At 63.8% G+C, this 57,671-nt stretch carries 44 protein-coding genes, 1 pseudogene and 1 riboswitch (1 of these 46 running past the window's edge); of the genes and pseudogenes, 21 read left to right on the plus strand and 24 right to left on the minus strand.

Annotation, left to right across the window (positions count from 1 at the left end):
* From NKJ08_RS07745 to NKJ08_RS07780, 8 genes and pseudogenes are all read right to left on the minus strand, one after another.
* Positions 1 to 601, minus strand: a pseudogene (locus tag NKJ08_RS07745) (hypothetical protein); the annotation flags it as partial.
* On the minus strand, positions 598 to 1,998 hold the full coding sequence (locus NKJ08_RS07750) for an SWIM zinc finger family protein (protein ID WP_352781588.1): 1,401 nt from the start codon (positions 1,996 to 1,998) through the stop codon (positions 598 to 600). The gene NKJ08_RS07750 and the pseudogene NKJ08_RS07745, both read right to left, overlap by 4 nt.
* Before the next feature lie 171 nt (positions 1,999 to 2,169).
* On the minus strand, positions 2,170 to 3,450 hold the full coding sequence (locus NKJ08_RS07755) for an amylo-alpha-1,6-glucosidase (protein ID WP_352781589.1): 1,281 nt from the start codon (positions 3,448 to 3,450) through the stop codon (positions 2,170 to 2,172).
* Between the two features lie 38 nt (positions 3,451 to 3,488).
* On the minus strand, positions 3,489 to 4,529 hold the full coding sequence (locus NKJ08_RS07760) for an ABC transporter ATP-binding protein (RefSeq protein ID WP_352781590.1): 1,041 nt from the start codon (positions 4,527 to 4,529) through the stop codon (positions 3,489 to 3,491).
* Positions 4,530 to 4,550: 21 nt separating this feature from the next.
* Positions 4,551 to 5,393: a carbohydrate ABC transporter permease gene (locus tag NKJ08_RS07765; protein WP_352781591.1), complete on the minus strand. Its 843-nt coding sequence runs from the start codon at positions 5,391 to 5,393 to the stop codon at positions 4,551 to 4,553.
* Positions 5,390 to 6,235 (minus strand): carbohydrate ABC transporter permease, encoded by an 846-nt coding sequence (locus tag NKJ08_RS07770; RefSeq protein WP_352781592.1) that lies wholly within the window; start codon positions 6,233 to 6,235, stop codon positions 5,390 to 5,392. Before NKJ08_RS07770 ends, NKJ08_RS07765 begins: the two co-directional genes overlap by 4 nt.
* Positions 6,236 to 6,310: 75 nt before the next feature.
* Positions 6,311 to 7,579: an ABC transporter substrate-binding protein gene (locus NKJ08_RS07775; protein ID WP_352529434.1), complete on the minus strand. Its 1,269-nt coding sequence runs from the start codon at positions 7,577 to 7,579 to the stop codon at positions 6,311 to 6,313.
* A 36-nt stretch (positions 7,580 to 7,615) separates the two neighbouring features.
* Complete coding sequence (locus NKJ08_RS07780) at positions 7,616 to 8,659, minus strand: LacI family DNA-binding transcriptional regulator (protein WP_352781593.1); 1,044 nt, start codon at positions 8,657 to 8,659, stop codon at positions 7,616 to 7,618.
* A 226-nt stretch (positions 8,660 to 8,885) separates the two neighbouring features.
* Here NKJ08_RS07780 and NKJ08_RS07785 point away from each other — a divergent pair, with 226 nt between their 5' ends.
* From NKJ08_RS07785 to NKJ08_RS07830, 10 genes are all read left to right on the plus strand, one after another.
* Positions 8,886 to 9,860: a sugar-binding transcriptional regulator gene (locus NKJ08_RS07785; protein WP_352529437.1), complete on the plus strand. Its 975-nt coding sequence runs from the start codon at positions 8,886 to 8,888 to the stop codon at positions 9,858 to 9,860.
* A 44-nt stretch (positions 9,861 to 9,904) separates the two neighbouring features.
* Positions 9,905 to 11,350, plus strand: coding sequence for an ABC transporter substrate-binding protein (locus NKJ08_RS07790; protein ID WP_352781594.1), 1,446 nt, complete (start codon positions 9,905 to 9,907; stop codon positions 11,348 to 11,350).
* Positions 11,351 to 11,503: 153 nt separating this feature from the next.
* Positions 11,504 to 12,427 carry a carbohydrate ABC transporter permease gene (locus NKJ08_RS07795; protein WP_352529441.1) on the plus strand — a complete coding sequence of 308 codons (924 nt, stop codon included), beginning with the start codon at positions 11,504 to 11,506 and terminating at the stop codon, positions 12,425 to 12,427.
* A 9-nt stretch (positions 12,428 to 12,436) separates the two neighbouring features.
* On the plus strand, positions 12,437 to 13,294 hold the full coding sequence (locus NKJ08_RS07800) for a carbohydrate ABC transporter permease (protein WP_023676025.1): 858 nt from the start codon (positions 12,437 to 12,439) through the stop codon (positions 13,292 to 13,294).
* 4 nt (positions 13,295 to 13,298) lie between these two features.
* Positions 13,299 to 14,417 (plus strand): ABC transporter ATP-binding protein, encoded by a 1,119-nt coding sequence (locus tag NKJ08_RS07805; RefSeq protein WP_352781595.1) that lies wholly within the window; start codon positions 13,299 to 13,301, stop codon positions 14,415 to 14,417.
* Positions 14,414 to 15,538, plus strand: coding sequence for an ABC transporter ATP-binding protein (locus NKJ08_RS07810; RefSeq protein ID WP_352776479.1), 1,125 nt, complete (start codon positions 14,414 to 14,416; stop codon positions 15,536 to 15,538). Before NKJ08_RS07805 ends, NKJ08_RS07810 begins: the two co-directional genes overlap by 4 nt.
* Positions 15,538 to 17,100: an FGGY-family carbohydrate kinase gene (locus NKJ08_RS07815; protein WP_352529447.1), complete on the plus strand. Its 1,563-nt coding sequence runs from the start codon at positions 15,538 to 15,540 to the stop codon at positions 17,098 to 17,100. Before NKJ08_RS07810 ends, NKJ08_RS07815 begins: the two co-directional genes overlap by 1 nt.
* Before the next feature lie 7 nt (positions 17,101 to 17,107).
* Entirely contained in the window at positions 17,108 to 18,148 is a 1,041-nt protein-coding gene (locus NKJ08_RS07820) for a 2-hydroxyacid dehydrogenase (RefSeq protein ID WP_352781596.1), read from the plus strand.
* A gap of 19 nt (positions 18,149 to 18,167) precedes the next feature.
* Positions 18,168 to 19,685, plus strand: coding sequence for a glycerol-3-phosphate dehydrogenase (locus tag NKJ08_RS07825; protein WP_352781597.1), 1,518 nt, complete (start codon positions 18,168 to 18,170; stop codon positions 19,683 to 19,685).
* Positions 19,685 to 20,623 (plus strand): sugar phosphate isomerase/epimerase family protein, encoded by a 939-nt coding sequence (locus NKJ08_RS07830; protein ID WP_352781598.1) that lies wholly within the window; start codon positions 19,685 to 19,687, stop codon positions 20,621 to 20,623. The genes NKJ08_RS07825 and NKJ08_RS07830 overlap by 1 nt, the downstream gene beginning before the upstream one ends.
* Positions 20,624 to 20,669: 46 nt before the next feature.
* Here NKJ08_RS07830 and fba read toward each other — a convergent pair whose 3' ends face one another.
* On the minus strand, positions 20,670 to 21,734 hold the full coding sequence (gene fba / locus NKJ08_RS07835) for a class II fructose-bisphosphate aldolase (RefSeq protein ID WP_352776484.1): 1,065 nt from the start codon (positions 21,732 to 21,734) through the stop codon (positions 20,670 to 20,672).
* A gap of 262 nt (positions 21,735 to 21,996) precedes the next feature.
* Between fba and NKJ08_RS07840 the strand changes: the two genes are divergently transcribed.
* Genes NKJ08_RS07840 through derI form a run of 3 tightly spaced genes read left to right on the plus strand, consistent with a single transcriptional unit; the run spans position 21,997 to position 23,999 of the window.
* Positions 21,997 to 22,761 (plus strand): DeoR/GlpR family DNA-binding transcription regulator, encoded by a 765-nt coding sequence (locus NKJ08_RS07840; RefSeq protein ID WP_352781599.1) that lies wholly within the window; start codon positions 21,997 to 21,999, stop codon positions 22,759 to 22,761.
* Positions 22,762 to 22,771: 10 nt separating this feature from the next.
* A complete protein-coding gene (locus NKJ08_RS07845; RefSeq protein ID WP_352781600.1) occupies positions 22,772 to 23,530 on the plus strand; it encodes a triose-phosphate isomerase in 759 nt (252 codons plus the stop codon).
* Between the two features lie 25 nt (positions 23,531 to 23,555).
* On the plus strand, positions 23,556 to 23,999 hold the full coding sequence (gene derI, locus NKJ08_RS07850; protein WP_352529461.1) for a D-erythrulose-4-phosphate isomerase: 444 nt from the start codon (positions 23,556 to 23,558) through the stop codon (positions 23,997 to 23,999).
* Here the strand turns inward: derI and dhaL are convergent.
* From dhaL to mtnK, 9 genes are all read right to left on the minus strand, one after another.
* A complete protein-coding gene (dhaL, locus tag NKJ08_RS07855; RefSeq protein WP_352781601.1) occupies positions 23,996 to 24,634 on the minus strand; it encodes a dihydroxyacetone kinase subunit DhaL in 639 nt (212 codons plus the stop codon). The two genes, derI and dhaL, sit on opposite strands and share 4 nt — an antisense overlap.
* 9 nt (positions 24,635 to 24,643) lie before the next feature.
* Positions 24,644 to 25,651, minus strand: coding sequence for a dihydroxyacetone kinase subunit DhaK (locus NKJ08_RS07860; protein ID WP_352781602.1), 1,008 nt, complete (start codon positions 25,649 to 25,651; stop codon positions 24,644 to 24,646).
* A gap of 69 nt (positions 25,652 to 25,720) precedes the next feature.
* Positions 25,721 to 26,194 (minus strand): 6,7-dimethyl-8-ribityllumazine synthase, encoded by a 474-nt coding sequence (locus NKJ08_RS07865; RefSeq protein WP_352781603.1) that lies wholly within the window; start codon positions 26,192 to 26,194, stop codon positions 25,721 to 25,723.
* Positions 26,195 to 26,270: 76 nt separating this feature from the next.
* Positions 26,271 to 26,419, minus strand: a riboswitch (FMN riboswitch).
* A 127-nt stretch (positions 26,420 to 26,546) separates the two neighbouring features.
* Positions 26,547 to 28,835, minus strand: a complete 2,289-nt coding sequence (locus tag NKJ08_RS07870; RefSeq protein WP_352781604.1) for a molybdopterin cofactor-binding domain-containing protein — start codon at positions 28,833 to 28,835, stop codon at positions 26,547 to 26,549.
* A gap of 9 nt (positions 28,836 to 28,844) precedes the next feature.
* Complete coding sequence (locus NKJ08_RS07875; RefSeq protein ID WP_352529467.1) at positions 28,845 to 29,831, minus strand: FAD binding domain-containing protein; 987 nt, start codon at positions 29,829 to 29,831, stop codon at positions 28,845 to 28,847.
* Positions 29,832 to 29,834: 3 nt separating this feature from the next.
* The gene (locus NKJ08_RS07880; protein ID WP_352529469.1) at positions 29,835 to 30,494 is read right to left on the minus strand and encodes a 2Fe-2S iron-sulfur cluster-binding protein; all 660 of its coding nucleotides are present in this window, start codon (positions 30,492 to 30,494) and stop codon (positions 29,835 to 29,837) included.
* 178 nt (positions 30,495 to 30,672) lie between these two features.
* The gene (locus NKJ08_RS07885; protein WP_352781605.1) at positions 30,673 to 31,593 is read right to left on the minus strand and encodes a helix-turn-helix domain-containing protein; all 921 of its coding nucleotides are present in this window, start codon (positions 31,591 to 31,593) and stop codon (positions 30,673 to 30,675) included.
* A gap of 106 nt (positions 31,594 to 31,699) precedes the next feature.
* On the minus strand, positions 31,700 to 32,794 hold the full coding sequence (mtnA, locus tag NKJ08_RS07890) for an S-methyl-5-thioribose-1-phosphate isomerase (RefSeq protein WP_352781606.1): 1,095 nt from the start codon (positions 32,792 to 32,794) through the stop codon (positions 31,700 to 31,702).
* The gene (mtnK, locus tag NKJ08_RS07895) at positions 32,791 to 34,062 is read right to left on the minus strand and encodes an S-methyl-5-thioribose kinase (protein WP_352781607.1); all 1,272 of its coding nucleotides are present in this window, start codon (positions 34,060 to 34,062) and stop codon (positions 32,791 to 32,793) included. Before mtnK ends, mtnA begins: the two co-directional genes overlap by 4 nt.
* A gap of 135 nt (positions 34,063 to 34,197) precedes the next feature.
* Here mtnK and NKJ08_RS07900 point away from each other — a divergent pair, with 135 nt between their 5' ends.
* The 3 genes from NKJ08_RS07900 to NKJ08_RS07910 all read left to right on the plus strand — a co-directional run bounded on the left by NKJ08_RS07900 (position 34,198) and on the right by NKJ08_RS07910 (position 37,904).
* Complete coding sequence (locus tag NKJ08_RS07900; RefSeq protein WP_352529475.1) at positions 34,198 to 35,724, plus strand: sugar ABC transporter ATP-binding protein; 1,527 nt, start codon at positions 34,198 to 34,200, stop codon at positions 35,722 to 35,724.
* An 82-nt stretch (positions 35,725 to 35,806) separates the two neighbouring features.
* Positions 35,807 to 36,802, plus strand: a complete 996-nt coding sequence (locus NKJ08_RS07905; protein ID WP_352529477.1) for an ABC transporter permease — start codon at positions 35,807 to 35,809, stop codon at positions 36,800 to 36,802.
* 46 nt (positions 36,803 to 36,848) lie between these two features.
* Entirely contained in the window at positions 36,849 to 37,904 is a 1,056-nt protein-coding gene (locus NKJ08_RS07910; protein WP_352529479.1) for a substrate-binding domain-containing protein, read from the plus strand.
* Between the two features lie 65 nt (positions 37,905 to 37,969).
* Here NKJ08_RS07910 and NKJ08_RS07915 read toward each other — a convergent pair whose 3' ends face one another.
* Both NKJ08_RS07915 and NKJ08_RS07920 read right to left on the minus strand, forming a co-directional pair.
* Positions 37,970 to 40,024 carry a bifunctional aldolase/short-chain dehydrogenase gene (locus NKJ08_RS07915; protein WP_352529481.1) on the minus strand — a complete coding sequence of 685 codons (2,055 nt, stop codon included), beginning with the start codon at positions 40,022 to 40,024 and terminating at the stop codon, positions 37,970 to 37,972.
* 85 nt (positions 40,025 to 40,109) lie between these two features.
* On the minus strand, positions 40,110 to 41,075 hold the full coding sequence (locus tag NKJ08_RS07920) for a sugar-binding transcriptional regulator (protein ID WP_352529483.1): 966 nt from the start codon (positions 41,073 to 41,075) through the stop codon (positions 40,110 to 40,112).
* Positions 41,076 to 41,261: 186 nt separating this feature from the next.
* Between NKJ08_RS07920 and NKJ08_RS07925 the strand changes: the two genes are divergently transcribed.
* The 5 genes from NKJ08_RS07925 to NKJ08_RS07945 all read left to right on the plus strand — a co-directional run bounded on the left by NKJ08_RS07925 (position 41,262) and on the right by NKJ08_RS07945 (position 50,220).
* Positions 41,262 to 42,902: an acyl-CoA synthetase gene (locus NKJ08_RS07925; RefSeq protein ID WP_352781608.1), complete on the plus strand. Its 1,641-nt coding sequence runs from the start codon at positions 41,262 to 41,264 to the stop codon at positions 42,900 to 42,902.
* Positions 42,903 to 43,192: 290 nt separating this feature from the next.
* Positions 43,193 to 43,801: a TetR/AcrR family transcriptional regulator gene (locus tag NKJ08_RS07930; protein WP_352781609.1), complete on the plus strand. Its 609-nt coding sequence runs from the start codon at positions 43,193 to 43,195 to the stop codon at positions 43,799 to 43,801.
* A gap of 63 nt (positions 43,802 to 43,864) precedes the next feature.
* Positions 43,865 to 45,016, plus strand: coding sequence for an efflux RND transporter periplasmic adaptor subunit (locus tag NKJ08_RS07935; protein ID WP_352781610.1), 1,152 nt, complete (start codon positions 43,865 to 43,867; stop codon positions 45,014 to 45,016).
* Between the two features lie 208 nt (positions 45,017 to 45,224).
* A complete protein-coding gene (locus tag NKJ08_RS07940; protein ID WP_352781611.1) occupies positions 45,225 to 48,365 on the plus strand; it encodes an efflux RND transporter permease subunit in 3,141 nt (1,046 codons plus the stop codon).
* Positions 48,366 to 48,726: 361 nt separating this feature from the next.
* Positions 48,727 to 50,220 carry an aldehyde dehydrogenase family protein gene (locus NKJ08_RS07945; protein ID WP_352781612.1) on the plus strand — a complete coding sequence of 498 codons (1,494 nt, stop codon included), beginning with the start codon at positions 48,727 to 48,729 and terminating at the stop codon, positions 50,218 to 50,220.
* A gap of 165 nt (positions 50,221 to 50,385) precedes the next feature.
* On the opposite strand, the gene NKJ08_RS07950 is transcribed toward NKJ08_RS07945, so the two are convergent.
* The 4 genes from NKJ08_RS07950 to NKJ08_RS07965 all read right to left on the minus strand — a co-directional run.
* Entirely contained in the window at positions 50,386 to 52,095 is a 1,710-nt protein-coding gene (locus NKJ08_RS07950; protein WP_352527792.1) for a trimethylamine N-oxide permease, read from the minus strand.
* A 259-nt stretch (positions 52,096 to 52,354) separates the two neighbouring features.
* Positions 52,355 to 54,724: a trimethylamine N-oxide demethylase gene (locus tag NKJ08_RS07955; RefSeq protein ID WP_352781613.1), complete on the minus strand. Its 2,370-nt coding sequence runs from the start codon at positions 54,722 to 54,724 to the stop codon at positions 52,355 to 52,357.
* A gap of 125 nt (positions 54,725 to 54,849) precedes the next feature.
* Positions 54,850 to 55,479, minus strand: coding sequence for a sarcosine oxidase subunit gamma (locus NKJ08_RS07960; protein WP_352527788.1), 630 nt, complete (start codon positions 55,477 to 55,479; stop codon positions 54,850 to 54,852).
* On the minus strand, positions 55,472 to 57,671 hold the 3' portion of the coding sequence (locus tag NKJ08_RS07965) for a sarcosine oxidase subunit alpha (protein ID WP_352527786.1). Its footprint extends 785 nt past the window's final position; 2,200 of the gene's 2,985 nt are visible here — the last part of the coding sequence; the start codon falls outside the window, past its right edge; its stop codon occupies positions 55,472 to 55,474. Before NKJ08_RS07965 ends, NKJ08_RS07960 begins: the two co-directional genes overlap by 8 nt.

Genomic DNA, 57,671 nt, shown 5'->3' on the forward strand with positions numbered 1-57,671 from the left:
CCCCCCCCCCGCCCGCGGGGGCTCCGCGGGCCGCGTGGCCCGTTCGGCCCCTGCGCCCGGCGGGGGCCGCGCCGCCCGCCATGCCGCCCCGGGGTCGGCCCCCCGCGGCGGGATAGAACTCATCCCAGTTTTCCGCCGTCAGTTTCTCTTGTGGGGCATGTCTTTCCCCATCCACACTTGCTTGCCAGTCGATCCATGGTGCGTAGACGTCCGGGCTGTTTTGATCCGACGCGCCAGGCATCCAGTCCATGGGATGGAGCACAAAGCCGCGGCTGGCGACAAGCGTCGCCACGCGCGTCTTGCGCCTCGTGTCGGCGGCGTGCTTCAGAGCGGCTCTCAACAACGGCCGAAACCGTCCCGGCAGCATGGGCAGGGCAAGTCTGGGCAGCGGCGGACGACGCTTCAGTGTCATCGGCGCCGCAGGCCGTAGCGCGACGTCGAGCGCTTGTGCGGCGATTGCCAGGAGCCGGCGCTCCTGTTCGTCGGGACTTGTACCGCCGGCGATTGCCTTCCAGTCGGCCGGAGCCAGATCGAAAGTGGCGCCGCCGGTGATCCAGCAATCGCGCATTGCCGCCAGGCCTGTTTGCTCGCCTTCGTTCACGCCAGATCAAGCCTCCCGAACTCGCTTTGCGCCGCCAGCAGGTCAAGCCGGGCGCCATTCCAGAGCGCTGCCGTGGCCGCAAGGTCGAGGCCGAGCAAGGTTTGATCTACCGCGCCGGCGATCGGCAAGGCGATCCCCTGCGGGTCATCCTCTGCCTGCCACCATGCCGTGCCCCGATCGTCTAGCAGGATCGCGCCGGGCGGCAACATGAGGGGACAATCGCCAATCCAAGGCGCGGCGTCCTGATGGGAAGCATGCGTCGCGAGCGGATCTTTCGCGGCGCCAAAAGCGAAATCGGGCCACGCGCCGGGCGCAACTTCCCCCATGCGCTCCGCCACCAGGGCGCGGAGCGGCATGCGTGATGGATAAAACACCAGCCGGGCATTGAAACGGTCGCCTGGTGCAAAAGCATTGGACCGGCGCCCGGCCGAAGCCGGGAAAAAATCGAGCAGCACGGCAAATTGCGGCGCAGCGCTCTTCAAATCGAGTAGCCAGGTCGAATGGCTGACCAGGCCATCGCGGCGGCTCTCGATCTTCTCGCCGAGAACCTCCCATAGGCTTTCAACCTGTTTTGCGTCCGGATTGGCGAGTACCTGCTCGCGGGTGTCAGAGGTCGATACAAGACGCTTCAACTCGGGATCGTCAGGCGCTGATCGCCAGGCTTTGGCCAGCAGCACAAGCTTGCCAAGCTCGCGGATTGCTGCATCGGGCCTTTCTTCGCTGCGCAGCGCCATCAACCGCGACGGGATCTCGTCGATACGGCCGGCGAGCGCGGTTGCCTTCATGTCGACCAGCCGCGCGGCAATCCGGCGGCAGCGGTCGCTGCTGGCGTCGACAAATCCGGAAAGACCGAGCCGCAACTGGTCGGCAATCCATTGGTCGAGCTCATCGAGCGCCGCCGACACTGCGTGGCGTGTGTCTTCCGCCCGCTTGCGCTGCGCTGCCTCGCGCCGCTCTACCGCCGCAACGTCTTCAACGGCTGCGCTCTCGTCCGGCCTTGAGGCTTCGCCAATGCTCTTGGCTTCCGCGCCCAGTGCCAGTTGCGTCGGCTGTGGCGTTGTCTTCCGGCGCCGGCCGAGCCAATCATTCACCCATTCCGGCGTCGTATCGGCAGCGGCAAAACTGGCTGGCGCCGTGGCGGCAATCCACATCAGGGCCAGCGTGTGCTTGCACGGGAATTTTCGCGAGGGGCAGGTGCATTTGTAGCCGTGATCGCCCGTGTCGACCACAACGCGATAAGGATTGGAGCCGGAGCCCTGGCATTCGCCCCAGATGAGCGCCTGCTGCTCATGTTTTTCGAGCCGCGGCCAGTTCGATCGTTTGGTGAGCTTGGAGGCGGCGCTCAGCGACGCCTGATCGGGAGCGAGCGCCTCAATGGTTTTCAGATCGAATTCCAAGCCGCGCATCTCCCGCCTTCGAAGCAGTATAGATAGCGTTTTGTGAAGAACTATTATAGCTCCGGCATGATGAAGATCGGCACGGCAGCTCAGCTGTGCAATCACTCTTTCGCTGCAAGCAGGCTTTGAAAGCCGGAGTGGCCGGCCGGGGCAGCCAATCGCGGCCGGCGCTCAGCCTCTGCCCTTCAAAAACTCGATCACCATTGCCGCGGTCCAGGTGAAGCGGCTGCCGCCGAGCGGCTCACCGCTGAGCGGGTCGTAATATTCGGCAAAGCCGCTCTCGGCGATCAGGTCGAGACTGGACTGCGTGATCCGTTGTGCCATTTGGCTGTGGCCGGCGGCGGCAAGGCCGTCGGCGATCATGTAGTTGACCACCAGCCAGACCGGGCCGCGCCAGTAACGCTTGGCATCGAAGCGCGCATCGCCAGGATCGTGCGAGGGGACGATATAGTGCGCCTTGCCGGCGATGCGCTCGATCGTGGCAGCGATGGCTGCGGCCCGGCTTTCCGGAATGGCCGCGAACACCGGCAGAAAGCCGCCGACCGAAGCGCTGTCAACAAGCTTTCCAGCCACTCGGTCAAAACAAATGTATTGGCCATGCGCGTCGCTCCACAGCCGCTCCATAGCCGCTACGCCCTTCTCGGCGCGGGCTCGGTTGGCGTTGGCGATGTCCTTCTCGCCGAGCGTCTCGGCGAGATCGGCGAGATCGGCGGCGGAACGGATCAGGATGGCATTGAAGCCAGGATCGACGACCTGGAACGGCGAGGCGTCGTGCAGCCGGGCGTTGTCCCAGCCAAGCCCGCGGAAATGCTGCAGCAGCCAGATGTAGCGGTCATACTGCGCCTTGGTTGGACGATGCGCCGGATCGGCGTGCAGGATGTCGCGGCGGGTGTAAGGTTCGACGCCTTCGGTCGGCACGCGCTCGAACGCGTCGTCCCAGTCGATCGAGTTGTCGCGGCCGGACTCCCATGGGTGGATTATGGCGACCAGTCCTTCGCCGTTCGGGTCGCGATTTTCGTAGAACCAGCGGTGCCAGGCGTCGATTTTCGGCAACAGCGCGCGGGCGCGCTCGACCGCCAGCGTTTTGTCCTTGGCCCGGTCGAACAGGCGGCGCACGGCAAAGCCGGCGACCGCCGGCTGGGTGATGCCGGAGGTGGCGGTCGGGCGGTTCGTTCGCCAGACCTCCGGTCCAGGGAAATAGCCGTCGCTCCAGACATGGAAGACGATGTGCGGCACCATGCCGTCCGGCCACTGGTGGGCGAACAGCGTGTCGATCTCGGTCCAGGCTCGGGCCTCGTCATAGTGGGCAAGACCGAGCGCGGTCAGGCAAGAATCCCAGTTCCACTGGAACGGGTAGAGGCCCTTGGTCGGTATGGTGTAGGTGCCTTGGTCGTTTTCCCTGAGCACCTCGACGGCGCGGGCGATGGTTTCGTCAATGGCAAGAGATATCATCGAGGCGTTCGTACTTTCAGGATCGAAGGGCGTGGGGATCAAAGTGCGTTGGTGGTTTCAGGATCGAACCAGCGGATGCGGTCGGGTTTGGGCGAAAGCCGCAAGTGATCGCCGACGGCAATCGTGGCATTCGATTCGAGAATGGCGCGGAACAGGCCGCCCTCGACATCGCAGGTGACCAGCGTGTGCGGTCCGAGCGGCTCGACGACGCGCACGGTGGCGCGCAGCCCCTCGTTGCCGGCGTCGACATCCTCGGGGCGAATGGCGAATTCTATCGTCTGCTTGTCCGACTTCGGGCCCGGCAGCGTCAGCTCGGCGACAGTCCAGCCGCCGTTCGCAGCCTTCGTCGCCGGGATGAAATTCATCGGCGGGTTGCCGATGAAGGAACCGACGAAGCGGGCCGCCGGATTGCGGTAGACCTCTACCGGCGAGGCGGCCTGGACGATATGGCCCTGATGCATGACGGCGATGCGGTCGGCCAGGCTCATCGCCTCGACCTGGTCGTGGGTGACGTAGATGGTGGTGGTTCTGGATGCGGCAAGCACGCCCTTGAGCTCGGCGCGCATTTCGAGCCGCAGCAGCGCGTCGAGGTTGGACAGCGGCTCGTCCATCAGGATGACGTCGGGCTCCATGGCGAGCGCCCGAGCGACAGCCACACGCTGGCGCTGGCCGCCGGAAAGCTGGCCGGAATAGCGCTTCAAAAGCTGCTCGATGTGCATGAGCTCTGCGGTGCGGTTGACGCGCCCCTCGACCTCCTGCTGCGGCAGCTTCTTCATGCGCAGGCCGAAGGCGATGTTCTCGAACACCGTCAGGTGCGGAAAGACGGCGTAATTCTGGAACACCATGGCGATGCCGCGTTCGCGCGGCGGCAGATGGTCGACGCGGCGGCCGCCGATCCAGACTTCGCCCTGGCTTGGCGTCTCCAGGCCGGCGACGATCCTTAGCAGCGTGGTCTTGCCGCAGCCCGAGGCGCCAAGCAGCACCATGAACTCCTGATCGGCGATAGTCAGATCGATCGAATGCAAAGCGGTGAAGCCGCCGAAGCGCTTTGCGACTTGTTTGATGGCGATCTCAGCCATCGGCGTTCTCGTTTGTGCGCGTCATCGGTTGGCGATCCCCCACATGGCGAACAAATATTTGCGGACGGCGAAGATGAAGATCAGCGCCGGGATGACCAAGGCCGCGCCGCCGGCGAATTTGAGGTAGAGCGGCGATTCGCCGAGGCTCTGCAGCAGGAAGGCGGTCAGCGTCCGGTTCTCGATCGTGAGCACGGCTGCGGCAAACACCTCGTTCCACGAGATGGTGAAGGCAAATACCGCCGATGCCGCGATGCCCGGCAGCGCCAGCGGCAGAATGACCTTGCGAAATGCCTGCAATCTTGTGCAGCCAAGCGTCCAGGCCGCTTCCTCCAGCTCGACCGGAATGCTGGAGAAGAGCGAGAAGGTAATCAGCACGGCAAACGGCAGCGCCAGCGTGGTATGGACCAGCGCCAGCCCGATCGCGGTATCGTCGAGGCCGGTACGGATGAACATTACCGCCAGCGGCAGCGCCAGCAGCGGCAGCGGGAAGGCGCGGGTCATCAGCACGAGGAAACGGAACGTTTCCTTGCCTGGGAAATCGAAGCGCGACAGCGCGTAGCCAGCCGGTGCGCCGAAGCCGATCGAGAGGATCATCGTCAGGGCAGCGACGAGGACCGAATTCCACAGCGCCTTGGCGACGCCGGCGAAATTGATGAAGAAGGAAAGGCTGCCGAAATCGAATGACGGGAAGAAGCGCTTGGGGAATGCGGTCACCTCTTCCGGCGACGACAGCGCGTTGACGATCAGCAGATAGATCGGCAACAGCACCCAGACGCAAAGCAGGATGACGGTGGCGACCAGCAGCCAGTTGCCGGCTTTGCGGGCCGCAGGCGCGGCGATCGACAGCTCCGCGACGGTGCTCATATCCGCGCCTCCTTCGGCACACGCAGCACCCGTAGGAAGAACAGCGTGAAGCCGATCGAGATGGCGAGGATGAACAGCGCCATGGCTGCGGCGACATTTCGGTCCTGCAGCGTGAACTGCCAGTTGTAGGTTTCGCCCATCAGCACCGGCAGATTGGTGCCGCCGAGTGCTGCAACCACTGCAAAGACCTCGAAGGCAAGGATGACGCGCAGAATGATCGCCGTCTGCAGGCTGGGGCGCAGCAGAGGCAGTGTGATCTTGACGAAGCGCTTCCACGGGCTCGCGCCGAAGACCTCGGCTGCCTCGTAATATTCCTTCGGGATCAGCCCCATGCCGGCGACCAGGATAACCATCATGATGGCGGTCGCACGCCAGATCTCTGCCAGCGCCACGGCGATGAAGATCATCAGCTTGCTCTGGTAGCCGAGGAACATGACCGGCCTGTCGATGACGCCGAGGTTGGAGAGCAAGGTGTTGAGGAAGCCGGACTGGTCGAAGATGGCGAGCCAAATCAGCCCGGCGGCGAGATCGGAGATGCCGAGCGGAATGGCGAAGATATAAAGCGCGGCGCTGCGCCCCGTTTCGAGCCGCGACACCACCGTTGCCATCAGCAGTGCCATGATCAGCTGGATCGGCACGACGACGGCGCTCAGCAGCAGCGTGTTGCGGATCGTGACCGGGAATTTCCAGCTGCCGGCCATGGTGCGGAAATTGTCGAGCGTAAAGCCGCCGTCGCGGGTGAACGCTTCGAAGGCGACCAGCGCGAACGGGTAGAGAAAGAAGACGCAAAGGAACAGCGTCGCCGGCATCAGCAGCAGATAGGGCAGGGCCTTGCCGTGCATGGAGCGATCTCTGTTCGGCGTTTGAAAAGGGGTGGGCGCCCGGCGCGCTAGAGTCCGGACGCCCGGGGAGGATTCTTAATCGACCGGGCAGGCGCCCTGCGATGGTTTGTCAGGCGCCCAGCATGGCGCCTTCGCCTGGTCGATGATCGCTTTCAGCGCCGTCGCCTGTTCGTCGAGCACGCCGTGCACGTCCTCGCCGCCGAGCACGATGCGCTCGAAACTGTCGGTGTAGATCTGGTTGAACTTGCCGCCGAGATCGCCGAGTCCCATCGGCAGTAGCGCCGGCAGCGCATCGGGAGCTCCGGTCATCGTGGCGATCGCCGGGCCGAAGGCCTTGACCGAGGCCGGCATGTCGTCGGGCAGCTTGACGTCGACGATCGGGAAGAAGTTCGTCGCCTTCAGTGTCGCGATCTGGGTTTCCGGCTTCAGCATATAGGCGACCAGCGCTTTGGCCTTGTCCATGTCGGGCGAGGTTTTTGGGATGGCGACGCCAGCGATCACCGGCATGTAGCCGCGGCCTGCCGGCCCGGCCGGCGCCGGGAAGGCGACGAACTCGTCGGGTTTCTGGTTGAAGGCGTCGGCGAGCCGCGCCACGTGATCGAACGCCACCCACACTTCGCCGGTCAGCAGCGGCTCCTGCATGAACGCATAATTGGTCGAATTCGGGTTGGTATACTGCCACAATTCCTTGAACTTGTTCCACGCCGTCTCGGCCTCCGCCGAGCGGAACTTGGTCACCATCGAACCGGTGTAGGACGGATAGAGGAAGCCCTCGAAGAAGCGGTGCTTCAGCCCTTTCGGACCGGCCGGAAAGCCGAATTTGGGCGAGCCGGTCTTCTCTGCGATGGTTTTTGCCCATTCGATCAGCTGGTCGTAGGTGATGGTGTTGAGATCGGTGCCGGCCGGCAGATATTGCAGCGCCTGCTTGTTTGCCGCCATCAGGAAGGTGGCCTGCATCCATGGCAGGTATTTCTGTTCGCCTGTGCCGAGCGTGCCGAGCTTCTTGTAGGCATCGTTGACCTTGACGCCGCCGACATCGATGCCAGACAGATCGACAAGGTTAGCGCCGACCGTGGAGAAGTCCCCGTGCAGGCCGCCAAGCACGCCGATGCTGCCGGAGCCGGCCTGCAGTTCGGCTTGCAGGCGGGTGAGCCAGGGCCCGTCCTCGGCGACTTGGTAATCGACCTGGCCGTCAAACCCCTTCAGCACCTCGCCGCGCATTTTCTGGGTCTCTTCCACGGGTCGCGCCTGTGTCGACCAGAACAACACCTGCTGGGCTTGTGCTGCGCCGGCAGCGAGCGACAGCGCCAGCACGGCACCTGCCAACGTCCTCAACGCATTCATCGTCATCTTCCTCCCTGGTTATGCGCCGCTAAGGCGTCAGTTCTGTCCTGTAGGTGCCGGACCATGGCTTGCCCGCGAGACAAGTGTCGGCCGGACCAGCCGCGTCAGCGGCGCGGCCGGCCTGTCGCCGATGACGGTCAGCAGCATCTCGCCGATCTCGCGCGCGCACTGGCGGATCGAGGCGTCGAAAGTGGTCAGCCCCGGCGGCGCGTAGGCGGAGGCGGCTATGTTGTCGAAGCCGATCACCGAAAGGTCGCGAGGAATGGCAAGGCCAGCGCGGGCTGCCTCTTCCATCACCGTCAGCGCCAGCTCGTCGAACAGCGCGACAATCGCCGTCGGCCGCTCCGCGACATGCAGCAACCGGTTGATCGCCTGGATGCGGGCACCGCGATCGAAACGCGGCGCTGTCGCCACATCGAGCCTGACCGACGGGTCGCCCCGGCGGGCGATCGCGGCAGCGAGCCCATCCTGTCGGAGATGGCGAAACGTCATTGGCTCGGAAATCGTCACCAGGCCGAAATGGCGGTGTCCGAGATCGTACAGCATGTCGAAGGCTTCGCCGAAAGCATACGCGCCATCGGTATCGAGCCAATGATAGGCAAAGTCGCCGTCGAGCAGCCGGCCATGCGCGACGAACGGGAAATTGCGTTGGCGCAGATACGCAAGCCGCTCGTCGACCTCGGCGATACGGGTGACGACGACGCCGTCGGCGCGCCCCGATTCCACGACATGGCGGAGCACGGAAAGCTCGGACTGGCCCTGCGCCGCTGCGGCCAGAATCAGGTCGGAGCCGTGCGAAACCAGCCCTTCGCCCAACCCGGTGACGAATTCGCCGAGGAAGGAATCGACCAGATTGGGACCGCGGATCGGCAGCACCATGCCGACAAAGCCGCTGCGGCCGGAGACCAGCGTGCGGGCTGCCGTGTTCGGCACGTAGCCGGCCTGGCGCGCGGCCTCGGTGACACGTTGGCGCGTTTTCAAGGCGATCTGCTCGTGGCCGGCAAGGGCGCGCGAAACGGTGGTGATCGACAGGCCGAGCTGCGCAGCAAGTTCTTTGAGGGTAGTAACGCGGGCCGGCATCGTTCCTCCGAACGGAGTTTGAAACGTTTGTAATCGGTTCTGGCTAAATTGCAAACGTTTTAGAACATGCCCGAGCAGTCCCCGCTAATTCGCGCGACCCCTGTTTGGCCAAGACCGACGCTCGGCCGGCAAGCCCAAACGAAGATTTAAACGCTGCGGTTGCTTGACTCGGGCGACGCCTTGTGAAAAATTTTGCAGCAACTGATAAAAATATCAAAGGGCGGAAATGGTTGGTTTTGGCAACGGCCTGCTGCGCGACGATGAGACCGGGATGGCAGCCCGTGCCGCCTGGCTTCACTATGCCGGCGGCCTGACCCAGTCGGAGGTCGCCAAGCGGCTCGGCCTGACCAGCCTCAAGGCGCATCGCCTCATCACCAAGGCCAATCAGGAAGGCCTGGTCAAAGTCTATATCGACGGCGAAGTCTCCGAATGCGTGGAGCTCGAGGACGAGTTATCCGGCCGTTACGGCCTCGACTATTGCGAGGTGGTTCCGGATTTCGATGCCGAAGACCTGCCGCTCAAGGCGCTTGGCATTGCCGGCGCGCAGTTTCTCAAGCGCGAGATCGAACGTGGCGAGGAGACGCTGATCGGCGTCGGCCATGGCCGCACACTTGCCGCCTGCGTCGAATATCTGCCGCGCATATCGGCCGGCAGGATACGTTTCGTTTCCCTGCTTGGCGGCCTGACGCGCAAGTTCTCGGCCAATCCGCATGACGTCATCCACCGCGTCGCCGAACGGACCGGTGCGGAGGCCTATGTGATGCCGGTGCCGATGTTCGCCAACACCGTCGAGGATCGAACGGTGCTGCTCGGGCAGAAGGGCGTCAGCGATGTCTTCGACCTCGCCAAGACCGCCGACTTGCTCATTGCCGGCATCGGCACCGCCGAGCGTGAGGCCTCGCTTGTCGCCACCGGCATGATCGAGAAGGGCGAGATGGAGGAGATCCGCCGCAACGGCGGCGTCGGCGAACTGCTCGGCCATTTCTTCGACGATGCCGGAAAGGCTGTTGCGACGACGCTTTCTAACCGGGCGCTGGCACTGGCGCGCGAAGACATCAGCAACCGCAGGATTGTCGCCGTCGCCGGCGGCAAGGTGAAGGTTCGCGCCATCAAGTCAGTGCTGGAGGGCCGCTATCTCAAAGGCCTGATAACCGACGAGCGGACGGCGCGATCGCTCGTGGAACAGACGCCGGTCGGGTAGCCGGCAGCCATTTCGTTGAAACTACCCTGTGGAGGAGAAGAGAAATGCATGAGAAAGAGAAAGACCTCATCGACGCGTTCCTGCGTGGACAAGTCGACCGCCGTGGGCTGATCAAGGGCCTCGGTGCAATGGGCCTTGCCGCCAGCACAGCCGGTACACTGCTCAATTTCGGGCAGACCCGCGCCCTGGCGGCTGATTTCGACTGGCAGGCGCATAAGGGCAAGACCATCAAGCTGTTGCTCAACAAGCATCCTTACGCCGATGCGATGATTGCCAACCTCGACAATTTCAAGAAGCTGACCGGCATGGAAGTCGTCTATGACGTGTTCCCCGAAGACGTCTATTTCGACAAGGTTACCGCCGCGCTGTCGGCCAGCTCGCCCGAATACGATGCCTTCATGACCGGCGCCTACATGACCTGGACCTACGGTCCGGCCGGCTGGATCACCGACCTCAATGAATGGATCAAGGATCCGGCCAAGACCAACCCGAAATATGCCTGGGACGACTTCCTGCCCGGCGTCAAGAACTCCTGCGCCTGGAACGGCCAGCCGGGCGGCGCGCTCGGTTCGGCAGACGCCAAGCAATGGTGCATTCCGTGGGGCTTCGAGCAGAACAACATCACCTACAACAAGGGCATGTTCGACAAGGTCGGGGTCAGCGTTCCCGGCAATATGGATGAAATGGTCGCTACGGCGGCGAAGCTCACCAAGGACGTCGGTGGCGGCGTCTACGGCATCGGCGTGCGCGGCTCGCGCTCCTGGGCGACGATCCACCCGGGCTTCCTGTCGGCTTACGCCAATTTCGGCCAGAAGGATCTGAACGTCTCGGCTGACGGCAAGCTGTCGGCCGCGATGAGCACCGCCGAATCCAAGGCTTTCCACAAGCAGTGGGTCCAGATGATCCAGGAGAGCGGCCCCAAGGACTGGTCGACCTACACCTGGTATCAGGTCGGCACCGATCTCGGTGCAGGCGCTTCGGCGATGATTTTCGACGCCGATATCCTCGGCTACTTCATGAATGGCGGCGACAACAAGATGGCCGGCAAGCTCGCCTTTTCGGCGTTTAAGGCCAATCCCGCCGCCAAGGCACCGACGCCCAACATCTGGATCTGGTCGCTGTCGATGTCCAACTTCTCGAAGGACAAGGACGCCACCTGGTACTTCATGCAATGGGCATCCGGACCCGAGCATGCATTGTTCGGTGCGACCAAGATGGACTTCGTCAATCCGGTGCGTCAGTCGGTCTGGAACGACGAGATGTTCCGCGAGAAGCTGAACAAGAGCTATCCGGGCTATGTCGAGATGTTCGACGTCTCGGCGCCGGGCGCCAGCATCAAGTTCACCCCGCAGCCGCTGTTCTTCGATCTCACCACCGAATGGGCGGCGACGCTGCAGAAGATGGTGGCCAAGGAAGTGCCGGTCGACGAGGGCCTCGACAAGCTGGCCGAGAGCATCAACGGCCAGCTCAAGGAAGCCGGGCTCGGCTAAGCCGCGGCCAGGGCTGGCCCGTCCCACGGGCCAGCCTTTGGGATGTTATACGTTTGCGACGCGGTACCGAGCGGTACCGCCTGCTCGCCCGACCGGCCGCCTTGCTCCCTTGGGCGGCCGGGACGGCGAAGCAACAGGATGACGGAGCAGCAGATGACTGCGGCGACAATACAAAGAAACAGGCCGTCGGGCTTCAGGATCAGCAAGCGGGTGCTGCCCTACCTCCTCAGCTTGCCGGCCCTGCTGGTCTGCATCGGCATTCTGATCCCGTTCTTCACATCCGTGGTCTATTCTTTCCAGCGCTACCGGTTGAGCCAGCCCTGGGCGCGGCAGTTCAACTGGGGCGACAACTACATCTCGTTCTTCACTGACCCGAAGTTCTGGAACACGCTGCAGGTGTCGCTGCTCTACGCCGGCATCACCGTCGTGCTCGAGCTGCTTCTCGGTCTCGGCATCGCCATGCTGCTGCAGAAGCGCTCGACGCTGAACAACTTCATCTCGATCATGCTGTTGATGCCGCTGATGACGGCGCCGGCGCTCGCCGCGCTGATGTGGAAGCTGATGACCAATCCCGGCTTTGGCGTGCTCAGCTATCTCGCCAGCCTGATCGGGCTGCAGGATTTCCGCTGGGCCTCGTCTCCCTCCACGGCACTGCTCACCGTCGTGCTTGTCGACGTCTGGGTCTACACGCCCTTCATCATGATCCTGCTGCTTGCCGGCCTGCGCAGCCTGCCGACGCAGCCCTTCGAGGCGGCAGCGCTCGACGGCGTGCCACGCAGTTTCGTGTTCTTCCGCATCACCTTGCCGATGCTGACTCCCTACATCCTGACGGCGACGCTGTTCCGCCTGCTTGATTCCATCCAGCAGTTCGACATCATCTACGCTATGACGCAGGGCGGTCCGGGCGATACGCTGACCGTCTTCCAGGTCGAGGCCTATCTCAACTTCTTCCAGTCGACCAATGTCGGCCGCTCGGCGGCACTGATGATCATCCTGTGGGCGATCACCTATTTCCTCTCGAACATTTTCATCAAGAACTGGCTGCGGCTGCGCGAACGCGCCCGCGGCCAGGCATAGGAGGCTGGCATGGAACACACCTCCCTTCTCGAACGCATCCTGCGCGGCATAGCCCTGGCGCTGGTCGTGATCTTCTTCATGTTCCCGATCGTCTGGATCCTGATGATGTCGTTCCAGACCAACGAGACAATCCTGCGGATCCCGCCGCAGCTTGTCTTCGAGCCGACGCTCGCCAACTACACTGCGCTGATCACCGGCAAGCTGATGACTGCGGCCGGCACGCTCGACATCGCCTTCATGCGCAATCTCTGGAATTCCGTCTTCCTGTCGGTCACCTCGGTTGCCGTCGCGTTGCTGCTCGGCGTGCCGGCAGCCTATGCGTTCGCACGGCACAAGTTCCGCGGCTCGGAGGACATCGCCTTCACGCTGCTGTCGTTCCGGTTCGCGCCGGCGCTGCTGGTGCTTTTGCCGCTCACCCTCTATTTCCAGAAGCTCGGGCTGGCCAATACCTATATCGGGCTGATCTGGGTCTACCAGCTGATCTGCCTGCCGCTGATCCTGTGGATCGTGCGCGGCTATTTCGAGGATATTCCGGCCGATATCGAATATGCCTACCGCATTGCCGGCCATTCCTGGTTTGCCACGTTCCGCAAGATCGCGCTGCCGCTCGCCGGCCCGGGCATTGCCGCTGCCGGCCTGCTCGCCTTCATCTTCGCCTGGAACAATTTCGTCTTTGCGCTGGTGCTCGCTTCGGCCGACAAGCAGCCGGTGACGGTCGGCGCGCTGGCCTTCATCACCTCCTCCGGCATCCAGTACGGCCAGATCTCGGCCGCGATCGTGCTGTCGATCACGCCGACGCTGGCGCTCGCGCTTTATGCGCAACGCTATCTCGTCGAAGGCCTGTCGCTTGGCGCGGTGAAAGGATAGTCCGATGGCAAGCCTCGAACTGCGAAACATCGTCAAGCGCTACAAGAGCCAGACCGTTCTCGACAATCTGTCGCTGACCGTCGCCGACGGCGAAACGCTGGTCCTGTTCGGGCCGTCCGGCGCCGGCAAGACGGTGCTGCTGCGGCTGGTCGCCGGCGTCATCGACCCCGACGAGGGAAAGATCCTCATCGGCGGCGAGGACATGACCGACGTCAACGCCGAGTTCCGCGGCGTCGGCATGGCCTTCCAGAATTTCGCGCTGTTCCCGCATATGACCGCGTTCGACAACATTGCTACGCCTCTGCAGGCGAAGCATTCGTCGCAGGGCGCGATCAGGGCCGGCGTCGAGAGCGTCGCCAAGCTGTTGAAGATCGGCCATGTGCTCAGCCACAAGCCGCGGGCGCTGTCCAACGGCCAGAAGCAGCGCACCGCGCTTGCCCGCGCCCTGGTCGGCTCGCCGCCGCTTCTGCTGCTCGATGATCCCTTGCGCAACGTCGATGCCAAATTGCGTTTCGAAATGCGGCTCGAACTGCCAAGGCTGCTCGCCGATCGTGGCGCAACCGTTGTCTACGTCACCCAGGACTACAAGGAGGCGATGGCGCTCGGCGACCGCATCGCGGTGATGTCGCAAGGCGTCGTCAAACAGCTCGGCACGCCCGAACAGATCTATCGCGAGCCGGCCAACGTCGAGATCGCCCGGCTGTTCGGCGACCCGACCATCAACCTGCTCGACGTCAAGCCGTCACGGGACGCCAAGGGCATCTATGTCGGCCTCTCCAATGTCCAGGTCCATCTGGCCGGCGCGCATGAGGCGGCGGTCGGCCGTGACTGCGTCATCGGCTTGCGGCCGGAGGCGCTGGCCTTCGTCGACGAAGGTACTCAGGGCGCCATTCCGGTGACGGTCGAGGCCGAGACGCCGCTCAACGAGAAGATCGTCACGCTGGTGCGCACCGTGCGTGGCCGTGAAATCCTGGTCTCGCGTCCGTCCGGAACACCGGGCCAATCCGAGGGCAGGGCCCATATCGCCGTCGACAGCAAAAGCGCCCTGCTGTTCGATCGGGCACGTGGCGAGCGTATCGGCTCGAAAAACGTCGTCAATTTGCGCAGCGGAGAAGCGGCATGAGCCCGAGCGCAATCACCCTCTCAGGCGTCGACAAGTTCTACGGTCCGATCGACCGCGGCGTGCACGCCGTCAAGAACCTGACGATGGAAATCGCCAAGGGCGAGATCGTGGCGCTGCTCGGCTCGTCCGGCTGCGGCAAGACCTCGACATTGCGCATGATCGCAGGTTTCGAAGAGGTCTCGCGTGGCACGATCTCGGTTGCCGGCCGCAAGGTGCACACACTGCCGCCGGTCAAGCGCAACGTGGCGATGGCGTTCGAGGGCTATTCGCTCTATCCGCCGCTGACCGTGCGCGAGAACATGGCCTTCGCCCTCAAGGCGGCCAGGCTGCCGAAGAGCGAGGTCGATGCAAAAGTTGCCAGCATCGCCAAGCTGCTCGAGATCGAGGACATTCTCGAGCGCTATCCGAGTTCGATCTCCGGCGGCCAGCAGCAGCGCGCCAGCCTTGGCCGGGCGCTGATCCGCAAAGCCGACCTGCATCTGCTCGACGAGCCGATGGGCCAGCTCGAGCCGCAGCTCCGCGCCGTGCTGCGCGGCCGCATCAAGCACTTCATCAAGGAGCGCGGCCTGACCGCGATCCTGGTCACCCACGACCAGACCGAGGCCAACGCGCTGGCAGACCGCATAGCTGTCATGGAAGGCGGCGTGCTGCAGCAGTTCGACACGCCCGACAGGCTCAAGGAGCGGCCGGCAAACCTGTTCACCGGCACCTTCGTCGGCGAGCCGCCGATGAATGTCTTCGAGGCCTATGTCGGCACGGCTGACGGCAAGATCAATCTCAAGCTGCCCGACGGTCTTTCGCTCGATTACGACAAGGACGCGTTCAGCGGCCCGGTTCGCGACGAATTGCTCAACCGGCAGCGCGTCGTCATTGGTGTCAGGCCCTATGCAGTCCGCCGTTCGAAGGACGGAGTGCCGGCCACCGTTTCGGCCAATCAATGGCTTGGCGATCAGACCCATATCGCCGCCGATTTCGCCGGCGGTTCGCTGGTTCTGGTCGAGCATGACCGGACCCGCCTGGATCTCGGTGCGCCGATCAAGGTCAGCATCGATCCGAAAAACCTGCACGTCTTCGATCAGGCGAGCGGCAACGCCATTTCGCACGGCACGGAGCTTGCCTGATGCGGGATGTGCTGATCGGCATCGACGCCGGCACGTCTGTCATCAAATCCGTCGCCTTCGACACGGCGGGCAGGCAGATCGCGGTCGCCGCGCTGCCCAACAAATACGAGACACTACCGGGCGGCGGCGCCGAGCAGGACCTGACACGCACCTGGGCCGATACCGCGACGACCTTGCGCCAACTCGCCGACAAGGTGCCGGACCTAGCCAGCCGGACCATTGCCATTGCCGTGACCGGCCAAGGCGACGGCACCTGGCTGATCGACAAGGATGGTGCGCCGGTGGCCAAGGGCTGGCTGTGGCTCGACGCGCGCGCTGCCGCGGTCGTCGAGGAGATCCGCGCGCGGCCCGAGGACCGGCTGCGCTTCGAAAAGACCGGCAGCGGGCTCGCTGCCTGCCAGCAGGGATCGCAGTTCGTCTTCATGAAGCGCCACATGCCCGCGATGCTTGCCAATGCAGCGACGGCGTTCCACTGCAAGGACTGGCTCTATTTCAAGTTGACCGGCCAACGCGCCACCGACCCGTCCGAAGGCACCTTCACCTTCGGCGATTTCCGCACGCGCGGCTATTGCGATGATGTGCTTGAGGTGCTCGGCGTCACCGATCTCAGGCATTTACTGCCGCCCATCATCGATGGCACCAGGCAAAGCACAGGGCTGTCGGCGGCAGCGGCAGAGGCGACCGGACTGCTCTCCGGCACGCCGGTCGTTCTGGCCTATGTCGATGTCGCCTGTACCGCGCTCGGCGCCGGCCTGTTCGATCGCGAGCGCAAGTCCGGCTGCTCGATCATCGGCTCAACGGGCATGCATATGCGGCTTGCCGAGACGCCGGACGAGGTGCTGCTCAACGAGGCTGCAACCGGCTACACGATGACGATGCCGGCGCCAGGCGTCTTTGCGCAGATGCAGTCGAACATGGCGGCAACGCTCAACATCGACTGGGTTCTCGGCCTCGCCTCCGGCATTCTCGCCTCGCAAGGTATCACGCGGACCAATGGCGAGATGATCGCGCTGGTCGACCAGTGGATATCGTCGTCCGAGCCAGGCTCGCTGCTCTACCAGCCCTATGTCTCGGAGGCGGGCGAGCGCGGGCCGTTCGTCGATGCCAATGCCAGGGCCGGCTTCGTCGGCATTTCGTCCAGGCACGGCTATGCTGATATGGTTCGTGCGGTCTTCGAGGGGCTGGCTTTCGCGGCACGCGATTGCTACGCCGCCATGGGGCCGCTGCCCAAGGAAATCCGCCTGACCGGCGGAGCGGCCAGGAGCCCGGCTCTGCGCAAGATCCTGGGTGCTGCGGTCGGCGCCGACATTCGCACCAGCGAGCGCGAGGAGGCCGGTGCTGCGGGCGCTGCGATGATTGCTGCGGTCTGCGTCGGCCAGTACGCATCGATGGACGATTGCGTCAGTGAATGGGTCACGCCTTTGCTCCGTGCGGCCGAACCTAGCGACCGAAAACTTGCCGCTGCCTACGAGGCGATTGTTCCGTCCTACACATTGGCGCATGAGGCGCTGCGGCCGGTCTGGCGTTCGCTGGCCGCATCCAGACAAACTGACGTGAATTGAGAAGAGCATGCCCAACAAAATTGCGATCATCGGCGACCGCTTCATGCTTCCGGAAGTGTTTCGCGAGAAAATCGAAGCGGCCTGCGGCGATAATCTCGACATCCGCACCATTGAGACCGCATGGCCCGACGAGCCGATGGAATTCGGCAATGCGGCGCTCGGCCTCGACAGGGTCAAGGAATATTTCGGTGATCCGGACGAGGTGGTCGATTTTATCGGCGACGCCGAAATCTTCGTCACCCAGCTTGCGCCGCTCTCCGAAACCATGATGCAGCGCTTGCCGACGCTCAGGCTGGTTGCGGTATCGCGCGGCGGGCCGATCAACATCGACATGGCTGCTGCAAAGGCTTATGGCATCACGGTGGTCAATGTGCCCGGCCGCAACGCCAGCGCGGTGGCCGAGTTCACCATCGGCGCCATTCTCGCCGAGACGCGGCTGATCCGCGTCGGCCACGAAGCCTTGCGCAAGGGCGAGTGGCGCGGCGATCTCTACCGCGCCGACCGCACCGGCCGCGAGCTCAACGAAATGACCGTTGGCGTCATCGGCTATGGCAATATCGGCACCAGGCTGGTTCGGCTGCTGCGCGCATTCGGCTGCCGCATCCTGGTCTCCGATCCCTATGTGCAATTGAGCGTCGAGGACCGCAATGCCGGCGTCGAGCTGGTTGCGCTGGACGATCTCCTGTCGCGCTCCGATGTGGTCACGCTGCATTCCCGGGTCACCGAGGAGACGCGCGGCCTGATCGGCAAGGACGCCATTGCCCGGATGAAGCCCGGCGTGATCTTCGTCAATACCGCGCGCGGACCGCTGGTCGACTACGATGCGCTCTACGAGGGGCTCGTCTCGGGGCAGATCGGCAGTGCCATGCTGGAGACGTTCGCCGTCGAGCCGGTGCCGGCCGACTGGCCGCTGCTGCAGCTGCCGAATGTGACGCTGACGCCGCATATCGCCGGCGCGTCGGTACGCACGGTGACTTATGCTGCCGAGCAGGCGGCCGAGGAAGTGCGCCGCTTCATCGCCGGCCTGCCGCCGGTCAATCCATGCTGACGACAGGGCATAGGGCGAGATGAGCGGTGACAGCGAAATCGTCGATCTCTTCGTCATTGGCGGCGGCGTCAATGGCGCCGGCATTGCGCGCGATGCAGCAGGCCGGGGGCTGTCGGTCATCCTCTGCGAAAAAGACGATCTCGCCGAAGGCACCAGTTCGCGATCGGGAAAGCTCGTCCATGGCGGTTTGCGCTATCTCGAATATTACGAGTTCCGCCTGGTGCGGGAGGCGCTTATCGAGCGCGAGGTGCTGCTGGAATCCGCGCCGCACATCATCTGGCCGATGCGCTTCGTGCTGCCGCACAGCCCGGATGATCGGCCGGCCTGGCTGGTCCGGCTCGGCCTGTTCCTCTACGACCATCTTGGCGGCCGCAAGCGGCTGCCGGCCACCCGCACGCTCGACCTGCGCACCGCACCCGAAGGCGCGCCGATCAAGGACAGCTTCAAGCGCGGCTTCGAATATTCCGACTGCTGGGTCGACGACGCCCGCCTGGTCGTCATCAATGCGCTCGACGCCGCGGAGCGTGGGGCCAGGATATTCACCCGCACCGCCTGTACCGCCGCCCGTCGCGAAAGCGGCCTGTGGTCGGTGGAGATGCGCGACGGTCGAACCGGCGTTAGGACCACGGTCCAGGCGCGGGCGCTGGTCAACGCCGCCGGTCCTTGGGTCAACGACGTCATCAACCGCGTGGCCGGCCAGAATTCCAGGCGCAACGTCCGCCTGGTCAAGGGCAGCCACATCGTCGTGCCGAAATTCTGGGAAGGGCGGCAGGCCTATCTCGTCCAGAACAGTGACAAGCGCGTGATCTTCATCAATCCCTACCAGAACGACCTCGCGCTGATCGGCACCACCGACATTCCTTATGAAGGGCGGCCGGAGGACGTGACCGCCGATGCCAGCGAGGTCGATTACCTGATTAAGGTGGTCAACCGCTATTTCAAGCGCCAGCTTGTGCGCAGCGACGTCGTCTACTCGTTTTCCGGAGTCAGGCCGCTCTATGACGACAATGCCGACAATCCGAGCGCAGTGACCCGCGACTATATTTTCGAGCTCGACGCGGCGGAGGGACAGGCGCCGCTGCTTTCCGTCTTCGGCGGCAAGATCACAACCTTCCGCAAATTGGCCGAGCACGCGCTCGACCGCATCGCCCCGTTCTTTCCGAAGATGGGCAGGCCATGGACCTCGAAAGGGCATCTGCCCGGCGGCGATATCGCCAATGCCGATTTCGAGCAGTTTCTCGGCGACCTCGGCCATGAATTCCCCTGGATGCCGGCCTCGCTGGTCAAGCATTATGGCCGGCTCTACGGCACAAGGACGCGCGATCTGGTCGGCGCGGCCGGCTCGCTCGCCGAACTGGGGCGGCGCTTCGGGAAGGATTTTTTCGAACGCGAAGCCAATTACCTGTTCGAGCATGAATGGGCCGAGACCGCGGCCGATATTCTCGAACGGCGCACCAAGCACGGACTGCATCTGTCCGCCGCGGAAAGAACCGCCTTCGAAGACTGGTGTTCGAGCCGGCTGGCGAAGGCAGGCTGATGGCTTTCACGCTGTCCCTCAACACCAATCCGCTGGTCAACCGTTTCGCCGAACCGGACGATCTGATCGATGCGATCGCTTACGACATCGGCATCAGGGACGTGCAGCTCACGCATGAATTCGTCAATCCCGGCTGGCCGGCGGCGACGATCTCGAAATTCCTCCGCCTATTCCGCACCGCGCTCAACCGCACCGGCGTGCGCGTGACCTCCGCGATGACCGGGCCTTACGGCCGGCTCAATCATTTCGGCCATCCCGACCCCGACGTGCGGCGCTATTATGTCGACTGGTTCAAGACCTTTGCCGAAATTTCGGCCGAGCTCGGCGCCGGCGGCATGGGCACGCAATTCGCGATCTTCACCCATCGTGACTATGACGATCCGGAGCGTCGCGCGCGGCTTTTCGAGATTGCGCTGGAATGCTGGCGCGAGGTCGCCGAACACGCTAGGGCCGCCGGCTTGACCTACCTGTTCTGGGAGCCGATGTCGGTTAGCCGCGAGTTCGGCCATACGATCGAAAGCTGCCGGACGCTGCAGGGCGAAATCGACGCGGCCGGCATGGCGATCCCGCTCAAGATGATGGTCGACATCGACCATGGCGATGTTACCTCAAGCAATCCAGGGGACATCGATCCTTATGCCTGGGCCGAAGCCTTTCCAAAGAAATCGCCGATCATCCATGTCAAGCAGTCGTCGATGAACAAGGGCGGTCATTGGCCGTTCACCGCCGCCTACAACAAGGACGGCCGCATCACGCCGGAAAAGCTCCTGGAGACGGTGCGTCGCGGCGGCGGCGTCGACAATGAGATCTGCCTCGAATTGTCGTTCCGCGAGCGCGAGCCCATCGACCACCAGGTCATCGCCATGATCCGCGAGTCGGTCGACTACTGGGCGCCGTTCATCGAGACCGGCAGGGCCGATCTTTTGCCGCGAGCATGATGGATGAGCAGGAGCCGATGCGGCTCCTGCTTGGAACCCGAGTACGTCAGCCGAATTTCGGGTCGAGGCTGCCGGACTTGTAGCGCTTGGCCATTTCCGACAGCGGCAGCGGTTTGATCTTCGGCGCGTTGCCGGCGGTGCCGAACTGCTCGAAACGCTCCTTACAGAGCTTCCTCATGGCGGCCATCGCCGGCGTCAGATATTTGCGCGGGTCGAATTCCGAGGGGTTCTCGGTCAGCACCTTGCGGATCGCGCCGGTCAGCGCCATACGGTTGTCGGTGTCGATATTGATCTTGCGCACGCCATGCTTGATGCCACGCTGGATCTCCTCGACCGGCACCCCCCATGTCGGCTTCATCTGGCCGCCATATTTGTTGATGATCTCCTGTAGCTCCTCCGGCACCGAGGACGAGCCGTGCATGACGAGATGCATGTTCGGCAGGCGGCGGTGGATTTCCTCGATGACGTTCATGGCGAGCACCGCGCCATCCGGCTTGCGGCTGAACTTGTAGGCGCCGTGGCTGGTGCCCATGGCGACGGCCAGAGCATCGACATGGGTGTCGCGCACGAACTGTTCGGCCTGCACCGGGTCGGTCAGCAGCTGGTCGTGGCTGATGACGCCCTCGACGCCATGACCGTCCTCTTGTTCGCCGCCGCCCATCTCCAACGACCCAAGAACGCCGATCTCGCCTTCCACCGACACGCCGCCCCAATGCGCCATGTCGACGACGCGGCGGGTGATGCCGGAATTGTAGGCGTAGTCGGCCGGCGTCTTGCCGTCTTCCTTCAGCGATCCGTCCATCATCACCGAGGTGAACCCGTACTGGATCGCGGTGACGCAGGTGGCTTCGTTGTTGCCATGGTCGAGATGCATGCAGACCGGGATATCGGGATGGATTTCGACCAGCGCGTCGATCAGCTTGGCCAGCACGACGTCGTTGGCGTAGGTCCGCGCGCCGCGGCTCGCCTGCAGGATGACCGGCGATTTGGTCTCCTCGGCCGCCTCCATGATGGCGAGCCCCTGTTCCATATTGTTCATGTTGAAGGCAGGCACGCCATAACCGTATTCGGCGGCATGATCGAGCAATTGTCTCAGTGTGATGCGAGCCACTCAGTAGTCTCCCGTATCCGGTTTCGAGCCAGTGTTTGCGGGCTGTTCGGCTGTTGTCGAGCCCGCTAATGCTTCTGGCCGGATTTCCGCTGCACCGCAACCGCTGGACGCTCGGCCGGCAGCAATTCTTGTTACAGCACGCGACCAGAAGCGTCATGATATCCCATAGAGACATAACATTATCACAAAAAATTTGGTGGCTATGCGACGTTTCCTGTTATATCTTGGAACGTGCGTTGGGGTTGCACGAGAAGCCGCGGAAATGAAGAGCGACGGCCGCCGGCAAGGCATCATGGATTTTCTGATGGACACCGGCACCGCCAGTGTCGACGATCTTGCCTCGCGCTTCGGCGTGTCGAAGATGACGGTCCACCGTGACCTCGACGAGCTCGAGGAAAGCGGTTTCCTGCGCAAGGTACGCGGCGGCGCCTCGATCCAGCCGAGCAGCCTTTTCGAGAGCGATTTCCGCTACCGCCAGAGACTGGCTGGCGACGAGAAACAGCGCATCGCCGCCGCCGCCGTGACGATGATCGAACCGGGCCAGACGGTGATCATCGACGACGGCTCGACCGCGGGCGGCGTTGCGCGGCACCTTGCCGATCTGCGTCCGCTGACGGTGATCTCGAACAATCTGGCCGTCATCCAGGATTTGGCGGGCGTTGCCGGCATCAACCTGATTGCACTCGGCGGCCAATACAGCAAGAAGTTTCACGGCTTCTTCGGCCTGCTCGCTGAAGACACGCTGAAATCATTGCGCGCCGATGTCGCTTTCCTGTCGTCATCGGCCATTCACGGCGCTTCCGCATTTCATCAGGATCAGGAAGTGGTCCAGACCAAACGGCTGATGATGGCCGCTGCGGCGCGCAAATATCTGCTGGTCGATCACGGCAAGTTCGGCCGCACCGCCTTGCATTTCCTGACCGATCTCAAGGCCTTCGACACCGTCTTTACTGGCCGCGAGCCGCAGCCGCAGATGCGCGCGGCGCTGGATGGCGCCGGCGTATCGCTGACAGTGGTCGCAGAGTAGGAGAGTAGGCATGGTTTACTGGGTCGGCACCAGCTGGAAAATGAACAAGACGCTCGCCGAGGCGATGGCTTTCACCAAGGCATTGGCGGAGTTCGTCCCCGGTTTCGACGAGCGCATCCAGCCCTTCGTCGTCCCGCCATTCACGGCGGTCCGCGAGGTCAAGAAGGCGCTGTCGCAGACACGCATCAAGGTCGGCTCCCAGAACATGCACTGGGCCGACGCCGGCGCCTGGACCGGCGAGATCTCGCCGGTAATGCTGAAGGACTGTGGCCTCGACATGGTCGAGCTCGGCCACAGCGAACGGCGCGAGCATTTCGGCGAGACCGACAGGGCTGTCGGGCTGAAGACCGCGGCGGCGGTGAAGCACGGCATGGTGCCGCTGATCTGCGTCGGCGAGACCCTGGCGCAACGCGACAGCGGCCAGGCCGATGCGGCGCTGGCCTTGCAGGTGCACGGCGCGCTGCAATTTCTCGAAGGCGCGGCGAAGGCGGCGACGATCCTGTTTGCCTATGAGCCGGTCTGGGCGATCGGGGACCAGGGCGTTCCGGCAAGCTCGGACTATGCCGGCAGACAGCAGGCGCTGATCAAGAAAATCGCCCGCGACCTGCTGCCGGTGGTGCCGCCGGTGCTCTATGGCGGCAGCGTCAATCCCCAAAATGCCGCCGAATTGGTCGGCCAGCCCAATATCGACGGCTTGTTCATCGGCCGTTCCGCCTGGCAGGCGGAAGGTTATATCGACATCCTCAAACGCGCCTCAGCGGCGATCTGAACATCGAACAGGAAAGGAACCGAACATGAAAATAGCCATTGGAGCCGACAGCGCTGGCAAGCCGCTGCTCGACGTCATTGCCGCTCACCTCGCCACCAAGCCCGGCCTCACGGTCAGCGATCTCAGCCAGGCGGGCTACTATGCCGACCTGTCGCAGAAGCTCGCCCAGACCATAATCGACGGCGAGAACGATCGCGGCATCCTGTTTTGCGGCACCGGCATCGGCGTATCCATATCCGCCAACAAGGTCCCCGGCATTCGCGCCGCACTGACCCACGACACTTATTCGGCGGAGCGCGCTGCAAAATCCAACAACGCCCAGATCATCACCATGGGCGCCCGCGTCATCGGCCCGGAACTGGCCAAGTCGATCGTCGACGCCTGGCTCGCATCGGAGTTCGACGAGAAGGGACCGTCGGCCGGCAATGTCCAGGCCATCGACAGGCTCGACGCGGCAAAGCTGAGCTAAACCAGACTTTTCCGCATAGCGCCGATCACAGTCACGGCCGATGCAGCGCCGGGATCCATATGCCGGAGCGACCGCTCGCCGAGGCGCGAGGAGCGGCCCTTGGTGGCTATCATGTCCTTGGTCGCCTCGGCGCCCCGTTCGGCCGCGGCAAGTGCCGCTTCCAGGCTCTCGGACAGGCTCTTGCCGGCTTCCTGCGCGACAACCGCTGCCTGCGCCGCCGGCAGCCAGGCGTCGACCATGGTCTTTTCGCCGAGCTCGGCCTTGCCGCGATCCTGGATGCCTTGTGCCATCGCCCGGAGCATGACGATGACGTCAGCCTCCTCCAGAATTGCCCTACCTTTGACGGCAGCGGCACCGCGTATAAAGGCCGTCGCATAGAGCGGGCCTGACGAGGCGCCGACGGCGTTGAGGAAGGACTTCGCCGCGGTGTTGAGCAACGTTGTAGGCTCGGTCGTCGCGAGGTCGAGCGAGGCCAGCGCATCGCGCACAGCACCGAAGCCGAGCGCCATGGCGATGCCGTGATCGGCGTCGCCGATGACGCCGTCGAGCCGGCAGAGCCTGTCCTTGTCGGCGTCGATCGCCGCGGCGATCGCATCGAACATTCTTTTCAATTTGGCCGTATCGGTGGATGTCATGATGCTCTCTCAGCCGGCGCGGAACATGGCGCAGTCACAGGGATGGTCGAGCATCGCCTGCAATTCACCATCGAGATGCATCAGCGTCACCGAAGCGCCGGCCATTTCGAGTGAGGTGCAATAATTGCCGACCCAGGTCGCATGGACGGAAATACCGACGTCATCCAGCCTCTGCTTGACGCGTCGGTACATGATGTAGAGCTCCATCAGCGGCGTTGAGCCGAGCGAATTGACCAGAACGGCGACCTTATCGCCGCGCGCCGGCGCCATCTCGTCGAGGACCTTGTCCAGCATTTCGTCGGTGATCTCGTCGGCCGTTTTCAACTTTCCACGCGCGGTGCCGGGCTCGCCGTGGATGCCCATGCCGATCTCCATCTCGTCCGGGCCGATCTCGAAATTCGGCTGCCGGGTCTGCGGTAGCGAGCAGGGCGACAGCGCCACGCCCATGGTGAAGGTGTGGTCGTTGGTCTTTCGGGCGATGCGTTCGCACTCGTCGAAGGAGAACATCCGGTCACAGGCCGCACCGGCGGCCTTGAAGATGAAGAAATTGCCGGCAACGCCGCGTCGCTTCTGCCTCTGGTCGCGTGGCGCCGAGGCGACGTCGTCGGTGGTTAGCACTGTGCGCACGTCGATGTCGTCCATTGCCGCCATTTCGGCGGCCATGTCGAAATTCATCACGTCGCCGGCATAGTTGCCGTACATGAACAGCACGCCAGCACCGCCGCTGGCCGCCTTGGCGCATTCGAGGATCGGATCCGGCGGCGGCGAGGCGAAGACATTGCCGATCGCGGCGGCGTCGGCCCGCCCCCTGCCGACGAAGCCGAGGAAGGTCGGGTCGTGTCCCGAGCCGCCGCCGATGACGAGACCCACCTTGCCGGGGCGCGGTCCGTCGCGGGCGATGATGGAGCGGGGGCTTCCGTCCGCGCTTCTGAGGTGGCGGGGATGCGCGGCCAGAATGCCCTCCAGCATCTCGTCGACAGTGCGGTTGCCGTCATTGATGATCTTCTTGGTCTGCACCGGCATCCTCCCTGGTTTTCGTGAGATACTACAGCGCCTTACCGGGATTTCCATCCGGCGGTGGAGATTTCACGCCGCTATATGTTCGCGTGCCGCCAACAGTTGCACGCAGGCTCTGGCCGCCTCTTTGCCCTTGATCTTGAAGTGCTCGAAGAAGAAATGGTGATGATCCGCGCCGTCATGGTAGTTGTGCGGCGTGAGCACCGCCGAAAGCACCGGTACGCCGGTGGACAGTTGCACGTTCATCATGCCGTCGATGACCGCGCTCGCCACGAATTCATGCCGGTAGATGCCGCCGTTGACGACAAATGCCGCGCCGAGGATCGCTGCATAGCGACCGGTCTCGGCAAGCGTCTTTGCATGCAGGGGAATCTCATAGGCGCCCGGCACATCGAAGACATCGACGGCAAAGCGTTTCTCCCCGGGAACCGCCAGCTCCGCCCCGAACGCTTCAACGCATTGGTCAACGATATCGGCGTGCCAGCGCGCGCGAATGACGGCAACGCGGATCGTCTCATAGTCTTTCTGGGAATGCTGATTCATGGGTCCATCCTTCCGTTTCGAACCAGAATCAGGACGCACGATACGAGAATCCGAACCGCGAAAGCGGACCGTTTTCGTTCGTTCTCTTCCATCCGGACTGTGACCGTCGGCTCCGGAATCGCACCGGATCTGCTGACCCCTCCGGCTAACCGGAAAGCGCTCGCGGGCTTTAGGCCGAGACCCTTAACCGCCGGTGGGGACTTTCACCCCGCCCTGAGAACATTGACCGCGTTTGTATGGAAGGGCCGGATAGCGCTGTCAACCACCGACGTCGTTCCGGATGGCACAGGAATAGCGATCCGTTCCGACCTGATCACCCTTGAGGGCAAGGAAGGAGCGGGCAACTCCAGCGTCAAATGGCGATCACGGGCAAGGCAGGCAGCACCTTGTCCAAGGTGATTGGAAATTCACGCACTCGCACGCCGGTCGCGTTGTAAATGGCGTTGGCGACAGCAGCCCCCGCACCGCAGACGCCGAGCTCGCCGAGACCCTTCGCGCCAAGTGGATTGGCCTTGTCGTCATGCTCCTCGAGGAAGACGACCTCCATGTCGGGGACGTCGCCATTGACCGGTACATGATACTCGGCAAGATCGTGATTGACGAAATGGCCGTAGCGCGGGTCGAGCACCGTCTGCTCCATCAGCGCCGCCCCGATCCCCCACGTCATGCCGCCGATGATTTGCGAGCGCGCGGTCTTGGCGTTGAGGATACGGCCCGCGCCCATCACAGCCAGCATCCGGCGCATGCGGATCTCACCGGTATCGCAATCGACAGCGACCTCGACGAAATGCGCTCCGTAGGAATGCTGCGAATAAGTCTTGTATGACTCGGTGGTGGCGCCCGCAGCCACGGAACCTTCGGCCTCGAACCCGTCGGGAGCGATCCTTCGGATGAGATCGGCCAGGCTTGCCGACCGCTGGCCGGCCCTGACCTCGCTGTCGGCAAAGCTTGCCTCGGTGGCGTTCACGCCACGTAACGGCGAGGCTTCGCTCGACCGCGCCGTCTCCAGGATCCGTTCCTTAAGGGCGTTGCAGGCGTTATGCAGTGCCGAACCCGCGCTCGCCGCGCCCCAGGAACCGCCGGAGCCGGCGGTACGCGGGAAACGGCTGTCGCCGAGTTCCACCTTGACGGACGAGATCGGCACGCCGAGGCTCTCCGCGGCGATCTGGGTCAGGATCGTATAAGTGCCGGTCCCAATATCGGTCATGTCGAGCCGCGCCGTCACCCGACCGCCCCGGTCGATCGCAACCCGCGCCGTCGCCGCGCCGATATAGTTCGGACGGATCGCCGCCGCCATGCCGTAGCCGATGAGCTTCCGGCCCTCTCGGGTTCGGGCCGGTGTCGGGTTTCTCCGCTCCCAACCGAAACGGCGGGCGCCTTCCTCCATGCAGGCGACAAGATTGCGGGTGGAGAACGGCACTCCGCGCTCGGGATCCTGTGCCGGTTCGTTGCGGATCCTGAGTTCGATCGGGTCCAGGCCGAGCCGCTCTGCGAGCTCATCCATGGCGCATTCGAACGCCAGCATGCCAGGCGCTTCGCCGGGCGAGCGCATCCATTCGCCGCGGTTGATATCCAGCGGAACCAGGCGATGACGGGTGACACGGTTCGGCGCCGCATAGAGCGAGCGGGCAAAAACTGCCGTTTGCTCGCAGTACTCCTCGAAGCTGGACGTTGCGGACCAGACATCGTGCGCGATCCCGGTGAGCCGCCCGCCGGTGTCCGCGCCGAGACGTACCTGTTGCATCATCTCTGCGCGATGACCGGCATTGGCGAACATCTGTTGCCGCGTCAGCGCGATCTTCACGGGCCGCTGCAGGATCTGCGCTGCAAGCGCGGCCAGGATCGTATCGGCATGGGCAATCAGCTTGGAGCCGAAGCCTCCGCCGATGAAGGGGCTCACGATGCGCACGCGCTCGGGCGAGATGCGAAGCGTGCTGGCGACCCCCGCCCGGAAGTTCGCGAGAGTCTGCGCCGATGTACGGATCGTCAGTTCGTTGCCTGACCAGGCGGCGAGCGTCGCATGCGGCTCCATCGGATTGTGATGTTCGAAGGGCGTCCGGTAAGTGGCATCGATCTTGACCGGAGCCGCCGCAAAGACGCTCTCGAAGTCGCCGACCACGCTGTCGGTCTCGAAGCCGGCATTGGTCCGCTTTGGTGCGTAGGCGTCGGCCACATGCGCCGGCAAATCGTAGAGGCCCGGCTCCTCGTCGTAGCGTATTCTAATGAGGCCCGCCGCAGCGCGTGCCGCCTCGAACGTCTCCGCAACGACCAGCGCGACGGGCTCGTCGTAATACCGCACCCGCTCGCTGTTGAGCGCGGGGCGGGCGCGTGTGAAGACCTCAGGCACCGTGGGCGTGACCGCTGGGCCGAAATCCGGCTGGGCCGGCGCATTCCGGTGCGTCATGACGAGCAGCACTGCCGGCGCCCGTTCGGCTTCGGCCGTATCGATCTCTGCGATGCGCCCTTTGGCGACGGTGGCGCCGAGAATATAGCCATAGGCTGTACCCTCCAGCGCATTCTCGTAAGCGTAGGTAGCATCGCCGGTCACCTTGAGCGGACCATCGATGCGGTCGATTGGGCGCCCGATTAAGCCATTGCGCGTTTCGGAAGCATGGTTCTCGCTGGTCTTCGTCTCTGTCATGGTGTCACCTCACGCACTCTCGACGGCAGCAGCGAGCGTGTGCCGCATCGTCCGTTTCGCCAGCGGGATCTTGAAATCATTGCCGCCATGCCCGACGGCTCCGGCGAGCGCGGCTTCGGCGGCGTCGGTAAAGGCGCCGTCGGACGCCGCCGCTCCTGCGAGCGCGCGCTCCGCCTCCGTCGCGCGCCATGGCTTCGCTGCCACGCCGCCCATGGCGATCCGAGCGCTTCGGATGCGATCGCCGCTTTTCTCGACGATTGCTGCCACCGACACCAGCGCGAAGGCGTAGGAAGCACGGTCGCGCACTTTTCGGTAAACCTGCCGGCCGGGTGGCGGGGGCGGCAGGGACACCGCGGTGATCATCTCGCCGTGGCCGAGCACGGTCTCGACATGTGGCATCGCCTCGGGCAATCGATGGAAATCGCCGATCGGGATCGTGCGGGTCTCGCCGCCGGGCGAGATGGTCTCGATCCTGGCGTCGAGCCCGGACATGGCGACCGCCATATCGGAGGGATGCACAGCGATGCAGGTTTCGCTCGCGCCGAGTACGGCATGCATGCGATTGAAGCCATGAAGCGCCGCGCAGCCCGAACCCGGCTGGCGCTTGTTGCAAGGCATGTTGCGGTCGTAAAAGTAGGGGCAGCGCGTGCGCTGCAAGAGATTGCCGCTGGTCGAGGCCTTGTTGCGTATCTGGCCGGACGCTCCCGCCAGCAGCGCTTGCGTGAGCATCGGGTAGCGTGACCTCACCCGCGGATCGGCGGCGAGATCGCTGTTGCGGACCTGGGCGCCGACCCGAAGCCCGCCTTCCACTGTCTCCTCGATCCGATCAAGCGGCAGCCGGCTGATATCGACGAGATGCGCTGGGCGCTCGATCTCGAGCTTCATCAGGTCGAGTAGGTTGGTGCCGCCGCTGATGAACTTGGCGTCCGGCCGGGCCGCAACCGCGGCGGCTGCCTGCTCGGCACTTGCCGCACGTTCATAAGTGAAGGATTGCATTGCTCACGCCTCCTCCGCCGCGTCGCGGATTGCAGCGACAATGTTCGGATAAGCGGCACAACGGCAGATGTTGCCGCTCATCCGCTCGCGGATCTCGGCGTCGGTGAGAGCGACGGAAGCCGCTGCCACGTTGGCACTCGCATGGCTCGGCCAGCCAGCCCTGGCCTCACCCAGCATACCGACCGCGGAGCAGATCTGGCCCGGCGTGCAATAGCCGCACTGGAAACCATCGCGGGCGACGAAGGCGGCCTGGACCGGATGCAGCCGATCACCCTCCGCAAGGCCCTCGACCGTGGTGATCTCGTCGCCTTCATGCATTGCGGCAAGCGTCAGGCAAGAATTGATCCGGCGCCCATCGACGAGCACCGTGCATGCGCCGCACTGACCGTGGTCGCAGCCTTTCTTCGAGCCGGTGAGGCCGAGATGGTTGCGCAGGGCGTCGAGCAGCGTCGTCCGCGGGTCGAGTTCGACGGCAAGATCCTTCGCGTTGATCCGCAGGGACATCGGCATCGTCGGTACCGGCGTGGGCGATGCGGCTGCCGTGACGGTGTCGGCAGGCTCGGCGTCAACCCGTATACCGGTAGCCAGGAGCACGCCGGTCGCCACGCCGCCCTCCAACACCGTTCGACGCGTCGGCCCGCTCCTGTTGTCTGTTTTGGCCATGCGTGATCTCCCAGTCGCAATGACAAGAACGCAAAACGGCAACTTGACCCGATAGCGAACCCTCGGGTTCTGTCACTCATCGACACTGGAGGTGGGTGTGTGTGCGGCGGCTTTCTTTCAAGAAACCGGCGGCAATGTCAGAATTCCGGAGAAGAATTCACCCGATAGGCCCGAGGCGTCATGCCCTGAGACGCCGGAAGGTCGTGGTAAAGTGGCTCTGGCTTGAAAAGCCGAGGCGAAAGGCAATGGTACCGATCGACAAACCCGTTTCGCGCAGCAGCATCTCCGCTCGCCGCACGCGTTCCTCGATCACATAGGCATAGGGTGCAAGGCCGGTCGTCGCTTTGAAGCGGCGCGCAAAACTGTCGACGGCCATGTCCGCGACGGCTGCCAGCTCGCTTAGCGAAATGTCGGAATTCATATGTGCATCGATGTACTCCCGGACTCGACCAAGCACCCGACGGCTGAGACAGCCGTGACGTAGAGACGGGCGTTGCTCCCGGTTCAGGGTGGCCACGCGGAGGCTGACGAGGGCGACCAGATGCTCGACATAGGCGGTGTCCGGCTTGTGACCGAGTGCCATCTCGTCGCGAAGCGAACTCAAGAGGGTGGCGACGACTGCGTCTTTCTTGTTTACCAGGATCGGCAGGTCTCTCAGGCGTTCGCATTCAGGAAGCCCGATATCGGGATCGATCCACAAGGCTGAGTAGGAGAGGTTTACATCGCGATAGAAGCCCTGCCGCTCCGCGCCTGCGGGGACGAAGGTGAGGGCTCCGGGACGGTCCATTCCGTCGTACAGGGATCTTGCCTCGTGCCGGATCGATGTATGGGACGTTCCGCCTTCTTCGGTCAGCACGATCAGATGATGAGGGGCTGTCCAGCGGAGTTCCGCCTCCCGGCACGCCCACCGCCGATTGTCGAAAACGATCGAGGAGCCGACCCATGACGCGGTTTGCTGGGGCTCCGACTTCTCCTCCTGGCTCCGAACCCGTCCGTCACCAAGCAACGGTCTGAATGACATCGCGGTATCCCGCCGGTTCACTCGCGGAGCCGTGGCCAGCCCCGGCTTGAGCGTTGTGCGCTGCCCCGCCCTACGCATACGGCTCTCCATGTGGGACAGGCAACGTGCGTTTTTAACCGCGCCGTGTTCAAGAAGTCGTGAGATCAGGTAAACCCAGCGCGCCTCCTGACACGTCGAAAGCGGCCTATCCGCGCTCGGGAAACATCGCCTTCAGGCCTTCGCGCGAGGCCGTGGCGACGCCGCGTTCGGTGATCAAGCCGGTGACCAGCCGCGCCGGCGTCACGTCGACGGCCGGGGTGGCCGCCGGCGTCGCTTCGGGCGACACGCGGACCTGGGCGATCTCGCCGGAAGCGGTCTTGCCCCAGACCAGCGAGACCTCGTCGGGCGAGCGCTGTTCGATCGGGATTTCCGCTAGGCCGTCGCCCACCGTCCAGTCGATCGTCGGCGACGGCAGCGCGACGTAGAACGGCACGTCGTTGTCGGCGGCGGCAAGCGCCTTGAGATAGGTGCCGATCTTGTTGCAGACATCGCCGTCGGCGGTGGTCCTGTCGGTGCCGACGATGACCATGTCGACCTGACCGCGCTGCATCAGATGGCCGCCGGCATTGTCGACGATCAGCGTATGCGGCACGCCGTGGCCGGCCATCTCCCATGCGGTCAATTGGGCACCCTGGTTGCGGGGTCGCGTTTCGTCGACATAGACGTGGACTGGTATGCCGGCTTCCGTCGCCAGATAGATCGGCGCGGTGGCGGTGCCGTAGTCGACGGTGGCCAGCCAGCCGGCGTTGCAGTGGGTCAGGATATTGACCGGCTCGCCCGGCTGCTTGCGCGCCGCGATCGCCTTGATGATTTCGAGCCCATTGGCGCCGATGGCGCGGTTGAGGCCGACATCCTCGTCGGCGATCTCGCCGGCACGCCGATATGCGGCCGCGGCACGTTCTGCCAGGGGAAGCGCCAGCAGGAAGCGCTGCATTTCGTTCAGCGCCCAGCGCAAATTGATCGCGGTCGGGCGCGTTTCGTGCAGGGTTGCCCAGACGGCGTCGAGCGCCGCATCCGAGGGGTCGTCGGCCATCTGCATGGCGACCCCATAGGCGGCGGTGACGCCGATCAGCGGCGCCCCACGCACCCACATGTCGCGGATTGCCGTGGCGATCCCGGCAACGGTATCGATCTTTTCAATACGGAAATCATGCGGCAGCCAGCGCTGGTCGATGATCTCCACCGAACGCCCGTCGTCACTCGGCCAGATGGTGCGGTAGTGGCGCTCGCCGACGTTCAAATTCTGCTCTCCCGTTCGATCAGCGCGGCCAACCGGTTGACCTCGTCGATGCTGTGGATCTGGCGCCGGTTGACGGCGATGTGACGGCCGAATTTCAGCGCCTTTGCCTCACATCTGGCGCGCAGATCCTGATCGGCAATGGTCTCGAAATCGGCATTGTGGGCAAGCCCGAGGATGCGCCGGTGCACCTCGACGCCGGCGAAGCCCAGCAGATCGGTCCAGATAGCATGCAGCATATGGTCGAGCGCCTGCTCGGCGCCGAGCCTGTCGCCCTGATCCTCGAACAGGCTCTTCTGGTAGAGCATGCCGGTGCGCTCGGTTCGCCACAGATGCGAGAACTCGCTGCGGAACACCGACCATGTCTCTGTCGTGACGTCGAGCAGATAGGCGCGCATGGCATCGCGGCTTCCGTCCTGTTCATGGCCGCGCTGCGAGAAGAACGCCATCCAGAAATTGGCGAGCAGCATGCCGACATCGAAGGCGATCGGGCCGTAGAAGGCGAATTCGGGGTCGATCATCCGCGTTTCCGAGTCGGTGACCATGATCGAGCCGGAATGCAGGTCGCCATGCAGCAGCGTCTCGGCATTGGCCGCGAAGATGTGCTTCATGCGCTGCGCCTCGACCTTGAGATCACGGTCGGCGCGCAATTCGGCGACGATGCCATCGAGCTGCGGGCTGGTATGCCGGTTCATTTTGGCATCGAAATACGGATCCGAGAAAACCAGGTTCTCGGTAATGTCGCAGAGCTCGACATTGTCGGAAAACAGCGCCAGATCGGCCTTGCGGTCCTTGGCCGCCATGCTGAGGTCGGAGCCGCGAAACAGCGTGCGGGCCATGAACAGGCCGATGTCTTTCGCGATATTCGGCAGTTGCCGACCCTCGATCAGCGCCCGCCGCAGGATGATGTGCGGCGACAGATACTCCATGATGATCAGCGCCTGGCCTTCGTCGAAGTGATAGATATCAGGCACCGAACCCGGCGCCCGCGCCTGTTGCCGCGTCAGCGCGTGATATTCGAAGAAGGAGCGCTTCAACGGCAGCGGCCAGCTGTCGCCGACCAGCCGGACATAGGGCAGGGCCTGCTTGACGACCGCCGCACCCGTGGCACCCTCGACAATGAACACCAGGTTCAGATTGCCGTCGCCGACTTCACGAACCTTCCATTGGCTCGTATCCTTGCCGATCTGCGAACACAGGGCTTCGTTGGCGCCGAGACGGGCCGCCAGGGTCGAGACCGACAGTGCTTCGAACGGCGATTTCCCAGTCATCCTCACCTCCCGCTTGTGTGCTCCGATGATAGCGGAGTCATCGCGGCCGGGCCAAGCTAGGAAGCCCTTTGGCAATTGTCAATCGTGTTGACAATTGCCGATACAGCCCATAGCGTCACCGTCAGGGAGGAACGAATGGGCAATGATGCCGTGTTCCGTGTCGACGGCCTGAGGAAATCCTTCGGCCATATCGAGGTGCTTGGCGGCGTCTCGCTCGAATTGCATGCCGGCGAAGTGACCGTGCTGATGGGCGCCAACGGCGCCGGCAAATCCACCCTCGTCAAGATCATCAGCGGCGTCTACGACCATGGCGGCGGTTCGATGCGCCTCGCCGATCACGACCTTGCGCCCCGGGACTTCGCCCCGAAGACGCCGGCGGAGGCGATCCGCGCTGGTGTCGTCACCGTCCACCAGAACATCAATGACGGTGTCGTCGCCGACCTCGACGTCGCCACCAATCTCACCCTCGACAGGCTGAGCGGCGGCGGCGTGCCGACGCTGTTCAATCCGGGCCGGGTGCGCCGTGAGGCAAAGGCGGTTGCCGACCGCATGGGGCTGGTCATCGACCTCAAAGCCCGGGTCAGCGATCTCTCGCTGGCCGACCGCCAGATGGTGGCGATCGCCCGCGCCATGGCGCACCAGCCGAAAGTGCTGATCCTCGACGAGCCGACCTCCTCGCTGTCCAGTGCCGAAGCCGACCGGCTGTTCGCGTTGCTCGACAGGCTTCGCCAGCAAGGCGTGGCCATTCTCTACATTTCGCACCGTATGTCTGACATCAGGCGGCTTGCCGATCGCATCATTTCGATGCGCGATGGGGTCATCTCAGGCATCTTCGACAAGAAGCCGCTGGATTATGAAGGTGCGGTCAACGCCATGCTCGGCCGCAAGATCCAGCTCGAGCGGATCGTCGCCAGGAATTCGGCAAAGGCAATTTTTGCCGCCGACGGTCTGCGGATTGCTGAAGGCGCCAGGCCGATCTCGCTGACGCTCGGCGGTGGCGAGGTCGTTGCCATCACCGGCCTCGTCGGCGTCGGCAAGACCGCGCTTGCCGAGACGCTATTCGGTTTGCGCAAGCCGCTGTCCGGGACCATGGTGCTGAACGGGAAACCCTATGCTCCGGGGTCGACCGGCGAAGCGATTGCCGCTGGCGTGTTTCTCGTAGCCAAGGACCGGGGCGAAAACGGCATCGTCGGCGACTTCAATATCCAGGAAAATATCAGTCTGCCGTTCCACAGGCGCATGTCGCGTCTCGGGGTTCTCAAGCGCCGCATCGAACGCGCCACTGCCCGCCAGCAGATCCAGGAACTCGGCATCGTCTGCCGCTCGGAGAAGGACGAGATGGCGTCGCTTTCGGGCGGCAATCAGCAGAAGGTGATGGTCGCCCGCTGGATGTCGCAGGCGGCAAGGCTTTTCATCCTCGACGAGCCGTTTCAGGGCGTCGACATTTCGGCCAGGCGCGATATCGCCGCCAAGCTGCGGGCCAGCGCCAACGGCCGCGCCACGCTGCTATTCGTCACCGAACTCGACGAAGCCCTGGAGACTGCCGATCGCATCCTGGTGATGTCAGAGCAGACGATCGTCGGCGAGCATCGCAACACCGATATCGATCTCGAGCGCCTGCTGGCCGAAGTGGCTGGCGGGCCATTGCACAGCGCGGCCTGAGGGCCGGCAGACGAGACAAATGGAATGGAGAGGGCATGAGTTCAGGTTGGGTGAAGACGGTGCCAGCGTGCGGGAGCGCTGAATGATCCTGCGCGACCGTGCCATCCGCTACGGCTTCATCATCCTTTTGTTCGGGCTGATCGCCTATTTCGCCGTCGCCGCCGATGGCTTCGTCTCGCCGCAAAGCGCCGTCTTCATCTTTCAGTCGGTCGCCATCACCGGCGTGCTGGCGCTCGGCGTCACCGCCACACTGGTCGTCGGCGGCTTCGACCTGTCGATCGGCTCGGTCGCCACCAGCGCCATGATGGCGGCTGCCTATGTCATGGTGGTGCTGGAGCAGAATGCCGTCGTCGCGGTCGTCGTCTGTCTTGTGATCGGCGCCGTCGTCGGCCTCATCAACGGTTGGCTGATCGTCTATATGCGGGTGCCGGACCTTCTGGCGACGCTCGGCATGATGTTCCTGCTTGTCGGCCTGCAACGCATTCCTACCGAAGGCCGTTCGATCGCCACCGGCATGACGATGCCCGATGGCTCGGTCGCCAACGGCAGTTTCGGCGCCGCCTTTCTGGCGCTTGGCCGCCATCGCTTCGATTTTTTCATCCCGAACCTCATTCCGGTGTCGGTCGTCGTCCTGCTCGTGCTGGCGGTGCTGATCTGGTTCTTTCTCGAATACACGCGTTTCGGGCGCATGATGTATGCGGTCGGCAGCAACGAACGCGCTGCCGAACTCGCTGGCGCGCCTGTCAAGGCATACAAAATCTGGGCCTACGTTATATCAGGAGTTTTTGCCTCGATCGGCGGCATTTTGCTCGCCGCCCGGCTTGGACGCGGCGACATCGCCTCGGGTAATAATCTGCTGCTCGACGCAGTGGCTGCGGCACTCATCGGTTACGCGGTTCTCGGCGCCGCCAAGCCGAACGCCTTCGGCACGGCCGTCGGCGCGGTGTTTGTCGGTGTGCTGCTGCAGGGCCTGACGATGATGAACGCGCCTTACTACACGCAGGATTTCGTCAAGGGCGTGGTTCTCGTGGTCGCCCTTGTCTTCACCTTCGCCCTTTCCGGCAGGGGCAGGAGATAGGTTTCGACCGGGTCACATTTTGGGTTCAACAAGTGGAGGAAACGACGTGAACATCACAAGAAGACTTTTGGGGAAGGCAGCGCTCGGGTTTGCCGGCGCAACATTGCTGATGCAGTTGCCGGCGATGGCGCAGGACAGGCCGGCCCCGTTCGACAAGCCGGGTGCCGTCAAGATCGCACTGGTCCGCTATCTCTCGACCGGCGACTTCTTCCAGGCTTATCTGTCCGGCGTCGAGGCGCAGGCCAAGGCACTCGGCGTCGACCTGCGCGTGCTCGACAGCCGTCAGGACGCAGCCCTTCAGGCTGACATGGTCGACCAAGCCATCGCGCTCGGCGTCCAGGGCATCATCATCCAGCACGGACTGACGGAATCGATGAAGGACGCCGCCCAGCGCGCCGTCGACGCCGGCATCAAGGTCGTCGCCTTCGATGTCAATGTCGAAAACCCCAAAATCCCGCAGATCGAACAGTCCGACCGCGATCTTGCGCGCCTGGCGCTCGAACAGGCGGTCAAGGACAATGGCGAGAGCTGGAAGGCCGGCTATGTTTATGTCGCCGGCATCGCCCCGCTCGACCGCCGCAACGAGACCTGGGTTGAATTCAAAAAGAAGTATGCCGGCATTAACGAAGCCGCCATGTTCGGCACGCTCGACAATCCGATCGCCAATTCGGTCGCCAACCAGGCTCGCTCGGTGTTGTCGGCTCATCCCGACATCAAGGTGATGTTCGCGCCTTATGACGAATTCGCCAAGGGCGTGAAGATCGCCGTCGACGAGGCCGGACTGAACAAGGACGTCAAGATCTATTCGGCCGACATTTCGACCTCGGACATCGCCGCGATGCGCGAGCCCGACAGCGCCTGGGCCGCAACCGCCGCCACCAATCCGGCCGTTGTCGGCCAGGTCTCGGTGCGTGCGCTGGCGCAGCTTTTGGCCGGCGAAGACCCCGGCCACAACGTCATCGTGCCGCCGACGCTAATCACCCAAAAGGACCTCCTCGACAAGGACATCAAGAACATGGAAGACCTCTCGGCCAAGCTGCCGCAATTCGCCCATGCCGATGTCGCGATGCCGGCCTGGATGCCGAACCCGAACGCCAAGTAGTCTTCCACTATCGGCAAAGAAAAGAGCGGCTCGCGGGCCGCTCTTTTTTGTTGGTGAGATTTGGCTTACCTCAACGCCGCGGCAATATTCCCGCCATCCACCGTCGTCACGTCTGCGGTCGTCCGCTCGGCCAGCGCCTGATGCAGGAAGGCCTGGGCGACGTCTTCGGCCGTCACTTCCTGCCCAAGCAGGTTGCCCGACATGTACTCCTTCTCCGATACGCCGCGCGCGCCCGAGCGGCTGGCGATCATGGCGTCGGTCAGCAACCCCGAACGGATGCGGTCGGCGTTGACGGCATTGGAGCGGATGCCATGCGCGCCGTAGTCGAGTGCATATTGCCTGGACAGGAACAGCGTCGCCGCTTTGGGAATGCCGTAAGCGCCGAACTTCGGCCCCGGATTGACCGCCTGCTTCGAGGTGTTGAACAAAAGCACGCCGCCGGTGCCCTGTTCAAGCATGATGCGCACGGCATTCTGCGCCGCCGACTGGTGGGCGAAGAAATTGAGTTCGAAGCTCTTGCGCAAAGTGGCGTCGTCGAGCTCGCCGATCCGGCCCTCCCAGGCAGCACCGGCATTGGAGACGAGAATGTCGAGGCCGCCGAAGACGGCGACCGCGTTGTCGAACGCAGCGCGCATCTGCGCCGGATCGGTGATGTCGGCGCCAATGCCGATCGAATTGTTGCCGGCTTTTTTTGCCGCCTCGGCAGCTCTTGACGCGTCGAGATCGACGACCACCGCATGGGCACCGTTGTCGGCGAACAGCTTTGCGGTGGCGGCGCCGATCGCGCCGGCGCCGCCGGTGACCAGCATAATCTGGCCGGTTAGCGGCTTCGGCTTGTTGGAGGCGAGCTTGGCCTGTTCCAGCGACCAGTATTCGAGCGGGAACAGCTCCTTTTTCGACAATGGCCGGAAATCGCCGATGGCTTCGGCGCCGCGCACCGCCTCGATCCACATTTCACCGACGTCGGAGGCGATCTTCGCGTCCTTGAGCGTGCGGCCGTGGCCGAACATGCCGAGGCCCGGCACCAGCGTCAGCCGCGGCATCTGGTCGAGCATGGTGCGCTTCACATCGTCGAGCGCGTCGTTGGTTTCGAAATAGGCGCGATAGTCCTTGGCGAATTTCTCGACATGCTGGCGGATGACGGATTTGTAGTCGCCGATCTTGTCCGCGTCGGGCGCCGGCAGTGCCATCGGTCCGGTCTTGATGCGGATCGACAGGTCGGGTGTCGAGACGCCGCGTCCGGCCAAGTCGGCAATCCTCGCCGAATTGATGAAATCGACGATCGCGTCCGAGGTGCGGAAATCGCTGATCATGCGGTCGAAGCGGCCTTCGCCGCGCGCCACCGCCACCGCGCCGCGCAGCACGGGCGCAATCTCCGCCGGCTTGGCCAGCCTGGCAGGCAAGGCCGACTTGTCGACAGGCGGCTTGCCGTTCCTGGCAATGTAGTCCTCGGCGACGGTCACATAGTGGATCATGCGGTCGTACGCTTGCTTGGCATCGTCGCCGAAGGTGAAAATGCCGTGCTTGTCGAGGATCAGGCCTTCGACCGTCGGATCGGCGTCGAAGATGTCGGCAGCCGCCTTGGCCAGATCGAAACCCGGCATGATGTAGGGCACGAACCCCATCTTTTCGCCGAACACCTTCCGGCTCAGCGGCTCGCTGTCGTCCTGGTCGACGATGGCCAGGATTGCGGTCGAATGCGTGTGGTCGACGAATTTGTGCGGCAGGAAGGCGTGCAGCAGCGTCTCGACGGACGGATTGGGCGAGGATGGATCGATGAGGTTCGCCCGTTGCAGCGCGACCATGTCCTCGTCGGGGAGTTTTTGCAGCGACCGCGCCTTCAACAGCGCGCCGAGCTTGACCGCCGGCAGGCCTTGCGGCTCGATGACGCCCATGTCCCAGCCGCTGCCCTTGACGCAGAGCACGTCCCATTCGTCGCCGACAAGATCGGTGGCCTTGGTCTTGCACGAGGTGTTGCCGCCCCCATGCAGGACGAGCCGCGGCTCGCCGCCCAGAAGCCTGGTCGTGTAGACGCGCAGCGCCAGGTCTCGGGACACACCCTTCTTTGCATAGTCGGCGACCAGTTTCTCCGCGTCGCCGTCATTCCACAGGTTCTTCATATCAACTTCGTCCGATTTCTCGTTTGTTGTGAACAGGAATGCCGCGACGCCTTGATGACAAAGCGCCGGCGGCTGGAACTGGGTATCAGGCGACCTTTTCTGCTGTTGCTCCAGCGTAGTCGAGCAGCCGCCGTGCCATGCGCGCGCCGACAACGAGATGGGTGCAGAACCCGCCGGCGATCGCCGCGATGAGCGGTTCGAACTTGCTGTCCTCCTGCACCACCACAAGGCGCTTTTCGATCCTGCGCAGCGATGACAGCTCTGCCGAAATCACCCGGCGGTTGTAGCTGCAGTCGAGCGCCTTGCCTTCGGCATCGATGATCTGTCCGGCGATGACGCCGGCCGCACCCGCCTTGCGCAATGCAGCCATTTCGCTTGGCGTCAGCGCGCCGCATTTGACCAAATGGCTGTCGGTATCCACCGAGCCGACCGAGTACAGCGCCAGGCCGCAGTCACCGATGCCCGACAATTGCTCGCGGATCACCGGCTCGGCGCGCAGGCCGCGTGCCAGTTCTTCCGTCGTCAGCACCAGCGGCGCGTATAAATTCAGCCCCTTGGCATTGAGCCGGCGCGCGATTTCCATGGTGCATTGGTCGGGCCGGTACGAATAGGGGGCTCCCAGATTGCCGCAGAGCTGCACCACCGTGACGTCCTGCAGGTCGGCATAGGACATGATGTCGGCGATCGTATAGACGGTCCGTCCCCAGGCGACGCCGATACGGTCGCCCTTCTTGACCAGCTCGAGAAAGACGCTTGCCGCCAGCACAGCAATGTCGGTCGACGGGTCGGCGACATAGCCGTTTTCCGGCGCGATCCAGACGGCGTCGAGCTGCAGCGCGTCTTCCAGCTTGCGCGCCAGGACGTCGTCGGTGAAAAGCTGGGTCGAGGTCGAGATGTTGACGATGCCGGTCTCGCGCGCCTTGCGCAGATACATCGCCACCGAGGCACGGGAAATCTTGAGCTGGCTGGCCACTTGGTCCTGGCGCAGGCCGTGTGCATAGTAAAGCCAGGCGGCCTTGTGGATAAGCTGTTCTGCCGGTCGGATCGCCATGCCATCTCCTCGCTGACATTATTCACGGCTCTCGACAAAAGTCAAATTGAGCGAAGGCATACGATGCTCTTTCGCCGCCGAATCTAGACCATCCTGCGCCAAACGCGGTCTATGATGGCATCGTTGGTGGTGACGGGCCGGAAGGCCGCGGTTAGAAGTTCTGGACGAACACTGGCGGAGGACGGGATGGGCAATCCCTACGAACAGGATCTCGACAGGAATCCGGCCAACCACCAGCCGCTGACGCCGCTGACCTATTTTGAGCGGGCGGCAAAAACCTTTCCCGACCAGACCGCCATCATCCATGGCCGCCAGCGCACAACCTATCACGATTTCTGGAAACGCTCGCTGAGGCTTGCCTCGGCGCTGGCGAAGCGCGGCATCGGCAAGGGCGATACCGTCACCGTCATGCTGTCCAACACACCGCCGATGCTGGAAGCGCATTTCGGCGTACCGATGACCAAGGCCGTGCTGCACTCGCTCAACACCCGCCTCGATGCCGCGGTCATCGCCTTCCAGCTCGACCATGCCGAAGCCAAGGTGCTGTTCGTCGATCGCGAATTCACCGGCGTGGTTCGGCAAGCGCTGGCGCTGGCCAAGGTCAAGCCGCTGGTGATCGACTATGACGATCCCGATTACGCCGCCGACGCGCCCTATCCCAAGGGCGAGCGGATCGGCACGCTCGACTACGAGGCGTTTGTCGCCGACGGCGATGAGGATTTCGCCTGGTCGATGCCGGACGACGAATGGGATGCCATCTCGCTCAACTACACCTCAGGCACGACAGGCAATCCGAAGGGCGTCGTCTGCCACCATCGCGGCGCGGCACTCATGGCCTATGCCAACACCATCCATGCCGGCATGGGCAAGCACCCGGTCTATCTGTGGACGCTGCCGATGTTCCACTGCAACGGCTGGTGCTTTCCCTGGACGCTTGCCGTGCAGGCCGGCACCCATGTCTGCCTGCGCTGGGTGCGGCCAAAGCCGATCTACGATGCCATCGCCGATCACGGCGTCACCCATCTCTGCGGTGCACCCATCGTCATGTCGGTGCTGATCAACGCCAGGGACGAGGACAAGCGGCAGTTCCCGCAGACCGTCACCTTCAACACCGCCGCGGCGCCGCCGCCTGAGGCGGTGCTGTCGGGCATGGCCGATGCGGGCTTTGCCGTCACCCATCTCTACGGCCTGACCGAAACCTATGGCCCGGCCGTCGTCAACGAATGGCACGGCGAGTGGGACCGGCTGGCGAAGGGGCCGAGGGCAGCGAAGAAGGCCAGGCAAGGCGTGCGCTATGCCGCGCTCGAAGGCCTGACCGTGATGGACCCGCAGACCATGCAAGAGACGCCGGCCGACGGCGAGACGATTGGCGAGGTGATGTTCCGCGGCAACATCGTCATGAAGGGCTATTTGAAGAACCGCAAAGCGAGCGACGAGGCCTTTGCCGGTGGCTGGTTCCATTCGGGCGACCTCGGCGTCATGCATCCGGACGGCTACATCCAGCTCAAGGACCGCTCCAAGGACATCATCATCTCCGGCGGCGAGAACATCTCCTCGATCGAAGTCGAGGAGGCGCTCTACAAACATCCTGCCGTCGCCTCCTGTGGCGTTGTCGCCAGATCCGACGACAAATGGGGCGAGGTGCCGGTTGCCTATGTCGAGCTGAAGCCGGGCAAGGCGGCGACCGAGGCCGAGGTCGTCGAGCACTGCCGCGCGCTGCTCGCCCGCTTCAAGGTGCCGAAAGCGGTGATCTTTGCCGAGATCCCGAAGACTTCGACGGGCAAGATCCAGAAGTTCCGGCTGCGAGAAATGGCGAAACAGCCTTAGTGCATGACCCCCAAGTCGGAACCGATTTCGGAAAATCATACGCAAAATCAAACTGCTACCGCGTCCTTTGCGTCAATAAGACGCGGGGCTGTAGACGCGCGCGGGCGGGTTTACCACATGGCTTGGAGGACCTCTCGAGAGCCCGCTTCACAGGCGGACTCACCTAAGACGATGTCAGCATCTGTCATCAATTGAGCCAGCCGGCCAACATCGCGCCTTGACAGGTGACGGTTTTCAATTTACGAGTGACGAAATTCTAAATTCGTCAGTCGTAAATTTTGGCCAATGAGATGCTTGAAACCCTAGACACCACCGCCGACTCCGCCCGCCAGGAAAATGTGACCCGCATCCTGGATTGCGCGGAGCGATTGTTCCGCCACTACGGCTACGGCAAGACCAACGTCGCCGACATAGCGCGCGAACTCGGCATGTCGACCGCCAACATCTATCGCTTCTTCGCCTCCAAGGTCGAAATCCACCAGGCGGTTTGCGGCCGCATGCTCGCCACCTGCTACCGGCTGACCTACGAGGCCTGCCATGGTTCCGGCACCGCCAGCGAGAAGCTCCGCCGCTACGTGCATACGCACTATCAGTGGACGCTGGAAACCATGATCGACCAGGAGAAGGTGCACGAGATGGTCATCGTCGCCATCGAGCGTGACTGGCATGTCATCGAAAAGCACATCGACCACATCCACGAATTGGTCGCTGAAGTGATCCGCGAGGGCATCGCCACCGGCGAGTTCGTCGATCAGGATCCGGTGATCGCGTCCCGGTGTTTCGGTGCTGCTATTATCAGCCTCTGTCATCCGCAGATGATGGCCCAGTGCCTCGCCAAGAAGAACCGGGCGACGCCGGACGAGCTGACCGAGTTTGCAATCAGAGCCTTGAAGAAATGACCGTTGCCGCCCGTGGGGCGGCGATGTCGGCAATTCATCTCCACAGTTCGGGAGTACGAAAAAGTGTCTTTGTCCAAGTCCATCACCAACAGGCGAGCGGCCCCCGGCCTGGCATTGATTGTCGTTGCCGCTCTCGGCCTCGCCGGCTGCTCGCAGGAGAAGGCCGAGGTCAAGGAGATCATCCGGCCGGTCAAGGTGGTCGAGATCGCCAAGGCGAGCGATACCCGTCAGCTTTCCTATTCCGGATCGGTGCGCGCCCGCACCGAGATGAATCTCGGCTTTCGCATCAACGGCAAGATCACCGAGCGCCTTGTCGACATCGGTGACCGCGTCAAGCCGGGCGACGTTCTCGCCCGCATCGATCCCACCGACTACGAGCTTTCGGTGAGAAGCGCTCAGGCCAGCCTCGATGCTGCCGACCGTCAGGTCGAGACAGTCGAGCTTACGCGCAAGCGCGCCGAACAGCTCTACGCAAAGAATTTCGCCCCGAAGTCGCAGCTCGAGCAGGCGACGCTCAGCTACAATCAGGCGGTCGCCACGCGAGACTCCGCCCGCTCGCAGCTTGCCCAGGCACAGAACCAGGTCCGCTATACCGATCTCAAGGCGGACAAGAACGGCATCGTCACTGCCGTTGCCGCCGATGTCGGCCAGGTGGTCGGCTCCGGCACGCCGGTGGTGACCGTTGCCATCGACGGCGAGAAGGAAGTCCTGATCGCTGTTCCGGAAACCGATATCGCCGAATTCAAGCCGGGCAAGACCGTCAAGGCCGGTTTCTGGTCCGACGAGGCGCTGACGCTCGACGGCAAGGTCCGCGAAGTCGCCGGCAGCGCCGATCCGCAGTCGCGCACCTTTGCCGTCCGCGTCAGCCTGCCCAATGATCCGCGCGTGCTGCTTGGCATGACCGCCTCCATCGAAGCTGCGGCGGGCAACCGGCAGCAGCTGGTGTCGATCCCGCTGAGCGCGCTGGCGCAAAAGGACAGCCAATCGATCGTCTGGACCGTCGACCGCAATGGCGGAACGGTCCATGCGCATCCGGTCAAGGTCGCCGCCTTCACGCCCGACGGCGTCAGTGTCGCCGATGGGCTGAAGCCGGGCGACGTCGTGGTGGCCGCCGGCACGCAGTTCATGACCGAGAATCTGAAAGTCAAGCTGACCGGCGATGCAGCGCAGCAGTCGGCATCGGCCGATGACGACGCCGCAAGGCGCTTGCGCTGACGGCCAGGCAGTTCACGGTTTCCGGACGGCAGGCGCCCCCGATTTTCGAGATCTCAGGTCGATGTAACCCCCACGTCGATCCTCGCGTCCCACCGCGATGTAGATCTTTCAACTCGGCAAGGCCTCGCCGTCCGGAAGCCCACATCGGAAGTTCCGTGGGCATGCCAGGCGCGTGCTCTGTTGATCAAATTGAAATGGACTGACGCCGATGACCACCGACACCAATGAAAAGCGGTCTTTCAATCTTTCGCGCTGGGCAATCGGCCATCCGAGCATTGCCCGCTTCCTGTTCGGCCTGATCATCGTTGCCGGTGCGCTCGGCCTGATGCGCATGGGCCAGAAGGAAGACCCCGATTTCACCTTCCGCGTCATGGTCGTCCAGGCGATCTGGCCGGGCTCCTCGATCAAGGAGATGGAGGACCAGGTCGTCAACAAGATCGAGCGCAAGCTGCAGGAAACGCCGCATCTCGACTTCGTCCACTCCTACACCCGCGCCGGCAGCGCCATCATCACCTTGCAGGTCAAGGGCGACACCAGTCCCGCGCAGGTCGCGGATGCGTTCTATCAGGTGCGCAAGAAGGTCGGCGACATCGCCAATGAACTGCCGCAGGGTTTGCTCGGGCCGTACTTCAACGACGAATTCGGCGACACATTCATCACCCTGCATTCGATCAGCGGCGACGGCTACAGCTATCCCGAGCTGAAGAAATTCGCCATTCAGGCACGCGACATGCTGCTGACGACGCCCGGCGTCGAGAAAGCCGTGATCATCGGCGACCAGCCGGAAAAGCTCTATATCGACGTGTCGTCCAAGGTGCTTGCCGAACGCGGCCTGACGCTGACCGACCTGCAGAATGCGATCAGGGGCCAGAACAATGTCGACCCGGCAGGTTCGGTCGACACCGGCCAGCGTTCGGTGCGCATTTCGGTCGAAGGCGACGTCGCCAAGGCGGCCGACATCCGCGAGCTTCGCCTGCGCGCCGGCAACCAGGTGACGCGCCTCGGCGACATCGCCACCGTGACCTCCGGCCTCGAGGACCCGTACCAGCGCAAATACCGCTTCAACGGCCACGACAGCGTCCAGCTCGGCGTCGTCATGGCCAAGGGCTTCAACGTCACCGATGTCGGCAAGGACGTCGAAGCGACCTACAAGCGCTTCGAGGAGGCGCTGCCCTATGGCGTTTCGGTGGACCAGGTTTCCGACCAGCCGGAAGTCGTCAAGGATGCGGTGGCCGAGTTCATGGAAGCGCTCGGTGAAGCGCTGCTGATCGTGCTTGTCGTCTCGTTCCTGTCGATCGGCTGGCGTTCGGGTCTGGTGATCGCGATCGTCATTCCGCTGGTCCTGGCCGCCACCTTCGCCATCATGTACGAGCTCGGCATCGACCTGCAGCGCATCTCGCTCGGCGCGCTGATCATCGCCCTTGGCCTCTTGGTCGACGACGCGATGATCGTCGTCGAAATGATGGAGCGAAAGCTCGAGGAAGGCTTGGTCAAGGTCGAGGCGGCGAGCTTCGCCTACTCCTCGACCGCCTTCCCGATGCTGACCGGCACGCTGATCACCACAGCCGGCTTCATCCCCGTCGGCTTCGCCGCCTCGACGGCCGGCGAATATGTGCGCACCCTGTTCTACGTCGTCGGCATCGCGCTGGTCGTGTCCTGGTTCGCGGCGGTCTATTTCACGCCATGGCTCGGCCACATGATCCTGAAGCAGCGCAAGCACGCCGGCAACCATCACGATGTCTTCGACACCGGCTTCTACCGCCGGCTTCGCTCGACCGTGGCATGGGCGGTGCGCCATCGCATCATCGTGCTGGTGATGACGCTGATGACCTTTGCCACCAGCCTGTGGGCGTTCCAGTTCATCCCGCAGAATTTCTTCCCACAATCGTCGCGCCCGGAAATCCTTGTTGACCTCTGGCTGCCTGAAGGCACCAGCATCAAGGAAGTCGAGACGCAGGCCAAGGCGCTCGAAGCCAGGATGATGGACGACAAGGACAAGCGCTTCATCGCCACCTATATCGGCGAAGGCGCACCGCGTTTCTTCCTGCCGCTCGACCAGCAGCTTCGCAACCCGAACTTCGCCCAGCTTCTGGTGATGGCCAATGACGAACCGGCCCGCGAGCGGCTGATCGTCAAGCTGCGCACCATCCTGGCCGAGGATTTCCCGTCGATCCGCGCCAAGGTCGATCGCCTGTTCCTCGGTCCGCCGACCGGCTGGCCGGTGCAGATGCGCGTCATGGGTCCGGATCGCCAGGAGGTGCGCCGCATCGCCGACGAGGTAAAGGCGAAGTTCCAGGCAAATCCGCTGCTCGGCGCCATCCACGACGACTGGCTGGAGCCGGTGCCGGCGATGAAGCTGGTGATCGACCAGGATCGCGCCCGTGCGCTCGGCGTCACCTCGCAGCGCATCCGCCAGATGCTGCAGGCGACCATGGCCGGCGCGCCGCTGGATGACTTCCGCGACGGCGAGGAGACGGTTTCGATCGTTGCCCGTGAACCGGAGGCAAACCGGCATCTGCTGTCCGCGGTGGATTCCGTCTATATCCCGACCGAATTCGGCGGCTTCGTGCCACTGTCGCAGGTGGCCAAGATCGTCCCGGTGCTGGAGCAAGGCGTCGAATGGCGGCGCGACCGCTTGCCGACCATCAGCGTACGCGCCACGCTGCCGGACGGCGTGCAGCCGAACGATGTCGCCATGAAAATGTACAGCGAGATGCAGGGCCTGCGCGACGGCCTCGCACCCGGCTACAAGATTGAGATCCAGGGCGGCGCCGAGGATGCGGCCGAAAGCCAGGCCTCGATTGCGGCGAAAGCGCCAATCATGCTTGCGGTCATCGTCGTGCTGCTGATGATCCAGCTGCAGCATTTCGGCAAGGCGATGCTGGTGCTGGCGACCGGTCCGCTCGGCATCATCGGGGCGGCGGCAGCACTTTTGATCAGCGGCGCGCCGTTCGGCTTCGTCGCCATCCTCGGTGTCATCGCTCTGCTCGGCATCATCATGCGAAACTCGATCATCCTGGTCGATCAGATCGACCAGGACATCGCCGCCGGCGTGGAGCGCTCCGAGGCCATCATCGGCTCGGCCGTTCGCCGGTTCCGGCCGATCGTGCTGACGGCGCTGACCGCGGTGCTGGCGCTGATCCCGATCTCGCGCGGCGTCTTCTGGGGGCCGCTCGCCTATGCCATGATGGGTGGCATCCTCGTCGCCACGGTGCTGACCATTCTTGTCCTGCCGGCAGCCTACGCGCTGTTCTTCGGCAGGGAGCCAAAGAAGGTCGGGGCAACGGAGGAGGCGGCCACGACGGCAGAAGAAAGCGAAAGGCCGCAACTGGCCCTGGCGGCCGAATAGCGGTCGAGGCAATCGCGCAGGTTGGCGCCGCCCCTCATCTGCCTGCCGGCATCTTCTCCCCGTATAGTGACGGGGAGAAGGGACTAGCCGCACCTCGGCGCGCTTTTTTGCAGCGCTGGATATTGGCGAAATCCTTTGCGAAGGCGTCCTTCTCCCCGTCACTATATGGGGAGAAGTGCCCGGCAGGGCGATGAGGGGCGGCCTCGAGATCGATAATTAATCTCAAGTGATTGCCCGTGGTGCGACGCTGACCACGCCTCCTGATGGTAGCGATAAGTTCGTTACGGATCACCCACGGACTCGATACAACGATACCGCTAATCTAGACTGAGAGACTACCGCGCGTGGTTGGAGGACGGTCATGACCATAGCTCAGACAGCGGCGGCACTGCGGCTGCCGATCGACGGGCGCCATCGGCAGATGTTCATCGGCGGCGCCTGGGTCGATGCCCTCTTGGGCCGGACTATGGAGAGCCGCAATCCGGCCACCGGTGCGGTCATTGCCACGGTGCCGCGCGGCGACCGCCAGGACATCGACTTGGCGGTGATTGCTGCGCGCAAGGCGTTCGAGGGACCGTGGGGCCGGTTCAAGCCCTATGAGCGGCAGGTGCTGCTGCTGAGGATAGCCGATCTCTTCGAAAAGCATTGGGAAGAGATCAGCCGCTCCGACACCACCGACATGGGCATGCCGATCGTGCGCACCCGCGCCAACCGCAACCGCGTCATCGGCATGCTGCGCTATTATGCCGGCATGGCGACGTCGCTGCATGGCGAGACCATCGAAAACTCGCTGCCCGGCGAAATCGTCTCCTTCACCCGCAAGGAGCCGGTCGGGGTCGTCGGCGCCATCATCCCGTGGAATGCGCCGACCGCGGCGTCGATCTGGAAGATCGGGCCGGCGCTGGCGACCGGCTGCACCATCGTGCTGAAACCGTCGGAAGAGGCGCCGCTGACGCCGCTGCTGATCGCCGACATCATGAACGAGGCCGGTGTGCCGGAAGGCGTCGTCAACGTCGTTACCGGAACCGGCGCCGAGGCGGGCGCGGCACTGGCCGAGCATTTGGGCGTCGACAAGATCGTCTTCACCGGCTCGACGGCGACCGGCCAGTCGATCGTGCGCGCCTCGGCCGGCAATCTGAAGCGCGTCTCGCTGGAGCTTGGCGGCAAGTCGCCGGTCATCGTCTGCGCCGACGCCGATCTCGACAAGGCGGTGCCGGTGGCTGCAATGTCGGTCTTCGCCAATTCCGGCCAGATCTGCATCGCCGGGTCGCGCCTGTTCGTCGAACGCGCCATCCATGACGAGTTTGTCGAGCGGCTCGCGACATATGCCAAAGGTCTCAGGATCGGCGACGGCATCGACCCGGCGACCGAGATCGGCCCGCTCGTCTCCGAAAAGCAGCTGCAACGGGTCACCGGCTACCTCAAGGCCGGTACTGCGGAAGGGGCAAAACTCGTCACCGGAGGCACGCGGCTTGTAGAAGGCGCGCTTGCCGCCGGCAATTTCGTCGCGCCGACTGTTTTTGCCGGTGTCTCGGACGACATGAAAATCGCACGAGAGGAAATCTTCGGGCCGGTGATCTCCGCGCTGCCGTTCGATACGCTCGACGAGGCGGTCGAGCGGGCCAACAACACGCTCTATGGCCTTGCCGCTGGGGTCTTCACCCAAAACCTGGCCAAGGCACACCAGCTGTCGCGAAAGATCCGTGCCGGCTCGGTCTGGATCAACACCTACCACGCCATCGATCCCGCCGTGCCGTTCGGCGGCTATAAGATGAGCGGTTACGGCCGCGAGGGCGGCGCCGAGCACCTCGACGAGTATCTCAACACCAAGGGCGTGTTCATCAAGATCGACTGAGCCTCGCGCCGAATAGGCTCAGAAACGAAAAAACCCGTCTCGGCGGCGGGTCTCGGCACGAATCAGCACCATACCTAAATTACTAGCATAGCTGCCGGCACAAAGCAAGAACAAAATACGCAGGGACCGAGCGCGCCTCGCGCGCCCGATCCCTGGAGGCGGACGTCAGATGACGAACAGCCAGTTGGCGAGCAGCATCACCGCGACGCCGGCGACCAGCGTCAGATAGGGCAGCATGCCCGCCTTTCGCACCGCGAGGTCCGACGAGTTCATGCCGAGATCGGCCAGCATGTGGTCGGGGAATTTGCCCTTGTCCTGGATGTAATGCCGGAAGCAGAACACCGGGATGATCAGGGCAGCCGTGATCAGCCCGGCCCACAATGCCATCGGGTTCCAGACCTTGGCGCCTGCGCCCATGAAGATCGCATTGACATAGGCAAAGATCGCGCCGAGGCCGAGCAGCCAGCTCGGCGCCTTCCATGGCCGCGCGATATGGCCGTTGTCGATGCGGTGGATCCAGCCGGCGTTGAGGTTGAGGAAGTTGAAGATGATATAGCCGCAATTCGACACGGCGAGGATGAAGAAGAAGCTCGTCGCATCGGCCGAGGCGATGGCCAGCACGATCAGGTTGAAGATCAGGTCCGTCCACATCGCCCGCGTCGGCGCGCCATGCTCGTTGACGTGGCTGAGATAGCGCGGCAGCCAGCCGTCGACCGAACCCTGATAGAGCGTGCGCGAGGAGCCGGCCATCGCCGTCATGATGCAGAGCACCAGCGCCAGGATCATCAGCATCACCAGCAGGCTGTGGATCAGCTGTCCGCCGCCGACCATGCCGGCCAAGGCGTCGGCAACGCCGGAGCCGTCGACGATCGGCGTCGCCAGCATGCCGTTCAAGCCGAGCACGCCCTGGAAGGTGAACGGCACCAGGATGAACAGCAGCATGCACAAGAGGCCGGAGTAGAAGATCGCCTTGAAGGTGTCGGTGCCCGGGTTCTTGAACTCGGAGGTGTAGCATACGGCGGTCTCGAAGCCGTAGGTCGACCAAGCCGCGATGAACATGCCGCCGAGCACCAGCGTCCAGCCGGCGATGTTCCACGAGCCGGGCTCCGGCGCATAGGCTGCCGCGAGCGGCACCAGCGGCGAAAAGTTTGCCCAGTTGATCTGGCCGGTGACGATCGGCACCACGCCGACGATCAGCATCGGGATGATGACCAGCAGGCCGATATATTTCTGCACATTGGCGGTGCCCAGAATGCCACGATGCTGGATCGAGAAGATGATCAGCATCAGCACCGCGCCGATGAAGAAGGTGGCGTTGAAGGTGAAGGAAACCGGGCCAAGCGTGTGACCGTAGAGCGTCCAGTTGCGGATCGCCGGCGTGGCCGCCGCGGTGACCGCGGTGATGGCGTCGGCGGCGCTCGTTCCGGCATGGGCCGCGATATAGGCGGCGACTTCCGGCGAAGTGTCGGTGAACAGCGGTACCGGCGCCAGCGCGTTGAGGATATAGGCGGCGGCGATCGAGCAGCCGAGCGACAGCACTGGCGACCAGGCGAACCAGTTGCACCACACCGAAAGCGGCGCGATGAATTTCGAATAGCGCAGCCACGCGGTGGCGCCGTAAATCGAGGCGCCGCCGGATTTGTTCGGGAACAGCCCGGCGATTTCCGCATAGGTGAAGGACTGCAGGAAGCCCATGATCATGGAGGTGGTCCAGATCAGGAACGCCAGCGTTCCGGTGGTGCCGGCAATGCCGCCGATCGAAAACAGGACAAGGGCCGGAACGCCGCTTGCCACCCAGAAGGCGCCGCGCCAATCGATATTCCGGTGCAGCTGCCCTTCGGCAGGCGGCACCAGGGCAGTGACTATCGTGCTCATGTGTTTGGCTTTCCCCTTTTTTGATGTTCCCCATCGGCGATGGCCGCGACTTGGCGAGACTTCGGCACCGACGCATGCAACAGACGACCGTTGGTGTTTCCACTCAGTCGCATTTTTTTCTTAGCAGTGAAGATTGATCCGGCACGCTTTCACGTCAAGCGTTTTGTGACGCTGTGCACATTGCTGTGAAGGGCATGACGATCCGCCGCCGGCTGGCATTGCCGGCGCGGCCGGACGCAACCTCTCGAAGGACTGTCGATCAGGAGCGCGGCTTGGTCTTTTGCGGGTCGTAATGGGCGAAGGCGACGACGCGCGCCGGCAGCCGCTTGCTGTGGCCGTCGAGCTTGCCGATTTCGACCTCGGTGCCGATCGCCGAATGCACGACGTCGAGCCTGGCCAGCGCGATATTCTTGTTCAGCACCGGCGAGCGCATGCCCGAGGTGACCACGCCGATCTGGGCGCGGCCGACATGCACGCAATCGCCGTGGCCGATGGCGACATTGGCGTCGATGTCGAGGCCGACCAGTTTCTTCTGCGGGCTCTCCTTGCGCCGGATCATCGCCTCGCGGCCGATGAAATCGTCGCTCTTGGTCTTCAGCGGCACGGTGAAGCCGATGCCGGCCTCGAACGGATCGGTCTGGTCCGAGAACTCGTAGCCAGCAAAGATCAGCCCGGCCTCGATGCGCACCATGTCGAGCGCCTGCAGCCCCATCGGCTTCAAGCCATGCGGCTGGCCGGCCTGCCAGATCGCGTCGAACACCTTTTCGGCGTCGCGCGGATGGCACCAGATCTCGTAGCCGAGCTCGCCGGTATAGCCGGTACGCGAGACCACGACCGGAATGCCGTTGCCGCCGCCGATGCGCGCCACGGCGAAGCGGAACCATTCGAGCTCGTCGATCGACGGCTGCAGCGGCGAGGTCCAGATAATCTCCCTCAGGATGTCGCGGCTTTTCGGTCCCTGCACGGCGACATTGTGCATCTGGTCGGTCGACGAGCGCACCAGCACGTTGAGGCCAAGTTTTGTCGCTGTCTCGCGCAACCATTCGCCAGACAGATCGTCGCCGCCGACCCAGCGGAAATTGTCCTTGCCGAGCCGAAGCAGCGTGCCGTCGTCGATCATCCCGCCATGCTCGTAGCACATGGCGGAATAGACCACCTGGCCGACGCCGAGCTTCTTGACGTCGCGGGTCAGCGTGTATTGCAGCAGCGCTTCGGAATCCGGGCCGGTGACCTCGAATTTGCGCAGCGGCGACAGATCCATGATCACGGCGTCCTGCCGGCAGGCCCAGTATTCGTCGATCGGGCCCTCCTTGGCGAAGGAGTTGGCCAGCCAATAGCCCCTGTACTCGACGAAGTTGCGGGTGTGCTTGGCAAAGCTCGAATGAAAGGCGGTCTCGCGGGTCATTTTCGGTTCCGAATCGGGCGTCATGCGTCTGGCGATCGCTCGCGAGAATTTGTGCTGGCCGGAATAGGTCCGCACATGAATGTCGGTTGGGTTCCAGCCATTGGCCGGCGTCGTGTCGTCGGGGCAGGCGGACGAGACGCAGACGATGTCGGTCAAGGCACGCAGCAAAACATAATCGCCCGGCCGCGACCATGGCTCGTCGGAGACCATCACGCCATGCGCGTCTATCGCCGTATTGAAGAAGAAGTTGATCGCCATCCAGCCGGCGCGAGGGGTGACACCCTTGTCGGCCAGCGCGCGGTTGAAATTTTCCGAGCAGTTGGGATGGCCGGGATAACCGATGTCGTCGTAATATTTGGCCGCGCAGGCGAGCGCGAAGGCATCGTGGCGGCCGCAAGTGTCCTGCACCACCTCGACAAGCGGCTCCATGTCCTGGTCGTAATATTTCGAGTGCAGGCCGGGCATCGGGTAACTCGAGCCCATCAGCGTGCGCGTCGTCGTCACATCGAGCGGATGATCGCGCCCATTGTCGAGCTTGCGTGCCGAAAAACACTGGAAGTCGGTGCATTGGCGCCCGTCGACATCGATGATCTGCAGATAGTCGCCGGCTTTGACGAAATAGGCTTCGGCCGTCGCCGAATGGACGCGGAGGTCGAGTACCGGATCGGCCAGCGGGTCGGCAAGCCGCGACTTCGCCGCCGGCCGGATCGTCGCGCGGCGGACGACGACGCTGAGCGGCGTCGCCGTATCGTGGCCATCGACCAGCATCGGCCCACCCGGGGCGGCAATGAGCATCGACCCGTCGCGGGCGACGGGAAATGCCTGTTCGGTGCCGGCAGGCGTAGCCCCGCCGAACACGCGAACCGCCTTTGCCTGATCGAGCTTTACCTGCCGTCGCTCCAGCCCCCGACGCAAGGAAGCTAGGCCGTCGTCGCCATCGGCCAGCAGCGCCTTGATGCCGGCGGCGTTGCTGTTCGACTTTTCACCGAAAATAGCGGGATCGGTGATCCCGGTGCCGTCCCACGCCAGCAGCTCGCAAGCCTGGCCGCCCTCGACATTGCGCACGCTGATCGTATCGCCGGCCTCGACCTCGATGAGCACCGCGCCATTGCCCTGAACGGAATAGCGCTCCATGCCGGCCGGCAGCGCGATCTGGCCGGGCCGCAGGATTAGGCTTGGCCGCGGCGGTCCGGCTGCGACGGCGGGGTAGGGCGACTGGCTCATCTCAACCTGGTTTCGAGAAACAAGTTTGCCTGTGCGTGAAATTATTTTAGCGGCAAGAATAGGCTGGGACGGCGTGTTTTGGCAAGGTCAAGGTGCAGAACGGCTCTCCCTGGCGCGAACAAACGCTACGCCAATTCCTCCGAATGCGCGATCTCCACGCCATATTCGGCGGCCGCATCGAGCATCGTGTGCCACAGGCTTTCGGCGAAGGTCGCGAACACCAGAAGATTGAACACCGCCTGTCCGTCCGTCCGATCATTGCCGCGCCACAGATTGACGCTGGTGTGGTCGATCGATGTCGCCGCTGCGGCGCTCACCGGAAACGCCGCCGGGTGCAGGTCGATCGACGACAATTTTGCCAGCATGGCGTGCGCCTTTTCTCCCGAGATGGTGATCAGGACGCGCGCATGCGACTGGTCCGACAGCGAGGCGACTTGCGACAACGCCTGGCTCAACGGCTCCATCGCGTGCTTGCCGCCCTTCGACAGAGCGAGGAACTGATCCGGTCCCGACCAGATGAGCGTCACGTCCGAAGCGCTGACCGCCTTGGGCGCATCCGGAGCGGCAACGCCGAACCGGGCCTGGGCAGCCTTTGCCAGTTCCTCGGCTTTGCCGCGCCGTGCCATCATTTGGAGCAGGTCGAAATTGCGGATTTCTGTCAGCGACACGCCGGCCTCGGTGCCGCCCGCGCCATAGGCGCCGACGACAAGCGCTTTCTCCAGCGGGCTGCGGGCAATCCAGGAAAACTCAGCCACGCTGGCGCCCTCCATCCGGATCATAGAAGACCGGGCTGCACAGCTCGACGTCGTAGTCTTCGCCGCGCAGCGGATCATGCGCATGGACGATTTCGCCGATGCGCTCGCGGCCGCGCTCGACAAGCGCGAGCCCGATCCACTGGTCGAGCGTCGGCGAAAAACAGACCGAGGTGACATAGCCCTGGTCGTTGTCGGGACCGGGCGTCTCGCCTTTAGGAATGATATGCGCGCCGGAGCGCAGGCGGCGCGTCTTGTCGACCGGCTTGATGCCGACGACGACCTGCCGGTCCGGGGCGACCAGCGCCTCGCGCCCGGCCATGACGCGGCCGATGAAATGTTTCTTGGTCGACATCATCTTGCCGAGGCCAAGGTCGGCGGCGGTCGTCGTGCCGTTCAGTTCCGGCCCGGCGACATGGCCCTTTTCGATGCGCATGACACCGAGCGCCTCGGTGCCGTAGGGCGTCACGCCGAATTGTTTGCCGGCCAGCATCAGATTGCGCACCAGCGCCTCGCCATAGCGGGCGGGAACCGAAATCTCGAACGCCATCTCGCCGGAGAACGAGATGCGGAACAGCCGCGCCCTGACGCCGCCGCGCAGCGCGACTTCCCGCGCCCCCATGAACGGGAAGACTTCGTTCGACAGGTCCTCGGCCGGATCGACGATTTCCCGAAGCAGGTCCCGGGTCCTTGGCCCAGCGATCGAGAATTGCGCCCACTGGTCGGAGACGGATGTCAGCTGCACGTCGAGTTCAGGAAACAGCACCTGCCGGCAGAATTCGAGATGCTGCATCACCAGCCCGGCCTTGGCGGTGGTGGTGGTCAGGAAATAATGGTCCTCGGCCAGTCGCGATGTGGTGCCGTCGTCATAGACGATGCCGTCCTCGCGCAACATCAGCCCGTAGCGGGCTTTGCCGACGGCAAGATTGGAAAAGGTGTTGATGTAGACGCGGTCGAGGAAAGCGCCGGCATCCGGGCCATGCACGTCGATCTTGCCGAGCGTTGAGACGTCGCAGAAGCCGACGCCGGAGCGCACCGCCCTGACCTCGCGGGTGACCGATTCCAGCCAGTCCTTTTCGCCGGCGCGCGGATACCATTGCGCGCGCTTCCACAGCCCGGTGTCGACGAACACCGCGCCCTGTTCGGCTGCCCAGTGGTGCGACGGCGTCAGCCTTGTCGCGTGGAAGTTCTCGTCACGATGATGGCCGGCGAAGGCGCCGATGGCGACCGGCACATAGGGCGGCCGGTAGATCGTCGTGCCGGTCTCGGGAATGGATTTGCCTGACACAGCCGCCATGATGGCGAGGCCGGCGACGTTCGAGGTCTTGCCCTGGTCGGTGGCCATGCCGAGCGTCGTGTAGCGCTTGAGATGCTCGACCGATTCGAAACCCTCGCGCTGCGCCAGTTCGATGTCGGACGCCGTGACATCGTGCTGGTAGTCGACAAAGGCCTTGCCCTTGCCGGCGACATGCCAGAGCGGCGTCAGCGAAAAAACCTCATCGTCGGCGACCGGCGGCGTGCCGGCATTGCCGCTGCGCCCGGCACTCTGTGCTGCCGCCGCTCCTGCGGCAAAGCCCTGGCGCAGGCAGTCGCCCAGCCCGAAGGCGCCGTTGGCGGCGCCTGCGGCCATCATGCCCGGAGGCGCATCGTCCGGGACGAAGGCTGCGATGTCGTCCTGCCATTTCGGCCGGCCGCGATGGTAGGAGGTCAGCCCGACCGCCGGATTCCAGCCGCCGGAGACGGCAAGCCCGTCGGCTTCGACTTCCGCCCGTGCGCCGCCGGTCAGCGAGATCGCGATTTTCCGGACGCCGTCCTTGCCGCCTTCGACCCCGTTGACCGAGCCGCTGAGCACCGGAAAGCCAGCCTTGGCGGCGAGCGCGCGATGCGCGGCGGAGACGTCCGGGCGCGCATCGACCACGGCCGCGATCCGCAATCCGGCGCCAAGCGCGGTCTCGACCATGCGCCACCCATCCGCATTGTTGGTGAACAGCGCGATCCTCTTTGCCGGCGTTGCCGCGTAGCGCGTGACATAGGTCCGCATCGCCGAAGCCATCATCACGCCGGGCGTGTCGTTGCCGGCAAACACGATCGGCCGCTCGATGGCGCCGGCGGCAACGACGCAGCGCCTGGCCACGATCCGCCACAGGCGTTGGCGCACCTGGTGCTCGGGCGGCGAGGGCAGGTGGTCGTTGACC

The organism is Mesorhizobium sp. M0244 (assembly GCF_040321795.1).
In the GTDB taxonomy this organism is placed as follows: domain Bacteria; phylum Pseudomonadota; class Alphaproteobacteria; order Rhizobiales; family Rhizobiaceae; genus Mesorhizobium.

Excerpts from the sequence above, each read along its gene's own strand:
- NKJ08_RS07755 (WP_352781589.1), bottom strand. The coding sequence starts at position 3,450 with ATGATATCTCTTGCCATTGACGAAACCATCGCCCGCGCCGTCGAGGTG.
- NKJ08_RS07760 (WP_352781590.1), bottom strand. The coding sequence starts at position 4,529 with ATGGCTGAGATCGCCATCAAACAAGTCGCAAAGCGCTTCGGCGGCTTC.
- NKJ08_RS07765 (WP_352781591.1), bottom strand. The coding sequence starts at position 5,393 with ATGAGCACCGTCGCGGAGCTGTCGATCGCCGCGCCTGCGGCCCGCAAA.
- NKJ08_RS07770 (WP_352781592.1), bottom strand. The coding sequence starts at position 6,235 with ATGCACGGCAAGGCCCTGCCCTATCTGCTGCTGATGCCGGCGACGCTG.
- NKJ08_RS07775 (WP_352529434.1), bottom strand. The coding sequence starts at position 7,579 with ATGAATGCGTTGAGGACGTTGGCAGGTGCCGTGCTGGCGCTGTCGCTC.
- NKJ08_RS07780 (WP_352781593.1), bottom strand. The coding sequence starts at position 8,659 with ATGCCGGCCCGCGTTACTACCCTCAAAGAACTTGCTGCGCAGCTCGGC.
- NKJ08_RS07785 (WP_352529437.1), top strand. The coding sequence starts at position 8,886 with ATGGTTGGTTTTGGCAACGGCCTGCTGCGCGACGATGAGACCGGGATG.
- NKJ08_RS07790 (WP_352781594.1), top strand. The coding sequence starts at position 9,905 with ATGCATGAGAAAGAGAAAGACCTCATCGACGCGTTCCTGCGTGGACAA.
- NKJ08_RS07795 (WP_352529441.1), top strand. The coding sequence starts at position 11,504 with ATGACTGCGGCGACAATACAAAGAAACAGGCCGTCGGGCTTCAGGATC.
- NKJ08_RS07800 (WP_023676025.1), top strand. The coding sequence starts at position 12,437 with ATGGAACACACCTCCCTTCTCGAACGCATCCTGCGCGGCATAGCCCTG.
- NKJ08_RS07805 (WP_352781595.1), top strand. The coding sequence starts at position 13,299 with ATGGCAAGCCTCGAACTGCGAAACATCGTCAAGCGCTACAAGAGCCAG.
- NKJ08_RS07810 (WP_352776479.1), top strand. The coding sequence starts at position 14,414 with ATGAGCCCGAGCGCAATCACCCTCTCAGGCGTCGACAAGTTCTACGGT.
- NKJ08_RS07815 (WP_352529447.1), top strand. The coding sequence starts at position 15,538 with ATGCGGGATGTGCTGATCGGCATCGACGCCGGCACGTCTGTCATCAAA.
- NKJ08_RS07820 (WP_352781596.1), top strand. The coding sequence starts at position 17,108 with ATGCCCAACAAAATTGCGATCATCGGCGACCGCTTCATGCTTCCGGAA.
- NKJ08_RS07825 (WP_352781597.1), top strand. The coding sequence starts at position 18,168 with ATGAGCGGTGACAGCGAAATCGTCGATCTCTTCGTCATTGGCGGCGGC.
- NKJ08_RS07830 (WP_352781598.1), top strand. The coding sequence starts at position 19,685 with ATGGCTTTCACGCTGTCCCTCAACACCAATCCGCTGGTCAACCGTTTC.
- NKJ08_RS07840 (WP_352781599.1), top strand. The coding sequence starts at position 21,997 with ATGAAGAGCGACGGCCGCCGGCAAGGCATCATGGATTTTCTGATGGAC.
- NKJ08_RS07845 (WP_352781600.1), top strand. The coding sequence starts at position 22,772 with ATGGTTTACTGGGTCGGCACCAGCTGGAAAATGAACAAGACGCTCGCC.
- derI (WP_352529461.1), top strand. The coding sequence starts at position 23,556 with ATGAAAATAGCCATTGGAGCCGACAGCGCTGGCAAGCCGCTGCTCGAC.
- dhaL (WP_352781601.1), bottom strand. The coding sequence starts at position 24,634 with ATGACATCCACCGATACGGCCAAATTGAAAAGAATGTTCGATGCGATC.
- NKJ08_RS07865 (WP_352781603.1), bottom strand. The coding sequence starts at position 26,194 with ATGAATCAGCATTCCCAGAAAGACTATGAGACGATCCGCGTTGCCGTC.
- NKJ08_RS07870 (WP_352781604.1), bottom strand. The coding sequence starts at position 28,835 with ATGACAGAGACGAAGACCAGCGAGAACCATGCTTCCGAAACGCGCAAT.
- NKJ08_RS07875 (WP_352529467.1), bottom strand. The coding sequence starts at position 29,831 with ATGCAATCCTTCACTTATGAACGTGCGGCAAGTGCCGAGCAGGCAGCC.
- NKJ08_RS07880 (WP_352529469.1), bottom strand. The coding sequence starts at position 30,494 with ATGGCCAAAACAGACAACAGGAGCGGGCCGACGCGTCGAACGGTGTTG.
- NKJ08_RS07885 (WP_352781605.1), bottom strand. The coding sequence starts at position 31,593 with ATGCGTAGGGCGGGGCAGCGCACAACGCTCAAGCCGGGGCTGGCCACG.
- mtnK (WP_352781607.1), bottom strand. The coding sequence starts at position 34,062 with ATGACTGGGAAATCGCCGTTCGAAGCACTGTCGGTCTCGACCCTGGCG.
- NKJ08_RS07900 (WP_352529475.1), top strand. The coding sequence starts at position 34,198 with ATGGGCAATGATGCCGTGTTCCGTGTCGACGGCCTGAGGAAATCCTTC.
- NKJ08_RS07905 (WP_352529477.1), top strand. The coding sequence starts at position 35,807 with ATGATCCTGCGCGACCGTGCCATCCGCTACGGCTTCATCATCCTTTTG.
- NKJ08_RS07915 (WP_352529481.1), bottom strand. The coding sequence starts at position 40,024 with ATGAAGAACCTGTGGAATGACGGCGACGCGGAGAAACTGGTCGCCGAC.
- NKJ08_RS07920 (WP_352529483.1), bottom strand. The coding sequence starts at position 41,075 with ATGGCGATCCGACCGGCAGAACAGCTTATCCACAAGGCCGCCTGGCTT.
- NKJ08_RS07925 (WP_352781608.1), top strand. The coding sequence starts at position 41,262 with ATGGGCAATCCCTACGAACAGGATCTCGACAGGAATCCGGCCAACCAC.
- NKJ08_RS07930 (WP_352781609.1), top strand. The coding sequence starts at position 43,193 with ATGCTTGAAACCCTAGACACCACCGCCGACTCCGCCCGCCAGGAAAAT.
- NKJ08_RS07940 (WP_352781611.1), top strand. The coding sequence starts at position 45,225 with ATGACCACCGACACCAATGAAAAGCGGTCTTTCAATCTTTCGCGCTGG.
- NKJ08_RS07945 (WP_352781612.1), top strand. The coding sequence starts at position 48,727 with ATGACCATAGCTCAGACAGCGGCGGCACTGCGGCTGCCGATCGACGGG.
- NKJ08_RS07950 (WP_352527792.1), bottom strand. The coding sequence starts at position 52,095 with ATGAGCACGATAGTCACTGCCCTGGTGCCGCCTGCCGAAGGGCAGCTG.
- NKJ08_RS07955 (WP_352781613.1), bottom strand. The coding sequence starts at position 54,724 with ATGAGCCAGTCGCCCTACCCCGCCGTCGCAGCCGGACCGCCGCGGCCA.